44 protein-coding genes and 1 tRNA gene (1 of these 45 running past the window's edge) are annotated in these 57671 nt (G+C 65.7%); 20 read left to right on the top strand and 25 right to left on the bottom strand.

Annotated elements, in window-relative coordinates:
- Positions 1 to 330: the start of a LysR family transcriptional regulator gene (locus GRX31_RS09990; RefSeq protein WP_337193874.1), read on the bottom strand. The gene continues 579 nt to the left of window position 1, outside the view; 330 of the gene's 909 nt are visible here — the first part of the coding sequence; the start codon lies at positions 328 to 330; the stop codon falls past the left edge of the window.
- A gap of 107 nt (positions 331 to 437) precedes the next feature.
- Between GRX31_RS09990 and tam the strand changes: the two genes are divergently transcribed.
- Positions 438 to 1211 carry a trans-aconitate 2-methyltransferase gene (gene tam / locus GRX31_RS09985; protein ID WP_174549407.1) on the top strand — a complete coding sequence of 258 codons (774 nt, stop codon included), beginning with the start codon at positions 438 to 440 and terminating at the stop codon, positions 1209 to 1211.
- 19 nt (positions 1212 to 1230) lie between these two features.
- Here tam and GRX31_RS09980 read toward each other — a convergent pair whose 3' ends face one another.
- On the bottom strand, positions 1231 to 1626 hold the full coding sequence (locus tag GRX31_RS09980) for a VOC family protein (RefSeq protein ID WP_013802649.1): 396 nt from the start codon (positions 1624 to 1626) through the stop codon (positions 1231 to 1233).
- A 148-nt stretch (positions 1627 to 1774) separates the two neighbouring features.
- On the opposite strand from GRX31_RS09980, the gene GRX31_RS09975 reads away from it, so the two are divergent.
- A complete protein-coding gene (locus GRX31_RS09975; protein WP_160852456.1) occupies positions 1775 to 3004 on the top strand; it encodes a nucleoside recognition domain-containing protein in 1230 nt (409 codons plus the stop codon).
- A gap of 133 nt (positions 3005 to 3137) precedes the next feature.
- Here the strand turns inward: GRX31_RS09975 and sbcB are convergent, their stop codons facing one another.
- The 5 genes from sbcB to dnaE all read right to left on the bottom strand — a co-directional run bounded on the left by sbcB (position 3138) and on the right by dnaE (position 12597).
- Positions 3138 to 4577: an exodeoxyribonuclease I gene (gene sbcB, locus GRX31_RS09970; RefSeq protein ID WP_017404791.1), complete on the bottom strand. Its 1440-nt coding sequence runs from the start codon at positions 4575 to 4577 to the stop codon at positions 3138 to 3140.
- A gap of 37 nt (positions 4578 to 4614) precedes the next feature.
- A complete protein-coding gene (gene cls / locus GRX31_RS09965; RefSeq protein ID WP_126312737.1) occupies positions 4615 to 6069 on the bottom strand; it encodes a cardiolipin synthase in 1455 nt (484 codons plus the stop codon).
- A gap of 83 nt (positions 6070 to 6152) precedes the next feature.
- Positions 6153 to 8489 carry an ATP-dependent Clp protease ATP-binding subunit ClpA gene (gene clpA / locus GRX31_RS09960; RefSeq protein ID WP_047472864.1) on the bottom strand — a complete coding sequence of 779 codons (2337 nt, stop codon included), beginning with the start codon at positions 8487 to 8489 and terminating at the stop codon, positions 6153 to 6155.
- Between the two features lie 63 nt (positions 8490 to 8552).
- Positions 8553 to 8930: an ATP-dependent Clp protease adapter ClpS gene (clpS, locus tag GRX31_RS09955; protein ID WP_016454840.1), complete on the bottom strand. Its 378-nt coding sequence runs from the start codon at positions 8928 to 8930 to the stop codon at positions 8553 to 8555.
- A 133-nt stretch (positions 8931 to 9063) separates the two neighbouring features.
- Positions 9064 to 12597, bottom strand: coding sequence for a DNA polymerase III subunit alpha (gene dnaE / locus GRX31_RS09950; protein ID WP_047327728.1), 3534 nt, complete (start codon positions 12595 to 12597; stop codon positions 9064 to 9066).
- 212 nt (positions 12598 to 12809) lie between these two features.
- On the opposite strand from dnaE, the gene GRX31_RS09945 reads away from it, so the two are divergent.
- Positions 12810 to 13601: an outer membrane protein assembly factor BamD gene (locus GRX31_RS09945; RefSeq protein ID WP_016454842.1), complete on the top strand. Its 792-nt coding sequence runs from the start codon at positions 12810 to 12812 to the stop codon at positions 13599 to 13601.
- On the opposite strand, the gene GRX31_RS09940 is transcribed toward GRX31_RS09945, so the two are convergent.
- Positions 13564 to 15693: a helicase C-terminal domain-containing protein gene (locus GRX31_RS09940; RefSeq protein ID WP_160852454.1), complete on the bottom strand. Its 2130-nt coding sequence runs from the start codon at positions 15691 to 15693 to the stop codon at positions 13564 to 13566. The two genes, GRX31_RS09945 and GRX31_RS09940, sit on opposite strands and share 38 nt — an antisense overlap.
- Positions 15694 to 15829: 136 nt before the next feature.
- Between GRX31_RS09940 and GRX31_RS09935 the strand changes: the two genes are divergently transcribed.
- On the top strand, positions 15830 to 16603 hold the full coding sequence (locus GRX31_RS09935) for a PP2C family protein-serine/threonine phosphatase (RefSeq protein WP_026062214.1): 774 nt from the start codon (positions 15830 to 15832) through the stop codon (positions 16601 to 16603).
- 77 nt (positions 16604 to 16680) lie between these two features.
- Here the strand turns inward: GRX31_RS09935 and GRX31_RS09930 are convergent, their stop codons facing one another.
- From GRX31_RS09930 to GRX31_RS09910, 5 genes are all read right to left on the bottom strand, one after another.
- Entirely contained in the window at positions 16681 to 17376 is a 696-nt protein-coding gene (locus GRX31_RS09930) for a hypothetical protein (RefSeq protein WP_016454844.1), read from the bottom strand.
- 40 nt (positions 17377 to 17416) lie between these two features.
- The gene (zapE, locus tag GRX31_RS09925; protein ID WP_016446859.1) at positions 17417 to 18520 is read right to left on the bottom strand and encodes a cell division protein ZapE; all 1104 of its coding nucleotides are present in this window, start codon (positions 18518 to 18520) and stop codon (positions 17417 to 17419) included.
- 95 nt (positions 18521 to 18615) lie between these two features.
- The gene (lpdA, locus tag GRX31_RS09920; protein ID WP_017404783.1) at positions 18616 to 20043 is read right to left on the bottom strand and encodes a dihydrolipoyl dehydrogenase; all 1428 of its coding nucleotides are present in this window, start codon (positions 20041 to 20043) and stop codon (positions 18616 to 18618) included.
- A gap of 90 nt (positions 20044 to 20133) precedes the next feature.
- Positions 20134 to 21396, bottom strand: a complete 1263-nt coding sequence (odhB, locus tag GRX31_RS09915; RefSeq protein ID WP_016454845.1) for a 2-oxoglutarate dehydrogenase complex dihydrolipoyllysine-residue succinyltransferase — start codon at positions 21394 to 21396, stop codon at positions 20134 to 20136.
- 54 nt (positions 21397 to 21450) lie between these two features.
- On the bottom strand, positions 21451 to 24330 hold the full coding sequence (locus tag GRX31_RS09910) for a 2-oxoglutarate dehydrogenase E1 component (RefSeq protein WP_016446856.1): 2880 nt from the start codon (positions 24328 to 24330) through the stop codon (positions 21451 to 21453).
- Between the two features lie 231 nt (positions 24331 to 24561).
- Between GRX31_RS09910 and GRX31_RS09905 the strand changes: the two genes are divergently transcribed.
- The 8 genes from GRX31_RS09905 to GRX31_RS09870 all read left to right on the top strand — a co-directional run bounded on the left by GRX31_RS09905 (position 24562) and on the right by GRX31_RS09870 (position 35610).
- Positions 24562 to 25749, top strand: coding sequence for an AI-2E family transporter (locus GRX31_RS09905; protein ID WP_016446855.1), 1188 nt, complete (start codon positions 24562 to 24564; stop codon positions 25747 to 25749).
- 355 nt (positions 25750 to 26104) lie between these two features.
- Positions 26105 to 29170 (top strand): formate dehydrogenase-N subunit alpha, encoded by a 3066-nt coding sequence (gene fdnG, locus GRX31_RS09900; RefSeq protein WP_160852452.1) that lies wholly within the window; start codon positions 26105 to 26107, stop codon positions 29168 to 29170.
- 10 nt (positions 29171 to 29180) lie between these two features.
- The gene (fdxH, locus tag GRX31_RS09895; RefSeq protein WP_012205325.1) at positions 29181 to 30110 is read left to right on the top strand and encodes a formate dehydrogenase subunit beta; all 930 of its coding nucleotides are present in this window, start codon (positions 29181 to 29183) and stop codon (positions 30108 to 30110) included.
- Positions 30107 to 30733: a formate dehydrogenase subunit gamma gene (locus GRX31_RS09890; RefSeq protein ID WP_012205324.1), complete on the top strand. Its 627-nt coding sequence runs from the start codon at positions 30107 to 30109 to the stop codon at positions 30731 to 30733. The genes fdxH and GRX31_RS09890 overlap by 4 nt, the downstream gene beginning before the upstream one ends.
- A gap of 206 nt (positions 30734 to 30939) precedes the next feature.
- Positions 30940 to 31914 (top strand): formate dehydrogenase accessory protein FdhE, encoded by a 975-nt coding sequence (gene fdhE / locus GRX31_RS09885; protein ID WP_016446852.1) that lies wholly within the window; start codon positions 30940 to 30942, stop codon positions 31912 to 31914.
- Between the two features lie 14 nt (positions 31915 to 31928).
- Positions 31929 to 33383: an L-seryl-tRNA(Sec) selenium transferase gene (gene selA, locus GRX31_RS09880; protein WP_160852450.1), complete on the top strand. Its 1455-nt coding sequence runs from the start codon at positions 31929 to 31931 to the stop codon at positions 33381 to 33383.
- A 10-nt stretch (positions 33384 to 33393) separates the two neighbouring features.
- Positions 33394 to 35334, top strand: a complete 1941-nt coding sequence (gene selB, locus GRX31_RS09875) for a selenocysteine-specific translation elongation factor (RefSeq protein ID WP_160852448.1) — start codon at positions 33394 to 33396, stop codon at positions 35332 to 35334.
- Between the two features lie 180 nt (positions 35335 to 35514).
- Positions 35515 to 35610: transfer RNA gene (locus GRX31_RS09870), tRNA-Sec, on the top strand.
- A 32-nt stretch (positions 35611 to 35642) separates the two neighbouring features.
- On the opposite strand, the gene GRX31_RS09865 is transcribed toward GRX31_RS09870, so the two are convergent.
- The 4 genes from GRX31_RS09865 to GRX31_RS09850 form a co-directional block, all read right to left on the bottom strand.
- Positions 35643 to 36149 (bottom strand): OmpA family protein, encoded by a 507-nt coding sequence (locus GRX31_RS09865; RefSeq protein ID WP_016446849.1) that lies wholly within the window; start codon positions 36147 to 36149, stop codon positions 35643 to 35645.
- 1 nt (position 36150) lies between these two features.
- Positions 36151 to 37380, bottom strand: coding sequence for a diguanylate cyclase domain-containing protein (locus GRX31_RS09860; protein ID WP_016446848.1), 1230 nt, complete (start codon positions 37378 to 37380; stop codon positions 36151 to 36153).
- The gene (locus GRX31_RS09855; protein ID WP_160852446.1) at positions 37377 to 37946 is read right to left on the bottom strand and encodes a YfiR family protein; all 570 of its coding nucleotides are present in this window, start codon (positions 37944 to 37946) and stop codon (positions 37377 to 37379) included. The genes GRX31_RS09860 and GRX31_RS09855 overlap by 4 nt, the downstream gene beginning before the upstream one ends.
- A gap of 200 nt (positions 37947 to 38146) precedes the next feature.
- Entirely contained in the window at positions 38147 to 38959 is an 813-nt protein-coding gene (locus tag GRX31_RS09850; RefSeq protein WP_160852444.1) for a GNAT family N-acetyltransferase, read from the bottom strand.
- 100 nt (positions 38960 to 39059) lie between these two features.
- On the opposite strand from GRX31_RS09850, the gene selD reads away from it, so the two are divergent.
- Entirely contained in the window at positions 39060 to 40118 is a 1059-nt protein-coding gene (selD, locus tag GRX31_RS09845) for a selenide, water dikinase SelD (protein ID WP_016446845.1), read from the top strand.
- A gap of 104 nt (positions 40119 to 40222) precedes the next feature.
- On the opposite strand, the gene GRX31_RS09840 is transcribed toward selD, so the two are convergent.
- The gene (locus GRX31_RS09840; protein WP_160852442.1) at positions 40223 to 42670 is read right to left on the bottom strand and encodes a penicillin acylase family protein; all 2448 of its coding nucleotides are present in this window, start codon (positions 42668 to 42670) and stop codon (positions 40223 to 40225) included.
- A gap of 176 nt (positions 42671 to 42846) precedes the next feature.
- Complete coding sequence (locus tag GRX31_RS09835) at positions 42847 to 43326, bottom strand: Lrp/AsnC family transcriptional regulator (protein WP_016446843.1); 480 nt, start codon at positions 43324 to 43326, stop codon at positions 42847 to 42849.
- Positions 43327 to 44028: 702 nt separating this feature from the next.
- Between GRX31_RS09835 and GRX31_RS09830 the strand changes: the two genes are divergently transcribed.
- Positions 44029 to 45516 carry a GGDEF domain-containing protein gene (locus tag GRX31_RS09830; protein ID WP_160852440.1) on the top strand — a complete coding sequence of 496 codons (1488 nt, stop codon included), beginning with the start codon at positions 44029 to 44031 and terminating at the stop codon, positions 45514 to 45516.
- Between the two features lie 32 nt (positions 45517 to 45548).
- On the opposite strand, the gene GRX31_RS09825 is transcribed toward GRX31_RS09830, so the two are convergent.
- On the bottom strand, positions 45549 to 47369 hold the full coding sequence (locus tag GRX31_RS09825; RefSeq protein ID WP_016454855.1) for a methyl-accepting chemotaxis protein: 1821 nt from the start codon (positions 47367 to 47369) through the stop codon (positions 45549 to 45551).
- Positions 47370 to 48163: 794 nt separating this feature from the next.
- On the opposite strand from GRX31_RS09825, the gene GRX31_RS09820 reads away from it, so the two are divergent.
- Positions 48164 to 48457, top strand: coding sequence for an H-NS histone family protein (locus GRX31_RS09820; RefSeq protein ID WP_016446839.1), 294 nt, complete (start codon positions 48164 to 48166; stop codon positions 48455 to 48457).
- Positions 48458 to 48926: 469 nt separating this feature from the next.
- Here the strand turns inward: GRX31_RS09820 and GRX31_RS09815 are convergent, their stop codons facing one another.
- Positions 48927 to 50489 (bottom strand): methyl-accepting chemotaxis protein, encoded by a 1563-nt coding sequence (locus tag GRX31_RS09815; RefSeq protein ID WP_016446838.1) that lies wholly within the window; start codon positions 50487 to 50489, stop codon positions 48927 to 48929.
- A 352-nt stretch (positions 50490 to 50841) separates the two neighbouring features.
- On the opposite strand from GRX31_RS09815, the gene GRX31_RS09810 reads away from it, so the two are divergent.
- Entirely contained in the window at positions 50842 to 52017 is a 1176-nt protein-coding gene (locus GRX31_RS09810) for a GGDEF domain-containing protein (RefSeq protein WP_239009385.1), read from the top strand.
- Between the two features lie 111 nt (positions 52018 to 52128).
- Here GRX31_RS09810 and GRX31_RS09805 read toward each other — a convergent pair whose 3' ends face one another.
- The gene (locus GRX31_RS09805) at positions 52129 to 52308 is read right to left on the bottom strand and encodes a CsbD family protein (protein ID WP_016446836.1); all 180 of its coding nucleotides are present in this window, start codon (positions 52306 to 52308) and stop codon (positions 52129 to 52131) included.
- Between the two features lie 132 nt (positions 52309 to 52440).
- Positions 52441 to 52857: an Arc family DNA-binding protein gene (locus tag GRX31_RS09800; protein ID WP_237426644.1), complete on the bottom strand. Its 417-nt coding sequence runs from the start codon at positions 52855 to 52857 to the stop codon at positions 52441 to 52443.
- Positions 52858 to 52971: 114 nt separating this feature from the next.
- On the opposite strand from GRX31_RS09800, the gene GRX31_RS09795 reads away from it, so the two are divergent.
- On the top strand, positions 52972 to 53364 hold the full coding sequence (locus GRX31_RS09795) for a hypothetical protein (RefSeq protein WP_160852438.1): 393 nt from the start codon (positions 52972 to 52974) through the stop codon (positions 53362 to 53364).
- 24 nt (positions 53365 to 53388) lie between these two features.
- Here the strand turns inward: GRX31_RS09795 and GRX31_RS09790 are convergent, their stop codons facing one another.
- Both GRX31_RS09790 and GRX31_RS09785 read right to left on the bottom strand, forming a co-directional pair.
- On the bottom strand, positions 53389 to 54690 hold the full coding sequence (locus GRX31_RS09790) for a UDP-N-acetylglucosamine 1-carboxyvinyltransferase (protein ID WP_016454857.1): 1302 nt from the start codon (positions 54688 to 54690) through the stop codon (positions 53389 to 53391).
- A 137-nt stretch (positions 54691 to 54827) separates the two neighbouring features.
- Positions 54828 to 55307: a GNAT family N-acetyltransferase gene (locus tag GRX31_RS09785; RefSeq protein ID WP_016454858.1), complete on the bottom strand. Its 480-nt coding sequence runs from the start codon at positions 55305 to 55307 to the stop codon at positions 54828 to 54830.
- Positions 55308 to 55573: 266 nt separating this feature from the next.
- Here GRX31_RS09785 and GRX31_RS09780 point away from each other — a divergent pair, with 266 nt between their 5' ends.
- The 3 genes from GRX31_RS09780 to GRX31_RS09770 form a co-directional block, all read left to right on the top strand.
- A complete protein-coding gene (locus GRX31_RS09780) occupies positions 55574 to 55759 on the top strand; it encodes a hypothetical protein (protein ID WP_043790552.1) in 186 nt (61 codons plus the stop codon).
- A 296-nt stretch (positions 55760 to 56055) separates the two neighbouring features.
- Positions 56056 to 57129, top strand: coding sequence for a linear amide C-N hydrolase (locus GRX31_RS09775; RefSeq protein ID WP_160852436.1), 1074 nt, complete (start codon positions 56056 to 56058; stop codon positions 57127 to 57129).
- 305 nt (positions 57130 to 57434) lie between these two features.
- A partial coding sequence (locus tag GRX31_RS09770) for a transposase (RefSeq protein WP_160852530.1) occupies positions 57435 to 57671 on the top strand: 237 nt, incomplete at its 3' end.

The following is a 57671-nucleotide window of genomic DNA, read 5'->3' as shown; positions in this document are numbered from 1 at the left end:
GCCGGGCACAAAGGGATGCAGTGCGGCAGAGCTGGTGAAACCCACGGCCAGCCGGCCCGTCTCGCCCCGGGCGGCGCGGCGCACCACCTCGGCCAGCACGTCACAGCGCTCCAGCAGCGCCCTGGCCTCTTCCAGCAGCGCCAGCCCCGCCGCCGTGGGCCGCACGCCGCGCGGCAGGCGCTGCACCAGCTCCACGCCCAATTCGTGCTCCAGGCCCTGCAGCAACCGCGTCAGCGGCGGCTGCTGCATGCCCAGGCGCTCGGCCGCACGCGTGATGTGGCCTTCCTCGGCGATGGCGACAAAGGCGCGCAGTTGGCGAAGCTCGGGCACATCAATACTTTCAAGGTATGGGAAGACATCAATTGTGGCATTTGCAATCATGGATGGACGGATTTACGCTCGCGCCCCACAAACACACCTACCTGAAAGGCAACACGATGACCTGGTCCGCAAAGCAGTACACAACGTTCGAGCAGGAACGCACCCGCCCCGTGCGCGACCTGGTGGCCGCCATTCCCGATCTGCCTGGCCGCGCCGTGCGGCTGGCCGTGGACCTGGGCTGCGGCCCCGGCAACTCCACCGAGGTCCTGGCCCAGCGCTTCCCCGAGGCCACCGTGACGGGACTGGACAATTCCGAGGACATGCTGGATGCCGCACGCAAGCGGCTGCCGGGCACGGCCTTCTCCCTGGCCGACATCGCCACCTGGCAGCCCGACCAGCCGCAGGACGTGATCCTGGCCAATGCCTCGCTGCAGTGGCTGCCCGACCACCAGCAGCTTTACCCGCGCCTTGTCAGCCACCTGGCACCCGGTGGCAGCCTGGCCGTGCAGACACCGGACAACCTGGAAGAACCGGCCCACCGGCTGGCGCGCGAAGTGGCTGCCAGCGGCCCCTGGGCCGCCACGATTGGCGATGTGCGCCACCCCGCACGTCACAGCGCGGACTTCTACTACGCCCTGCTTCGCCCGCACTGCAGCAACGTCGATGTCTGGCGCACCACCTACTTCCACCCGCTGGCGGGCGGCCATGCCGCGGTGGTTGAGTGGTTCAAGGGTTCGGCGCTGCGCCCCTTCGTCGCGCCGCTGGACGAGGAGCAAAAGGCCGGCTTCTACGCAGCGTATCTGCAGGCCATCTCCCAGGCCTACCCCGCACTGGACGATGGCACGGTGCTGCTGCCCTTCCCCCGGCTGTTCATCGTGGCCAGCCGCTGAAGCGGTGCGCCTTCAGCCCTCAGCGTGCAGGATGCGGCTCAATGAGATCCCACAGATTGCCGTAGAGGTCTTCGAACACGGCCACGGTGCCGTGGGGCTTGCGCTGGGGGTCCTGCACAAAGCGCACGCCGCGCGAGCGGTAGGCCTCGAAGTCGCGCAGGCAGTCGTCGGTCTGCAGGAACAGGAACACGCGCCCGCCCGTCTGGTTGCCCACGCGCGCGGCCTGTTCCTCATTCGTGGCACGGGCCAGCAGCAGGCGCACACCGCCGCCACCGGGAGCCACGGTGACCCAGCGCTTGCCCTCGGACAGGGCGGTGTCCTCGATCAGCACGAAGCCCAGCGCGCCCACATAAAAGCGCAGCGCCTCGTCATAGTCGCGCACGGCGACGCTCACCTGTCCTATCACCTGGGGCATGGAATCCTTTGCAGCAATGGTGCGGTCCTCGGACCACGGGGCCGCGAGGATAACGGAGCCCTGTCAATGCCCTGCCGCCCTGGCCCGTAAGCCCTGCAGCTGGCCCCACAATGGCGGCTTGCAATTGCCTCGTGAGGGACGGGAATCCATGCTGAATGCCTTGTGGCTGGGCTTTTTTCTGGTGGCGGCCGTGGCTGCGCTGGCGCAATGGCTGGTCGGCGGCCAGGCCGGGATTTTCTCGGCCATGGTGCAGGCGCTGTTTGCCATGGCCAGGCTGTCGGTCGAGGTCATGGTGCTGCTGTTCGGCACGCTGACGCTGTGGCTGGGCTTTCTGCGCATCGCAGAGAAGGCCGGCGTGGTGGAGTGGCTGGCGCGCGTGCTGGGCCCGTTGTTCGCCAGGCTCATGCCCGAGGTGCCGCGCGGCCATCCGGCCCTGGGCCTGATCACGCTGAACTTCGCGGCCAACGGGCTGGGACTGGACAACGCGGCCACGCCCATGGGCCTGAAGGCCATGCGCTCGCTGCAGGAGCTCAATCCCCGGACCGACACCGCCACCAATGCGCAGATCCTGTTCCTGGTGCTCAATGCGTCGTCGCTGACCTTGCTGCCCGTGACCATCTTCATGTACCGCATGCAGCAGGGTGCGCCCGATCCCACCCTGGTCTTTCTGCCGATCTTGCTGGCCACCTCGGCCTCGACCCTGGTCGGCCTGCTGGCCGTGGCCGCCGTGCAGAGGCTGCCGCTGTGGAGCCCCGTGGTTCTGGGCTATCTGCTGCCGCTGGGCCTGGCGCTGGCGGGCTTCATGGCCTTTCTGGCCACGCTGTCGGCGGCCGCGCTGGCCCAGCTGTCATCGCTGCTGGGCAACCTGACGCTGTTTGCCCTGATCGTGCTGTTCGTCACCCTGGGCGCCTGGCGCAAGGTCGCGGTCTACGACAGCTTCATCGAGGGCGCCAAGGAAGGCTTTGACGTGGCCAAGGGCCTGCTGCCCTACCTGGTGGCCATGCTCTGCGCCGTGGGCGTGTTCCGCGCATCGGGCGCGCTGGAGTATGCGCTGTCGGGCATACGCTGGGTGGTCGATGCCATGGGCATGGACGCCCGCTTCGTGGACGCCCTGCCCACGGCCCTGGTCAAACCCTTCTCGGGCAGCGCGGCGCGCGCCATGCTGATCGAGACCATGCAGACCCAGGGCGTGGACAGCTTCGCCGCCCTGGTGGCCGCCACCATCCAGGGCAGCACCGAAACCACCTTCTACGTCCTGGCCGTCTACTTCGGCGCCGTGGGCATACAGCGTGCCCGCCACGCCGTGCCCTGCGCCCTCATCGCCGAACTGGCCGGCGTGGTGGCGGCCATCGTGGTCTGCTACAAGTTCTTTGGCTGAAGGCACAAATGGGCGCTGCGCCTGAAGCCGACGCGGTCCAAGGCGAGGAAGACCGAGCAAGTGCCTACGCCGGCCGCCCCGCCGCGAGGGTGTCGCACCTCTCGGGAGAAGCCGCGCAGCGGCTCAGGGGGAACTAAAGTTCCGGCATGATCGCCTCGGCATAGTCATACAGCGCCCCCAGGATTTCCTCGCCGCGCTCGTCGGCAGTTTCCGATAGCTGATCGACCATGGCAAACATCTGCTCGGCCGTGCGTGCGCCGCCCTTTCCTTCGATCAGGCAGGCCGCGCAGTGCTGCAGCCAGCGCTGGCGCTCGGCCGGGTTCAGGCTGGCGGGGAAATTGCGGGCGCGGTAGCGGAACAGCAGCTCGGTCAGGCGGGCATCGTCGAAGCCCGTGCGGTCCAGCGCCAGCTCCTGCGCGGACAGGCTGCGCAGGTGGTTCAGGCGGCGCCGGTCCTCATTGCCCACGAAACCGCCGTACAGGTCCTGGTCGGCATCCAGCCCTTCCTGCGCAGGGCGCTGGTGAACGGCACGCCACAGCGCGCTCATGTCGGGCAGGTCACGTGCAATGGCCGCATGGCCCATGCACTGCTCCACATCGATGCCCCATTGCGCGGCCATGGCCGGGCTCAGCGTCTTGAGGCTGCCGACCACCATGGGCGACTTGTTGACGTGGATGCTCTTGATGGGCAGGCGCTGCATGCCTTCGGGCAGGTCGGCCGCGCGCGAGAACAGGCGCAGGCGCAGCGTGTCCACGTCGATGGAGGCCAGCTCGGACGGGTCCTGCGCCAGATCCCAGCAGATGATCTCGTTCTTGTTGGTGGGGTGCGTGGCCAGCGGCCACATGACGGCGATGCAACCGCGCTCGGGCCGGATCATGCCGCTGACGTGCAGGAAGGGCCTGGCATGCGCCGGCTCGGCCGGCAGGCCCATTTCCTGCAGCACCCGGTCCTTCTTGTGCAGCGAGAAGGCGAAGTCGAACAATCTGGGCTGGACCTTGCGGATCAGCCGGGCCAGCCCGATGGTGGCACGCACGTCGGACAGGGCATCGTGCGCCTTCTCGTGCAGCAGGCCGTTGGCGCGGGCCAGGTCCTCGAGCTTGAAGCTTGGAGATCCATCCTCCTTTTTCGGCCAGACAATGCCTTCTGGGCGCAGCGCATAGACCATGCGCACCACGTCCAGCAGGTCCCAGCGCCCGCAGCCGTTTTGCCATTCGCGCGCATAGGGGTCGATGAGGTTGCGCCAGAACATGAAGCGCGTGATCTCGTCGTCAAAACGGATGGTGTTGTAGCCCACGCCCACGGTGCCGGCCTGGGCCAGTTCCGCCTCGATGCGGGCGGCGAACTGGGCCTCGGGCATGCCCTGCTCCAGGCATTGCTGGGGCGTGATGCCGGTGATCAGGCAGGACTGCGGATCGGGCAGGTAGTCGCCTGCCGGCTGGCAATACCACATGACGGGCTCGCCGATTTCATTGAGTTCCGCATCCGTGCGGATGCCCGCGAATTGCGCGGGCCGGTCATAGCGCGGCTGGGCGCCGAAGGTCTCGTAGTCGTGCCAGAAGAAGGTATGGGCCATCGGGCGAGTATGCCTGCGAAAAAAGTGCGTCCGGACATCACAGCAAGGGTGAGCAAAGGCGCGCGCCGGAGTCGAACAGGCGCAGTGCGAAGCCCAGGTCGCGCTTGAAATGCACGCGCTGCGCCTGCTCCAGGTCCAGCTCGAACTGGCGCGCCAGGTCGCCATTGAGCTGGGGCCCGTAGGCGATGGCGCAGACTTCGTAGTTCAGGAAGAAGCTGCGGTAGTCGAAGTTGGCCGTGCCGATGATGGAGATGCTGCCGTCCACCACCAGCGTCTTGGAGTGCAGCATGCGCGCCTTGTATTCGTAGACGCGCACGCCGCAGCGGATCAGTTCGTCGTAGTAGGAGCGCGCGGCCGCCGTGACCAGGGCCGAATCGGAGCGGCGCGGCACCAGCAGCTGCACATCCACGCCGCGCAGCGAGGCATTGGTGAGCGCGGCCAGCGCGGCCTCCGTGGGAACGAAGTACGGCGTGGTCAGCCAGACACGCTCCTCGGCCGCGTTGATGGCCGCAAGATGGGCGCGGTAGATGGCCTGCAGGCCGTTGTCGGGGCCGGAGGTGATGATCTGCACGGGCAGCGGGCCCTCGGGCGCGTCCGGCAGCAGCAGGTCGATGTCGGCGGGCTCGCTCTTGGGGTCCTTTTCGAGGGCGTAGGCCCAGTCCTCGAGGAACACGGTCTGCAGCCAGTTGACGATGGCGCCCTCCAGGCGCAGGTGCACGTCGTGGTAGGCATCGGGCATGACACGCGCGTTCTCTTCGTCGGTCACGTTGACGCCGCCCGTGAAGCCCACCTTGCCGTCGCACACCAGGATCTTGCGGTGGGTGCGGAAGTTGATGACCGGGCGCAGCCGCCGGCCGATCTTGGTGCCATGGAACAGCGCGACCTCGGCGCCCGCATCCTCCAGCGGCTGCAGAAAGCGCCGCCCCAGCTTCTTGGAGCCCAGGGCATCCACCAGCAGGCGCACCTGTATGCCTGCGCGGGCCCGCTGTATCAGCAGGTCGCGCAGGGCCGTGCCGGTCTGGTCGGGCTCGAAAATGTAGTACTCGAGGTGGATGTGGTGGCGCGCGGCATTCACCGCGTCGATGATGGCGTCGAAGGTGGCCGCGCCACCGACCAGCAGCCGCAGGTCGGTGGCCGTGCTCACCGGAAAGTCGCTGGTGGCGGCCACCAGTCGCGCAACCTGGTGCAGGCGCTCGGGACTGCCGGGCATGCGCTCGCGCAGCCGCTGCACGCCCGAGCGCACGCGCGATGTCTTGCGCGCGCGCAGCCGCTTGATGCGCTGGCGCTTGAGCCGCTGCGGGCCGAAGAAATAATAGATGGCCAGCCCGCCCACGGGAATCGCCGCCATGGACAGCAGCCAGCTCAGCGTGGCCACGGGCGCGCTGCGCTGCAAAAGGATCCACACCGCGACGATCACTACATAGACCGACCAGGTCACCGACAGCAGCAGCAGCGCATTCTCATGGGTCAGGTACTGACGAAGCCACTCCACAAAGACTCCTTCGGGCGGATCAAAGAAAAAGCCGGCAGCCCGGGGGGCTGTCGGCTTGCGCGATGGGCATCAGGCGATGCACATCAGTCGGCGGTGGCCTCTTTGGGCTCGGCCGGCTCGGAAGCCGGGTCCTGCCTGGGCTGGGGCGTGATGTCGAGCTTGACTTCGCCCTTGTCGGCATCGTCGGCGTCGGCCACCCAGTCCACTTCCAGGCGGCCACCGTCGACCAGCTGCCCGAACAGCAGCTCGTCGGCCAGCGAGCGCCGGATGGTGTCCTGGATCAGGCGCTGCATGGGACGGGCGCCCATGAGCGGATCGAAGCCCTTCCTGGCCAGGTGCTTGCGCAGCGCATCGGTGAAGGTGACCTCCACGCGCTTTTCGGCCAGTTGCTGCTCCAGCTGCAGCAGGAACTTGTCGACCACGCGCAGGATGACCTGCTCGTCCAGCGGCTTGAAGCTGACGATGGCGTCCAGACGGTTGCGGAACTCCGGCGTGAACAGGCGCTTGATGTCGCCCATTTCGTCACCGGCCTGGCGCGGGTTGGTGAAGCCGATCGAGGCCTTGTTGATGGTCTCTGCACCCGCGTTCGTGGTCATGATGAGGATCACGTTGCGGAAATCGGCCTTGCGCCCGTTGTTGTCCGTCAGCGTGCCGTGGTCCATGACCTGCAGCAGCACGTTGAAGATGTCCGGATGCGCCTTCTCGATTTCGTCGAGCAGCAGCACCGAATGCGGCTTCTTGGTCACGGCCTCGGTCAGCAGGCCGCCCTGGTCAAAGCCCACATAGCCCGGAGGCGCGCCGATCAGGCGGCTGACGGCATGGCGCTCCATGTACTCCGACATGTCGAAGCGGATCAGGTCCACGCCCAAAATGTAGGCCAGCTGCTTGGCCGCTTCCGTCTTGCCCACGCCGGTGGGGCCCGAGAACAGGAAGGAGCCGATCGGCTTGTCCGGCTTGCCCAGGCCCGAGCGCGCCATCTTGACCGAGGAGGCCAGCGCTTCCAGCGCCTTGTCCTGGCCGAAGACCACGCTCTTGAGGTCGCGCTCCAGCGTCTGCAGCTTGCTGCGGTCGTCGTTGGACACGTTGGCAGGCGGAATGCGCGCGATCTTGGCCACGATGGCCTCGATCTCGGCCTTGTCGATGGTCTGCTTGCGCTGCTCCACCGGAATGATGCGCTGCGCGGCGCCGGCCTCGTCGATCACGTCGATGGCCTTGTCGGGCAGGTGGCGGTCATTGATGTACTTGGCCGACAGCTCGGCCGCAGCCTGCAGGGCGGCAGCGGCGTACTGCACGCTGTGGTGTTCCTCGAAGCGCGACTTCAGGCCCTTGAGGATGTCCACGGTCTCGGCCACCGTGGGCTCGACCACATCCACCTTCTGGAAGCGCCGCGACAGGGCCGCGTCCTTCTCGAAGATGCCGCGGTACTCGGTGAACGTGGTGGCGCCGATGCACTTGAGCTGGCCGCTGGACAGCGCCGGCTTGAGCAGGTTGGACGCGTCCAGCGTGCCGCCCGAAGCGGCGCCCGCGCCGATCAGCGTGTGGATCTCGTCGATGAACAGGATGGCGTTGGGCTTGTCCTTCAGCGACTTGAGCACGCCCTTGAGGCGCTGCTCGAAATCGCCACGGTACTTGGTGCCTGCCAGCAGCGCGCCCATGTCCAGCGAATAGACCACGGCCTCGGTCAGCACCTCGGGCACCTTGCCTTCGGTGATGCGCCAGGCCAGGCCTTCGGCGATCGCGGTCTTGCCAACGCCGGCCTCGCCGACCAGCAGCGGGTTGTTCTTGCGGCGGCGGCACAGGATCTGGATGGTGCGCTCGACCTCGTAGTCGCGCCCGATCAGCGGATCGATCTTGCCGTCCTTGGCCGCCTGGTTGAGGTTCAGCGTGAACTGCTCCAGGGGCGAGGCCTTTTCGTTGCGTTCGCCACCGGCACCCTCTTCGGATTCCGCAGGGTTCTCCGCCTTCGCAGGCTCGGGCGGCTCGCCCTTCTTGATGCCGTGGGCGATGAAATTGACCACGTCCAGGCGCGTCACGCCCTGCTGGTGCAGGTAGTAGACGGCATGCGAGTCCTTTTCACCGAAGATGGCCACGAGCACGTTGGCGCCCGTGACTTCCTTCTTGCCGTTGCCGGTCGATTGCACATGCATGATGGCGCGCTGAATCACACGCTGGAAACCCAGCGTGGGCTGCGTGTCCACTTCGTCGGTGCCCGCGACCTGGGGCGTGTTGTCCTTGATGAAGTTGGACAGGGCCGAGCGCAGGTCATCGATGTTGGCTGAGCAGGCGCGCAGCACTTCCGCTGCACTGGGGTTGTCCAGCAGGGCCAGCAGCAGGTGTTCCACGGTGATGAACTCGTGGCGCTGCTGGCGTGCTTCGACAAAGGCCATGTGCAAGCTGACTTCCAGTTCCTGGGCGATCATTGATGACTCCTTTTCGCTTGCTGGGGATTATTGACTGCAACCATAAATCAGGGCGGCCCGGGTTTATTCAACAGGCTCGAACATGGCCTGCAACGGATGGCCCGCTTTCTGGGCGGCCTGCAGCACCTGTTCGACCTTGGTGGCCGCCACATCGCGCGAGTACACGCCGCAGACGCCGCGGCCGTCGAGATGGATCTTGAGCATGATCTGGGTGGCCGTTTCGCGGTCCTTGCCGAAGAGTTCCTGCAGGACGATGATGACGAATTCCATGGGCGTGAAGTCATCGTTGAGCATCACGACCTGGTACATCTGCGGCGGCTGCACGCGCTGGCGCCGCCGCTCCAGCACCACGGCGCCGTCGTCATCGGACACGGGCCGTACTGTGGGAATGGCAGGAGGGGTCGAAGGGGGTTGGGTTGCCATGAAAATCATTCTAGCCATCGGAGCCACTGTTTTCCGGAAGGGATATGCGAGGCGTGCCTGAAGAATTCAAGCGCGGCGCCTGCCCGGGCTGGCCAGCACGCACCAAAGCAGTGCCTGCTTGCCGCCACCGGGCGCTGCGCCACCTTGCGCGTCATTCGTAGACCACCTTGACCTGGGCGCTGCCCGCCTGGGCATACCAGGCGGCCAGGGCCGCGTCGCTGGGATAGAAGCGGCTGCCGTCGCCCAGGGCCAGCTCGCAGCTGGCCGAGCCGCGCTCGTCCTCGCAGACCAGTCCCAGGCGCACTTTCATGCCGCGCTGCAGCTCGCCATGCTCACCCTGCTCCACCACGGCGGGAAACTGGCGCAGCAGGCCGACCACGTCGGGCATCTTCTCGCCCACGCTGACCTGCAGGTAGCGCGCGAAGCGGCAGCGCGCATCGGCCAGGTTGAACAGCTGCTGTGCCTTCATGCGCAAGCCACCGCTGAAGTGGTCCAGCTGCAGGCGCCCGGTGATGACGACGAATTCGTCGTCCTTGAGCAGATCGCGATAGGTATTGAGCGTGTTCTCGTCCACCGAAGCCTCGATCACGCCCGAGCCGTCATCGATCTTGAACAGGCCCAGCCGCCCGCGCTGGCCGTTGATGGCGCGGAAGTCGCTGATGATGCCGGCCAGGGTCTGGGGCTCGCGGCTGTCGCGCAGCTCGGCCAGCGGCGTGCGCACGAAGCGGCGCACCTCCTTTTCGACCTCGTCGAACAAATGGCCCGACAGGTAAAAGCCCACGGCGGTCTTTTCCTGGGTCAGCCTCTCCTTCACGCCCCAGGGCAACGCATCGGCCAGGGGCGGCTCCTGGGTGCTGGAGCCCACGGCGTCCTCGCCCATCATGTCGAACAGCCCGCCCTGGTTGGCATTGGCCAGCGTCTTGTTGGCGAACTCGAAGGCATGGTCGATGGAGGCCACCAGGGCCGCGCGGTTCAGTTCGATGGCATCGAAGGCACCTCCCTTGATCAGGGCTTCCAGCGTGCGCTTGTTCAGGCGCGTGCGGTCCACGCGCACGCAGAAGTCGGCCAGGCTCTTGAACGGCCCCTTGTCGGCGCCGCGCGGGCCCACGCCGCGGCCTTCACGGGCCGCGATGATGGCCTCGATGGCCTGCTGGCCCGTGCCCTTGATGGCACCCAGGCCATAGCGTATGACCTTGTCGGTGACGGGCTCGAAGCGGTACATGCCGCGGTTGACATCCGGCGGCTCGAAGCTGATGCCCATCTTGAGCGCGTCTTCGTACAGCACCTTGAGCTTGTCGGTGTTGTCCATTTCCACGGTCATGTTCCCGCAGTAGAACTCGGCCGTGTAGTGCACCTTCAGCCAGGCCGTGTGATAGGCCAGCAGCGAGTAGGCGGCGGCGTGCGACTTGTTGAAGCCGTAGCCCGCGAACTTCTCCATCAGGTCGAAGACCTCGTCGGCCTTTTCTTCGCTGATGCCCTGCTTGGCCGCGCCCTCGCGGAAGATCCCGCGGTGCATGACCATTTCCTCGACCTTCTTCTTGCCCATGGCACGGCGCAAGAGGTCGGCGCCGCCCAGCGAGTAGCCGCCCAGCACCTGGGCGGTCTGCATCACCTGCTCCTGGTAGACCATGATCCCGTAGGTTTCGGCCAGCACCTTTTCGACCAGCGGATGCGGATACTCCACCACTTCCTTGCCGTGCTTGCGCGCCACGAAGCTGGGAATCAGGTCCATGGGTCCCGGGCGGTACAGGGCGTTCAGGGCGATCAGGTCTTCCAGCCGGCTGGGCTTGGCGTCGCGCAGCATGCCCTGCATGCCGCGCGATTCAAACTGGAACACGGCCTCGGTCTTGCCCTCGGAAAACAGCTGGTAGGTGCGCGCATCGTCCAGCGGGATGTTCTCGAATGCGAAGTTCTCCTGGCCCTTGTGGCGCTTGATGATGAACTCGCGCGCAATCTCCAGGATGGTCAGCGTGGCCAGGCCCAGAAAGTCGAACTTCACCAGGCCCACGGCCTCCACATCGTCCTTGTCGTACATGGCCACGGCCGAGTCGCTGCCCGGCTGCTGGTACAGCGGGCAGAAATCGGCCAGCTTGCCCGGGGCAATCACCACGCCGCCCGCGTGCATGCCGATGTTGCGTGTCATGCCTTCGAGCTTCTGGGCCATTTCAATCAGTGTCTTGACGTCTTCTTCTTTGTCGATGCGCTCGGCCAGCATGGGCTCGGCCTCGATGGCGTAGGTGTACTTGTCGCCCTCCTTCTTCGGATTGGGCGGGTACTTGAGCGTGACGTGCAGGCCAGGCTTGTTGGGAATGAGCTTGGAGATGCCGTCGCAGAAGGTGTAGCTCATGTCCAGCACGCGGCCCACGTCGCGGATGGCCGCGCGCGCGGCCATGGTGCCGAAGGTGGCGATCTGGCTGACGGCGTCGCGGCCGTACAGCTGCTTCACGTAGTCGATGACGCGGTCGCGGTTGGCCTGGCAGAAGTCCACGTCGAAGTCGGGCATGGACACACGCTCGGGATTGAGGAAACGCTCGAACAGCAGGTTGTATTCCAGCGGGTCCAGGTCCGTGATCTTGAGCACGTAGGCCACCAGCGAGCCGGCGCCCGATCCGCGGCCCGGACCCACGGGACAGCCGTTGAGCTTGGCCCACTTGATGAAGTCACCCACGATGAGGAAGTAGCCCGGAAAGCCCATCTTGAGGATGGTGCCGATCTCGAACTCCAGTCGCTCGACATAGCGCTCGCGCTGGGCCTCGCGCTTGGCGGGGTCGGGATAGAGATGGATCAGACGTTCCTCCAGTCCCGCAAAGGACTCCTGGCGGAAGAACTCGTCCATGGTCATGCCTTCGGGCACGGGGAAGTTGGGCAGCTGCGGCTTGCCCAGCACCAGCGTCAGGCTGCAGCGACGCGCGATTTCCACGGTGTTGGCGATGGCGCTGGGAATGTCGGCAAACAGCGCCTGCATCTGCGCGACGGTCTTGAAATGCTGGTCGCGCGTGAAGCGGCGCACACGCTTGGGGTTGGCCAGGATCTCGCCCTCGGCGATGCACACGCGCGCCTCGTGCGCTTCGTAGTCGTCGGGGCCGAAGAACTGTATGGGGTGCGTGGCGACCACGGGCAGGTTCAGGCGATCGGCCAGTTGCACGGCGGCCAGCACATGGGCTTCGTCGTCAGGCCGGCCTGCGCGCTGCAGCTCGATGAAGAAGCGGTGCGGGAACATGCTCGCCAGCCGCTGGGCGACGGCTGCTGCGCCGGCCTCGTCACCGCGCATCAGTGCCTGGCCCACCGGGCCGGCCTGGGCGCCGGCCAGCACGATCAGGCCTTCGCCCAGCTCCTGCAGCCAGGCCCATGTGTGCACGGCCTGGCCCTTGACCACATTGCGGGTCCAGCCCCGGGCCAGCAGCTCGGACAGGTTGTGGTAGCCCAGCGGGCTTTGCACCAGCACGATGATGCGCGAGATCGCGGCGCCGTTTTCGCCCTCGATCTGGATTTCCGCGCCCAGCACGGGCTTGACGCCCTTGGACCGGCCTTCGCGATAGAACTTGACGCCGCCAAACAGGTTGTTGAAGTCTGTGACGGCCAGTGCGACCTGCCCATCCTCGGCGGCGGCCTTGACGATGGCGTTGATGCGGTTGGTTCCGTCCACGACGGAAAATTCGGTGTGCAGGCGCAAATGGACAAACATATGGGCGCCATTGTAGAAAGCTCCGCAATGCCGGGACCCGTTCGCGGCCATGCCTTTGCCGCCGCCCCCGCCTGCGGGGCGGGCATCGCAGGCCGTTACAATGCCTCGGCCCGGTTGCGGGAAAATCAGGCTTCATGCGGCCCCTCAGCGCGGCCCGCGTCCCTGCCCGCCAACCCTCTCACCGCCCTTCGATTGCCCGAGAAACGTCCACCATGCAGCGTATTCCCCTGTCCATCGTTCCCGCCGTGCTGGTCGCAGGCGTCCTGACAGCCTGCTCCAGTACGCAACAAGACCCTACTGCCAAGTGGACCCCGGACCGCATCTATACCGAGGCGCGCGACGAAGCCGCGTCCGGTGCGTTCGACAAGGCCGTTCCGCTGTTCGAGAAGCTCGAAGGCCGTGCCGCCGGCACGCCCCTGGCCCAGCAGGCCCAGCTCGACAAGGCCTATGCCCAGTACAAGAGCGGCGACAAGGTCCAGGCCACGGCCACGCTGGACCGCTTCCTGAAGCTGCACCCGGCCAGCCCAGCCACCGACTACGCCCTGTACCTCAAGGGCCTGGTCAACTTCAATGACAACCTGGGCATGTTCTCCTGGCTGTCGCGCCAGGATCTGTCCGAGCGCGACCAGAAGGCCGCCAAGGACTCCTTCGAGTCATTCCGCGAGCTGGTGACGCGCTTCCCCGAGTCGCGCTACGCCGAAGACTCGCGGCTGCGCATGCAGTACATCGTCAACTCGCTGGCGCAGTACGAAGTCCATGTGGCCCGCTACTACTACGGACGCGGCGCCTACGTGGCCGCCATCGCACGTGCGCAGACCGCCGTCAAGGACTACCAGGGCGTGCCCGCCGTGCGCGAGGCCATGCAGATCCTGGTGAACTCATACGATGCACTGGGCATGACCCAGCTGCGTGACGATGCGCAGCGCGTGCTGACCGCCTCGTACGGCCAGGACTCCGACAAGGACGTCACGGCAAAGCAGAAGTCGTGGTGGAAACTGTGGTGACCTGCGGCGCAGGCTGCGCCAGCGCCTGCAGGGCCTGAACAAAGGCCGCCTCGTCTTCCAGGGTCCGCATGGGCGGCAGCGCAGCGCGCAGCCGCCGCCCATAACCCTTGGCGGTCAATCTGGGATCGCAGACCACAAGCACGCCGCGATCCGTCTCGCGCCGGATCAGGCGCCCGGCGCCCTGCTTGAGCGCCATCGCGGCCTCGGGCAGCATGTAGTCGGCAAAGGCCTGCCGGCCCACGGATTCCAGACTGCGCGAACGCGCCTCGACCAGCGGATCGTCGGGCGGAGGAAACGGCAGCTTGTCGATGACCACCAGCTGCAGCGCATCGCCAGGCAAATCCACCCCTTCCCAGAAAGTGGCCGATGCCACGAGAATGCAGCCGCGCCCCGCGCTGGCGCCCTTGCCTTCGCCTGCCGCAACAAAGCGCTCGATCAAGGTCAGCTTGGGCGCCTGCCCCTGGACCAGCACATCAAGTTCACCGAACAGCCCCAGCGACTGCTGCAGCGTGTCGCCTATGGCGTGCAGGGCACGCAGCGTGGTGGTCAGCACCAGGGTGCGGCCGCCCAGGCGCTGGGCCGCATCCAGCGCCAGGCGTGCCACCTCGGCGCTGTGGGCCGTGCTTCCTGCCTCGGCAAAAGGCCGCGGCACATAAAGCGCCGCCTGCCGCGCATAGTCGAAGGGGCTGTCCACGCGCAGCACCTGGGCCTCTCGCAGTCCGCAGGGCTCGGTGAACCAGCTCAGCCGCTCGTCGTCGCCCAGCGTGGCAGAGGTGAAGATCCAGGCGGTGCCCGCTGGCGGCTCGTACGGGGCGGTGGGTGCGTTTTCCTGCGGCTCGGCGTCTTGCCCGCTTCCTTCCTGATGCTCTTGCTCTTGCACTTGCGTCGGACCCAGCAGCCGCGTGCGCATGATGTGTGCAATGGTCAGCGGAGACTCCAGCATGCGCATCTGCTGGCTGCCCAGTTCCAGCCAGCGCACCGTGTCTTGCACGGCCGCCGCCGCGAAGGTGGCCAGGCGCCGCAGCAGTTCGCTGCCGCGCTCGAGCAGCCTGCGCAGTTCGGGATCGCTGACCTGCAATTGCACCAGCGGCTCCACCAGCGCCCGCAGGCTGCGCCCCAGCGTGACCAGGGCCGTGCGCCAGCTCTGGGCGTCCAGTCCCTGCGGCGTCACGCCCTGCCAGGACAGACGTCCGCCCACAGGGGGCTTGCCTGCGGCCAGGCGCAGCTCGCGCAGTGCCTGCTCCACACGCGCCGAGAGCATCATCCAGTCGGCCATGCCGCGTGCCAGTTCCTGGCCGGCGCGCAGCACATCGCGGGCATAGCCCGTCAATTGCTGGCCCGACAGGCTCAGGCCAGCGAACTGCACGCCGATGTCGTTGAGCTGGTGGGCCTCGTCCACCACCACCACGCCCGCGCTGGGCAGCAGTTGGGCCACACCCGAATCGCGCACGTCGAGGTCGGCAAACATCAGATGGTGGTTGATGACCACCACGTCGGCGTCCAGCGCGGTGCGGCGGGCCACGTTGACATGGCAGTCCTGCCAATGCGGGCAGTCCGAGCCCAGGCAGTTGTCGCGCGTGGAGGTGACCAGGGGCAGCGCGGGCGAGCGCTCGTCCAGCGCGGGCAGCTCGCCCAGGTCACCTGTGCGCGTGGTGCGCGCCCAGCGCTCGACCAGGGCCACGCTGCGCAGCACCTGCGGGTCCTGCGGCGCCGTGCGGCCCTGGCGCACGCGCTCCAGCCGCTCCAGGCACAGGTAGGCGCTGCGCCCCTTGAGGCGCGCCATGCGCAGCGGCATGCCCAGGGCGGCCACCAGACGCGGCAGATCCCGTGCGAACAATTGGTCCTGCAGCGCACGCGTGGCCGTGGACACCAGCACGCGCTGGCCGCTGAGCAGGGCCGGCACCAGATAGGCATAGGTCTTGCCCACGCCCGTGCCGGCCTCCACGACCAGGGTCTGGCGCTCTTCGATGGCCTGGGCCACGGCCAGGGCCATGCGGGTCTGGCCTTCACGCGGCAGGAACTGCGCCTCGGCGCGCGACAGCAGGCCTTGCGGGGCGAAGGCCGCCTGCACGGCGGCGGTCAGGGAATGCACAGGACAGGTCCGGTTGTTGAAAAAGACAGCGCCACGGGAGCCGGGCGAGCCGGCACCGGGGGCAGCGCTCCGATAATATGCGCCATGCCACTGGTGTGCCCATCCACCGCCCCAAGAGCCCACCAAACCAGAGACCATGCAGCCAGCGTACCGACTCCAAGCCGCCACAGGCATCCATCGCGGTGACAGGCAATACCAGCAAGACCAGGTGATGCTCATGGCCCACCCGTATGTCCACGGCTGCCTGCTGGGCGTTCTGGCCGACGGCATGGGCGGGCGCAGCGGCGGGCGCAAGGCCTCCGACCAGGTCATGCTCACGGCGCGCCAGCTGTTCGAGCGCTTCGAGCCGGGCAAGGAGGACTGCACAGCGCTGCTGGAGAGCATCGTGCGCGAGTCGCACACGGTGATCCGTCTGACCGCCATTTCGGCCGAGCAGGAGCCGCACAGCACCATCGCCGCCTTCGTCCTGCTGCCCCAGGGCCGCTGCCACTGGGTGCATTCGGGCGATTCGCGCATCTACCACTACCAGGACGCGACCATGGTCCACCGTACCAAGGACCATTCCTATGTGCAGTCGCTGGTGGACCGGGGAGAGCTCACCGAATTCGAGGCCCATGTGCACCCCAAGTCCAACATCCTGCTGGGCTGCCTGGGCACCGAGGCCGAACCGCCCATGAGCCACCATGTGATCGAGCGCGTGTATCCGGGCACCACCCTCATGGCCTGCAGCGATGGCGTCTGGCACTACTACACGGCCGAGGAACTGGGCACCGTGCTCAACGCGCTCACCCCGCGCGAGGCCACGGAGTTCCTCATCGACAAGGCCCGCGTGCGCGCCCAGGGCGGGGGCGACAACCTGTCCTTGGTGGTGCTCAAGCTCGAGGCGCTGGAGTCGGCCCAGACGGCTTGAACCGGGGTTGGAGCATCCAGGCCCTCACGCCAGCCCCCACCCGGTTGGCCTGTTGGCGCGTGGCAGAGAAAAAAGGATCAGGGAGCAGGCGGCGCCGGCAGCGGCGCAGCCTGGGGGCCGCGCTCGCGGGCCGCTTCGGCGGCACGGGCCTTGCGCTCGGCCGCTTCCTTCTGCTTGGCTTCGAACTGCGCACGCGATGCCGCGCGCCGCTCCTGCTCCTGGGCGGACTGGCGCTGCTCCATCTGGGCCTGCCGTTCGCGCTGGTGGCTGGCCTGCTGGGCGGCGCGCTGCTGCGCCTCCTGGGCGCGCTGCGCGCGCAGGGCCTGGGTATCGCGCTGCACGGCCGGCGGCCGTTCCTTGGCCTCCATGGTGGAGGCTGCCTTCTGCGCCTTCTTGGCCTCGATGTCTTCCAGGCGCTGGACGGCGCGCTCCTTGCGCTCCTCGTCGTTGATCTGAAGCTCGCGTTCGCGCAGCGGACGATCCTGCTCACGGGCCTCTTCGCGCGCCTGCTTGAGGCAGTCTTCCACGGCAAAGCGCTGGTAGCACTCGGACTCCAGGGCCGTGCGCCGGCGCTCGATGACGGCGCGCTGGGCTGCGATGTCGGCACGCGCGGCCTTGCGTTCGGCCTGGGCCTGCCTGGCCGCCTGGCCAGGCTCCCGCGCGGCATCGGCCGCCACGGCCGGGCCCGCCAAGGCCAGGCAGGCCAGCGCGGCGCCCAAAGGAACGGGCAGTTTCTTCACAAGGGCAAAAGCAGAGGTGGGCAGTTTCAGCATGTACAGGTCCGGCAAACGACGCCAGGCGCGGCCACCTGCCTCAGGTCAGGCTGGTATCCACCACGCGGCGCTCCAGCGCCAGGAATTCCTTGGACTGCATCTCGTTCAGGCGCGAGACGGTGCGGGGGAACTCATGGGCCAGCGGGCCCTCAGTGTAAAGCTGCTCGGGCGGCACGGCGGCCGAGATGACCAGCTTGACCCTGCGGTCGTACAGCACGTCCACCAGCCAGGTGAAGCGCCGCGCGGGCGACGCCATGTTGACCGGCATATAGGGCACGTCGGACAGCAGCACGGTGTGGAACTGGCTTGCGATCTCCAGGTAGTCGTTCTGCGAGCGCGGGCCGCCGCACAGCTCGCGGAAGTCGAACCAGACCACGCCACCGGCGCGGCGGCGCGCACGGATCTCGCGCGCCTCGATGTGCAGCACCGGGTCCTCGTCCTTGACCTCGGCCAGCTTGTCGAAGGTCTCGGTCATGGCCGCATCGGCCTCGGCGCCCAGCGGCGTGTGGTAGAGCCTGGCGTTTTCCAGCGTGCGGCGGCGGTAGTCCGTGCCGTTGTCCACGTTGACGACTTCCATGCGCTCGTTGAGCAGGTCGATGGCCGGCAGGATGCGGTCGCGGTGCAGGCCGCCCGGGTACAGCTCGTCGGGCTTGAAGTTGGAGGTGGTGACAAAGCCCACGCCGTTGGCGAACAGCGACACCAGCAGCCGGTGCAGGATCATCGCGTCCGTGATGTCGGCCACGTGGAATTCATCGAAGCAGATCAGCTTGTACTTCTTGGAGATGCGCGCACCCAGCACGTCCAGCGGGTTCTGGGTGCCCTGCAGCACGGCGAGTTCACGGTGGACCTCGCGCATGAATTCATGGAAATGCAGGCGCACCTTGCGCCTGAGCGGCACGGCATTGAAGAAGCAATCCATGAGAAAGCTCTTGCCGCGCCCCACCCCGCCGTACATGTAGACGCCACGGGGAATCTCGGGATGGTTGATGAGCTTCTTGAAGGCATTGGAGCGGCGCTGGCGGTAGACCGTCCAGTCGTCGGCACAGCGCTGCAGCGCCTCGACGGCGCGCAGTTGCGCAGGATCACTGTGAAAGCCCTTGGCTACCAGTTCGGCCTCGTAGGCCTCTCGCACTGAAACGCTCATGCAGCATCAACCATTTGCTATGTATTCAGAAGCTGAAAGCGCTTGCAGAGCAAGCGCTTTCAGGTCTCGGATTGGCTAGATGGCTAGCCTGGCACTCAGAAGTTCAGAGTACGCTTGTCGACTGCCAGGGCAGCCTCCTTGGTGGCTTCGGACAGCGAGGGGTGGGCATGGCAGATGCGGGCGATGTCTTCGCTCGATGCCTTGAACTCCATGGCAACCACGGCTTCGGAGATCAGCTCCGAGACCATGGGGCCGACCATGTGCACGCCCAGGATCTCGTCGGTTTCGGCATCGGCCAGGAACTTGACCATGCCGGTGGTGTCGCCCAGGGCGCGCGCACGGCCGTTGGCCAGGAAGGGGAAGCTGCCGGCCTTGTATTTGACGCCCTGCTCCTTCAGCTGCTGCTCGGTGCGGCCCACCCAGGCGATTTCGGGGCTGGTGTAGATCACCCAGGGAATGGTGCCGAAGTTCACATGGCCATGCTGGCCGGCGATGCGCTCGGCCACGGCCACGGCCTCTTCCTCGGCCTTGTGCGCCAGCATCGGGCCGCGCACCACGTCGCCCACGGCCCAGACGCCGGGCAGGCTGGTCTTGCAGTCGTCATCGACCACGATGCAGCCGCGCTCGTCCAGGGCCAGGCCCACCGCCTCGGCATTGAGGCCGGCGGTGTTGGCCGTGCGGCCAATGGAGATGATGAGCTTGTCAGCCTCCAGCGCCTGGGCTTCACCCTTGGCGTTGGTGTAGGCGATGGACACGCCCTTCTTGCCGGACTTGACTTCGCCGATCTTCACGCCCAGCTCGATCTTCAGGCCCTGCTTGTCGAAGGCCTTCTTGGCTTCCTTGGCGATCTGCTCGTCCACGGCGGGCAGGAACTTGTCCATGCCTTCGAGCACGATGACTTCGGTGCCAAGACGGCGCCAGACCGAGCCCATTTCCAGGCCGATCACGCCGGCGCCGATCAGCGCCAGCTTCTTGGGGGCCTTGCCCAGGCGCAGGGCGCCGTCGTTAGACAGGATGTTCTCTTCATCGAAAGGCACGCCGGGCAGAGCGCGGGCGTTGGAGCCGGTGGCCACCACGATCTGCTTGCCCGTCAGCACTTCCTCTTCCTTGCCGGCGACCTTGATCTCGTAGCCGCCTTCGACGGCCTTGACGAAGGAGCCACGGCCGTGAAAGAACGTGACCTTGTTCTTCTTGAACAGGTACAGGATGCCGTCGTTGTTCTGCTTCACGACCGCATCCTTGCGGGCGATCATCTTGGCCACGTCCATCTCGACCTTGCCGGTGGAGATGCCATGGTCGGCAAAGTGCAGGTTGGCGTGCTCGAAGTGCTCGGACGACTGCAGCAGGGCCTTGGAGGGAATGCAGCCCACGTTGGTGCAGGTGCCGCCCGGAGCGGCGCCGCCGGCGGCGTTCTTCCACTCGTCGATACAGGCCACGTTGAAGCCCAGTTGCGCGGCACGGATGGCGGCGATGTAGCCGCCAGGGCCCGCGCCGATGACGATGACGTCGAATTGCTTGCTCATTTCAGGAATCTCTTGTCTGTGATGCATGAAAAAACCCACCGCAGGGCGCGCGGCCAAGGGTGGGTTTTCGTCGTGTCGAACCCTGTGGAATTACAGGTCGAACAGCAGGCGCGAAGGATCTTCCAGCGCGTCCTTCATGGCCACCAGGCCCAGCACGGCTTCGCGGCCGTCGATGATGCGGTGGTCATAGGACATGGCCAGATAGTTCATCGGGCGCACCACGACCTGGCCGTTCTCGACCATGGCACGGTCCTTGGTGGCGTGCACGCCCAGGATGGCCGACTGGGGCGGGTTGATGATGGGGGTGGACATCATCGAGCCGAAGGTGCCGCCATTGGAGATGGAGAAGGTGCCGCCGGTCATTTCTTCAATGCCCAGCTTGCCTTCGGCAGCCTTCTTGCCGAATTCGGCAATCTTCTTTTCGATGTCGGCGAAGCTCATCTGGTCTGCATTGCGCAGGATGGGCACCACCAGGCCACGGGGCGAACCCACGGCGATACCGATGTCGAAGTAGCCGTGGTAGACGATGTCGTTGCCGTCCACGGATGCGTTGAGCACCGGGTACTTCTTCAGGGCGTGCACGGCCGCCTTGACGAAGAAGGACATGAAGCCCAGCTTGGTGCCGTGTTCCTTGGTGAAGGCGTCCTGGAACTTCTTGCGCAGATCCATCACCGGGGCCATGTTCACTTCATTGAACGTGGTCAGGATGGCGTTGGTGGACTGCGACTGCAGCAGACGCTCGGCCACGCGGGCACGCAGGCGGCTCATGGGCACGCGCTGCTCGGGACGGCCGCTGAGGTCTTCCTTGGCGGACGGAGCCGACACCTGGGGCAGCGCCTTGGTGGGCACGCCGGTGGGAATGACGGCAGCGGTGGACTGCACGCCGCCCTTGATGGCGGCCAGCGCGTCACCCTTGGTCACGCGGCCATCCTTGCCGGAGCCAGCCACGCCGGCGGCCGACAGGTTGTTTTCGGCCAGCAGCTTGGCAGCGGCGGGCATGGCGACATCACCCTTGCTGCCACCGGTGGCGGCCGCGGCTGCGGGCGCTGCAGCGGGAGCGGCTGCAGCGGCGGGGGCGGCTGCAGGAGCGGCAGCGGCCACACCGGCCACGCCTTCGGTGTCGATCTTGGCGATCAGCTGCTCGGCCACCACGGTGGCGCCGTCACCTTGCACGATCTCGGCCAGCACGCCAGCGGCGGGCGCGGGCACTTCGAGCACGACCTTGTCGGTTTCGATCTCGATGAGGATCTCATCGACTGCAACCGCTTCGCCGGCCTTCTTCTTCCAGGTCAGCATGGTGGCCTCAGCGATGGACTCGGACAGCTGGGGAACTTTGACTTCAACGATAGCCATTTGTGATTCTTTCCAAAAGTGTTCTGTACTGATACGTAGCGGGTGGGGGCTGCCTTACTTGTTCAGGACAAAACCCTTGAGCTTGGAGAACGCGCCTTCCACCAGGGCCTTTTGCTGCTCCTGGTGCAGGTGGGCGTAACCCACGGCGGGCGATGCCGAGGCAGCGCGGCCGGAGTAGCCCAGCTTCTGGCCATCGAGCATGTTCTCGTGGATGTAGTGCTGCACGAAGAACCAGGCGCCCTGGTTCTGCGGCTCGTCCTGGCACCAGACGATGTCGGTGGCGTTGCCGAACTTCTTCAGTTCAGCGGCGAAAGCCTTGTGCGGGAAGGGGTACAGCTGCTCGACGCGGATGATGGCGACGTCCTTGCTTTCCTTCTCGGTGCGCTTCTTGACCAGGTCGTAGTAGACCTTGCCGGAGCATGCGATCACGCGCTTGACCTTGGCCGCGTTCTTCACGACGGCTTCGTCCTGCTCGGGGATCACGGTCTGGAAACCGCCGCTGGTGAACTCGGACAGCGGCGAGGTGGCGTCCTTGTTGCGCAGCAGCGACTTGGGGGTCATGATGACCAGCGGCTTGCGCAGCGGGCGCACCATCTGGCGGCGCAGCACGTGGAAGATCTGGCTGGCCGTGGTCGGCTGCACGATCTGCATGTTGGCGTCGGCGGCCAGCTGCATGAAGCGCTCCAGGCGCGCCGAGCTGTGCTCGGGGCCCTGGCCTTCGTAGCCGTGCGGCAGCATCAGCGTCAGGCCGTTGATGCGGCCCCACTTGACTTCACCGGAGGCGATGAACTGGTCGATCACGACCTGGGCGCCGTTGGCGAAGTCGCCGAACTGGGCTTCCCAGATCACCAGGGTGTTGGGGTCGTTCGACGCATAGCCGTACTCGAAGCCCAGCACGGCTTCTTCGGACAGGATGGAGTCGATGACGGTGAACGGAGCCTGGCTGTCGGCCACGTTCTGCAGCGGGATGTAGGTGCCTTCGCTCCACTTCTCGCGCTTTTGGTCATGGATGACCGAGTGGCGGTGCGTGAAGGTGCCGCGGCCGCAGTCCTCGCCCGACAGGCGCACGGGGTAGCCCGATGCGACCAGCGATGCGAAGGCCATGTGCTCGCCCATGCCCCAGTCCACGTTGACTTCGCCGCGGCCCATGGCTGCGCGGTCGTCATAGACCTTCTTGACCAGCGCGTGCGGCGTCACGGTCTCGGGGATGGTGGTGATGCGTTCGGCCAGGCGCTTCCATTCCGTCAGCGGGATGGCGGTGTCGCCGGCGTCCGTCCAGGTCTTGCCCAGGAACGGGCTCCAGTCCACGGCGTACTTGCTCTTGAAGTTGGTCAGCACCGGGTCCACGGTGTGGCGGCCTTCGTCCATGGCGGCGCGGTAGGCCTTGGCCATGTCGTCGCCCAGCGATTCGCCCAGGCCCTGTGCGGCCAGCTTGTCGGCGTACAGCTTGCGGGTGCCGGGGTGGGCGCCGATCTTCTTGTACATCAGCGGCTGGGTCAGCGCGGGGGTGTCCTGCTCGTTGTGGCCCAGCTTACGGAAGCAGACGATGTCCACGACCACGTCCTTGGAGAATTCCATGCGGAACTCCAGGGCCAGCTGCACGGCCAGCGCCACGGCTTCCGGATCATCGCCGTTGACGTGCAGCACGGGCGACTCGATCATCTTGACGATGTCGGTGCAGTACAGCGTGGAGCGGGTGTCGCGCGGATCGGAGGTGGTGAAGCCGATCTGGTTGTTGATGATGATGTGCACCGTGCCGCCCGTGGTGTAGCCACGGGTCTGGGCCAGCGCCAGGGTTTCCTGGTTCACGCCCTGGCCGGCGAAGGCTGCATCGCCGTGCACCAGCACGGGCAGCACCTGCTTGCCGTGCGGGTCGTCGCGGCGGTCCATGCGCGAGCGCACCGAGCCTTCGACCACGGGGTTGACGATTTCCAGGTGCGAGGGGTTGAAGGCCAGCGACAGGTGGACGGGGCCGCCTGCGGTGGACACGTCGGAGCTGAAGCCCTGGTGGTACTTCACGTCACCGGCGGGCAGGTCCTCGGGGGCGGTGTGGTCGAACTCGGCGAACAGGTCCTTGGGCATCTTGCCCAGGGTGTTGACCAGCACGTTCAGGCGGCCGCGGTGGGCCATGCCGATCACGACTTCCTGCACGCCCTTCTGGCCGGCAGCGTTGATGAGCTCGTCCATGGCGACGATGAAGCTCTCGCCACCTTCCAGCGAGAAGCGCTTTTGGCCGACGTACTTGGTGTGCAGGTAGCGTTCCAGGCCTTCGGCAGCCGTCAGGCGGTCGAGGATGCGCTTTTTCCGGCTGGCATCAAAGCTGGGCTTGGTACGGCTGGTTTCCAGCTTTTGCTGCCACCAGCGCTTTTGCGTCTGGTCCGTGGCATACATGTACTCGGAGCCGATGGTGCCGCAGTAGGTTTCGCGCAGAGCGTTCATCAGCTCGCGCAGGGACATGCTTTCCTTGCCGAAGAAGGTGTTGCTCGTGTTGAACACCGTTTCCTGGTCGGCATCGGTGAAGCCGTAGAACGACGGCTCCAGCTCGGGAATTTCGGGGCGCTCGGTGCGCTTGAGGGGGTCCAGATCGGCCCAGCGTGCGCCGACATTGCGGTAGGCGGCGATCAGTTGCTGGACGGCGGTGCGCTTGCGGCCCAGCTCGGAGTCGGCGCCGGAGGCCACGACCACCTTGGTGCCGCCTTGCTTGGCGCGCTCGGCGAAAGCGTTGATGACGGGCTGGTGCGGAACGTCCTTGGCGTCGGTGCCATCGACTGCGGGCACATGTTGCAGTGCATCAAAGTACTCGCGCCAGGAATCCGGCACGCTACCGGGATTGGCCAGGTAGTTTTCGTACATTTCTTCGACGTAGGGGGCATTGCCGCCGAAGAGGTAGGTATTGCCTTGGTAGGCTTGGTAGACCGACGTCTGATCGCTCATATTGCGCTGACCTCAGCCTCCCTGAGGGAGGCATTAGCTGGTTTGTGGAACCTTCCGCGACACGGCTGTACCGATTGGCGGATGCGACTGTGGCTGGGGAAGGGCCTGGTTGCGACCGCCATTGTGCCACCGTTCAAACATCGCAGCAGGGCAGTTACCAAGTGATTACTTGAACTCTCCGGGAGTTCCCGCAGTCGCGTACATTGGCGCATCTTCCGAACGGACCGCCAGATGAACCTGCTGCCCCTACACAAACGCACTTTCATGCTGCTGCTGATTGCGGCAACCATAGGCTTCGGTGCCGTGCTCTGGGAGTTCATGGGGGCCATCTTCTGGGGCGTCGCCCTGGCCATCCTGTTTTCGCCGCTGCACCGGCGCCTGCTGGCGCGCATGCCACGGCGCACCAACCTTGCCGCCCTGTCCACCCTGCTGCTGTGCCTGGTGGTGGCCATCCTGCCGCTGGCGCTGATCGGCGCCTCGCTGGTGCGCGAGGCCTCGTTGATCTATGAGCGCGTCAACAGCGGCAACCTGGATGCAGGCACCTATGTGCAACAGATCATGGACGCCCTGCCCTCCTGGGTCACACCCTGGCTGGAGCGGTTGCACCTGGGTTCACTGGCCGAGCTGCAGGACAAGCTGTCCAGCATCGCCATGCAGGCCTCCAAGCTGGCCGCCACCAAGGCGCTGGGCATAGGCCAGAACACCTTCGGGTTTCTGGTCGGCTTCTGCGTGATGCTGTACCTGCTGTTCTTCCTGCTGCGTGACGGCCGCGACCTGACACAGCGCATCCGCATGGCCATCCCGCTGCAGTCCGACCACAAGGCCGAGCTGTCGAGCAAGTTCACCACCGTGATCCGCGCCACCGTCAAGGGCAACCTGGCCGTGGCGGCCGCCCAGGGCGCGCTGGGCGGGCTGATCTTCTGGATTCTGGGCATCCAGGGACCCGTGCTGTGGGGCGTGGTGATGGCGTTCCTGTCGCTGCTGCCCGCTGTGGGCGCCGGCCTGATCTGGGCACCGGTGGCCATCTACTTCCTGGCCACCGGTGACATGGGCAAGGGCCTGATCCTGATCGCCTACGGCGTGCTGGTGATCGGACTGGTGGACAACGTGCTGCGCCCGCTGCTGGTGGGCAAGGACACCAAGATGCCCGACTACATCGTGCTGATCTCGACACTGGGCGGCATGGCTCTCTTCGGACTGACGGGTTTTGTGATAGGACCCGTGATCGCGGCGCTGTTCATGGCAATCTGGGACATGTTCACGCGCATGCAGCTGCAGGATGAGGAAAGGCGCCGCCAAATGGCCCAAACGGTGAACCCATCGGTGAACAAGACGGGTTTGGCGCATGCTGAATATCAGACGTCGGATGATCTGGGCCTCAAGCATGCCCCGCGCGATCCGGGCCCGCCGGCACGCTGATCCACCCCGGCCTCCGCTCCCGGGGGAGGCCAAAAACCCCATTCGGCAATTCAATCGACGCAAATGGTTCGCATTCACCCAATAGACTGGATTGATCGATGCCATTCAGCCAGCCAATGAATACCGGATTGATATAAAACAAAATATCCGAAGCCTTCAAACCAGATAATCAATTCAACTGATGAATCGGCCGGACACCAGACCGGCAAGCCCCGCGCAGCAAGGTGCAGCGGGGAGGCCGCGCATGAATGCCGCACAGGCCGACTCGGGATTAAGGGTTATTTCCCGGATTGTTTTCGGGGTGCACTCGTAGAATTTGCTTACAAGCGTCAATTTCTATTAGAAGGTACCCCACATGGTCCAATTCTCCAGACGCCAGTTCATGAAAGTGACTGGTTCGACTCTGGCCGGATCCAGCCTGGCGTTGATGGGTTTCTCGCCCACGGCCGCCCTGGCTGAAGTGCGCCAGTTCAAGCTGGCCGCCACCACGGTCACCCGCCAGACCTGCACCTACTGTTCGGTAGGCTGCGGCATCCTGATGTATTCGCTGAGCGATGGCGTCAAGAACGCCAAGCTGTCGGTGATCCACGTCGAGGGAGATCCCGACCACCCCGTCAACCGCGGAACGCTGTGCCCCAAGGGCGCATCGCTGCTGGACTTCGTCCACAGCCCGCACCGCCTGAAGTATCCCGAGTACCGCGCGCCCGGCTCCACCGAGTGGAAGCGCATGTCCTGGGATGAGGCGCTGACCCGCATCACCAAGCTGCTCAAGGACGACCGCGACGCGAACTTCGTCGAGCAAAACGACAAGGGCCAGACGGTGAACCGCTGGCTGACCACCGGCATGCTGGCCGCCTCGGCCTCCAGCAACGAAGCCGGCTACGTCACACACAAGGTGGCCCGCTCCTGGGGCCTGCTCGCACTCGATAACCAAGCACGTGTCTGACACGGCCCGACGGTGGCAGGTCTTGCCCCGACGTTTGGCCGTGGAGCGATGACGAACCATTGGGTCGACATCAAGAACGCGGACGTTATCCTGATCATGGGCGGCAATGCCGCTGAAGCACATCCCTGCGGTTTCAAGTGGGTGACCGAAGCGAAGGAGCACAACGGTGCGCACTTCATGGTGGTCGATCCGCGCTTCAACCGCTCCGCCTCCGTGGCCGATTTCTACGCCCCCATCCGGTCGGGCTCGGACATCGTGTTCCTGGGTGGCGTGATCAACTATCTGCTGACGAACGACAAGATCCATCACGAGTACGTGAGGAACTACACCGACTTCTCGTACATCGTGAAGGAGGAGTTTGCGTTCGACGAGGGCATCTTCTCGGGCTACGACCCGCAGACCCGCAAGTACGACAAGTCCAGCTGGGACTATGAACTCGACGCCGATGGCTACGTGAAGGTGGACGCCAGCCTGCAGCATCCGCGCTGCGTGTACCAATGGCTCAAGCGCCACTACGCCAGCTATACGCCCGAGAAGGTGGAGAGCGCCTGCGGCACGCCCAAGGAAAAATTCCTGCATGTGTGCGAGAAGCTGGCCTCGACGGCAGTGCCGGGCCGCGCCGCAACCATCCTGTACGCACTGGGCTGGACACAGCACACCACGGGTGCGCAGATCCTGCGCACGGGCGCCATGGTGCAGCTTCTGCTGGGCAACATCGGCGTGGCCGGCGGCGGCATGAATGCGCTGCGCGGGCACTCCAACATCCAGGGCCTGACGGACCTGGGGATTCTGTCGGCTTCGCTGCCAGGCTATCTGACGCTGCCCAACGAAGGCGAGCAGGACTACCAGAAGTACATCGACGCGCGCACGCCCAAGGCCATGCGCCCGGGCCAGATGAACTACTGGTCGAACACGCCCAAGTTCCACGTGAGCCTGATGAAGGCCTGGTGGGGACCGGCGGCCACGGCCGAGAACAACTGGGCCTTCAACTACCTGCCCAAGCTGGACAAGCAGTACGACATGCTGCAGGTGTTCGACATGATGGCGCAGGGCAAGATCAACGGCTACATCGCCCAGGGCTTCAACCCGCTGGCGGCTCTTGCGAACAGCAACAATGTGCGCGAAGGCCTCAAGAAGCTGAAGTTCCTGGTGATCATGGACCCGCTGGTCACCGAAACGTCGGAGTTCTGGAAGAACCACGGCGAGTTCAACGACGTGGATTCGGCATCCATCCAGACCGAGGTGTTCCGCCTGCCCACGACCTGCTTTGCCGAGGAAGACGGCGCCGTCGTCAGTTCCTCGCGCGTGCTGCAGTGGCACTGGAAGGCGGCCGAGCCCCCGGGCGAAGCCAAGACCGACATCGCCATCATGTCGGCCCTGCACCTGCGCCTGAAGCAGGCCTATGAGAAGGACGGCGGCAAGTTCCCCGAGCCGATCACCAAGCTGTGGTGGCCGTATGCCCATGCCGATCATCCGACTTCGGAAGAGATCGCCAAGGAGTACAACGGCCGCGCGCTGGTGGACCTGTTCGACCCCAAGGACCCGACCAAGCTCATCCGCAAGGCAGGCGAGCAGCTCGCCGGCTTCGGCGAGATGCGCGACGACGGCACGACGATGGGCGGCTGCTGGATCTGGGCTGGCTGCTGGACCTCGTCCGGCAACCAGATGGCCCGACGCGACAACAGCGACCCTACGGGCATAGGCAATACGCTGAACTGGGCCTGGGCCTGGCCGGCCAACCGCCGCGTGCTCTACAACCGTGCCTCGTGCGACCGCAACGGCCAGCCGTTCAATCCTCAGCGCACGCTGATCCGCTGGAACGGCAAGGCCTGGGGCGGCGCCGACGTGCCCGACATGGGTCCGACCATGCCGCCTGAGACCACCGATCCGTTCATCATGAACCCCGAGGGCGTGGCGCGCTTCTTCGCCCGCAAGGGCATGAACGAGGGACCGTTCCCCACCCACTACGAGGCCTTCGACAACCCGCTGGGATACAACCCCATGTATCCCGACAACAAGCTGGCTGTCATCAACCCGGCCGCCCGCATCTTCGACTCCGCCAAGGATTCGGCAGGCTCGCCCAGCGAGTTCCCGCATGTGGGCACGACGTACCGCCTGACCGAGCACTTCCACTATTGGACCAAGCACGTTCAGTTGAACAACATCGTTCAGCCCGAGCAGTTCGTGGAAATCGGCGAGGCGCTGGCCAAGGAACTGGGCATCGAGACGGGCCAGCATGTGAAGGTCAGCTCCAAGCGCGGCTTCGTCAAGGCCGCCGCCGTGGTGACCAAGCGCATCAAGCCCATGAAGATCGATGGCAAGACCATCCACCACGTGGGCGTGCCCATTCACTGGGGCTTCTCGTCGACGGGCCGCAAGGGCTACATGGCCAACAACCTGACGGCATCGGTGGGCGATGGCAACAGCCTTACCCCGGAATCCAAGACCTTCCTCGTGAAGGTGGAAAAGGCTTAAGGAGCAGCTGATGTCATCAACCATGTCTCTCGATATCAAGCGTCGCTCGGCGACGACGACGCCTGCTCCCAGTGCGCGCGAAACGCACAGCGGCGAGGTGGCCAAGCTCATCGATGTCTCCAAGTGCATCGGGTGCAAGGCCTGCCAGACCGCCTGCATGGAGTGGAACGACCTGCGCGACGAAATCGGCACCTGCGCGGCCGGCGTCTATGACAACCCGACCGATCTGACGGATCAGTCGTGGACCGTCATGCGCTTTACCGAGTACGAGAACGAAGCGACCGGCAACCTGGAGTGGCTGATCCGCAAGGACGGCTGCATGCACTGCGAGGACCCGGGCTGCCTGAAGGCCTGCCCCTCGCCGGGCGCCATCGTGCAGTACAGCAACGGCATCGTGGACTTCCAGCAGGACCAGTGCGTGGGCTGCGGCTACTGCGTCACGGGCTGCCCGTTCAACATTCCGCGCATCTCCAAGAAGGACCACAAGGCCTACAAGTGCACGCTGTGCTCGGACCGCGTGGCCGTCGGCCGGGAGCCTGCCTGTGTCAAGACCTGCCCCACGGGCGCCATCATGTTTGGCACCAAGGAGGCGATGAAGGACCAGGCCGAGCACCGCATCGGCGACCTCAAGCGGCGCGGCTATGCCGAGGCCGGCCTCTATGACCCGCAAGGCGTGGGCGGCACCCATGTGATGTACGTGCTGCATCACGCGGACAAGCCTTCGCTGTACAAGGGCCTGCCCGACGACCCGAAGATCAGCCCCATGGTGTCCCTGTGGAAGGGCGTGGCCAAGCCATTGGCCATGGCCGCGCTGGGCGCAGCTGCCGTCGGCAGCCTGTTCCACTACATCACCAAGGGCCCGAACGACGTGTCCAAGGAACTGGAAGACGAAATGGACCGCAAGGACCAGGAAGCCGCTGAAAAGGAGGCCCGCCGATGAAACGCAACCCACGTGACCTGGTGCGCTACAACGCATCGGAGCGTGCCAACCACTGGGTGGTCGGCATCTGCTTCATCCTGCTGGCGCTGTCGGGCCTGGCGTTCTTCCACCCGGCCTTCTTCCCGCTCACGCAGCTGTTCGGCGGCGGGCCGTGGACACGCATCCTGCACCCCTACATCGGGGTGGTGATGGCGCTGTTCTTCATCATCATGGCGCTGCGCTTCTGGCGCCTGAACGTGGTGGAGCCGCGCGACATCGAGTGGCTCAAGAACGTCAACAAGATGATCGACGGCGACGACCACGACATGCCCGAGCAGGGCAAGTACAACGGCGGCCAGAAGCTGCTGTTCTGGGGCCTGGTCATCGGCATGCTGGCGATCACCGTGACCGGCGCGCTCATGTGGCGCGCCTGGTGGACGCTGCCCGTCAACGTGGTGCGCGCCGCCTCGGTGGTGCACGCCATCGCGGGCGTGTGGATGATCGGCCTGATCATCATGCACGTGTACGCGGCCATCTGGACCCGGGGCACCATCCGCGCCATGCTGTACGGCACGGTGACACGGGCCTGGGCCAAGCAGCACCACCGGGGGTGGTATCGCAAGATGACCGGTGATAATGACTGACACCCCCTGAGCGGCTTACGCCGCTTCCCCCTCTCTACTCGCTGCGCGAGGGAGGGGGACGGCACCCTCGGTGCGGGACGGCCCTTCCTCGGTGCCCCTCGCCTTGGGCCGCGCCAGTTTTCACAGACATGGCGTCATACTAGGCATCAGCCTGAGCACCCAGCCGCCCAGCGATCCGGGCGGCTGTTTTTTTGGGATTCATTCCAATGCAACGCATTCTTCAACCCGGCGATATCGAGTCGCTGGACCACACCAGTTTTCCGCGCGTGCTGCTGCCGCAGTTGCCGGGGCTGTTCGTCGAGCGGGCGGCGCGGCTGCGGCAGCTGGCCGAGGGCAATCCGATTGCCGACTACCTGCGGTTCGTGGCGCAGATCGTGGACGCGCAAGCCAAGGCGGCCGGGCAGCTGACGCTGGCCGAGCCCGATGCGGCGCTGATCGCGCGGGCGCAGGAGCATTCCATGCCGCTGCTGCCTGCCGCCGACCATATCGATGCCGCCTGGCATGGCGTGCTGGACCGCATGCTCGATGCCCTGTCGGGCGCCGACGGCCTGCCAGCGCCGCTGCAGCCGCTGCTGCAGGAGCTGCGCGCGCTGGACACGGCCGGGCGTGACGAGATCGCGCAGCGGCTGCTGCAAAAGGAAGTGGCGGCCCGCCACGTGGGCATGGCGCCCTTTGTGATGGCTGCGCTGCAGGTGGTGTTTGCCACGCGCGCCAGCGGCCTGAACGCACGCGACGTGCCCTATACCGATCCCGCCTCGATCTGTCCCGTCTGCGCCAGCGAGCCCGTGGCCAGCGTGTTGCGCATTGGCGGCAAGGCCGCAGGCCATCGCTACCTGCACTGCGGCACCTGCTGCACGGAGTGGCACATGGTGCGCGTCAAGTGCTCCCACTGCGAGTCGACCAAGGGCGTCGAGTACCAGGGCATCGATGGCGCCGGCGATACCGTGCTGGCCGAGACCTGCGAGGAATGCGGCAGCTACCGCAAGGTGGTCAACCAGGAAAAGGACCCCATGGCCGAGCCCCTGGCCGACGACCTGGCCTCGCTGATGCTGGACCTGCTGATGGGCGAGGAGACGCGCTTTCAGCGCGCCAGCGCCAATCCCCTGCTCTACGTGGCCTTTGCCGAGGAGCAGGACGAGGCCGGCGACGCGCTGATCGACCCCGCCACGCCTGCTGCCTGACCCTTTCGCACACCATGACCGATACCGCCGCCACCTCTGCCGCTTCCTCCACCCCGTCCGCGCTGCGCCTGCCTGCCGTGGACAAGGTGCTGCTGAGCGCCGACATGCTCGCGCTGCGCGAGCGCCACGGCCTCGATGCCTGCACCCAGGCCGTGCGCGAGACACTGGCACAGATGCGGGCCGATGCGCAGGAGCGGCTGCGGTCCGGCGAGCCCGATGCAGGCGCGCCCGGCATCACTGAGGTGATCCAGGCGGCCGGCCTTCGCCTGGCGCGGCGCTTTGCACCCCGTCTGCGCACGGTCTTCAACCTCACGGGCACGGTGCTGCACACCAACCTGGGCCGCGCCCTGCTGCCGAAGGAGGCCGTGGACGCCGTGGTGGCCGCCATGACGGCGCCGGCCAACCTGGAGTACGACCTGGAGGACGGCGGCCGTGGCGACCGCGACGACCTGATCGAATCCCTGGTCTGCGAACTCACGGGCGCCGAGGCCTGCACCGTGGTCAACAACAACGCCGCCGCCGTGCTGCTGACCCTGGCCACGCTGGCGGGCGGGCGCGAGGTCATCGTCTCGCGCGGCGAGCTGGTGGAGATCGGCGGGGCCTTCCGCATCCCCGACGTGATGACGCGCGCGGGCGCCACCCTGGTCGAGGTGGGCACCACCAACCGTACCCATGCGCGCGACTACGAAGGCGCTGTCGGCGAACACACCGGCCTGCTCATGAAGGTGCATTGCAGCAACTACGCCATCACCGGCTTCACCAAGGCCGTGAGCGACGCCGAGGTGGCAGCCATTGCCCATGCACACGGCCTGCAGATGGTGGTGGACCTGGGCAGCGGCACCCTGGTCGATCTGCGCGAATGGGGCCTGCCCTACGAGGTCACGGTGCGCGAGACCATCGAGTCGGGCGCCGACATCGTCACCTTCAGTGGCGACAAGCTGCTGGGCGGTCCGCAGGCCGGCCTGATCGTGGGCCGCAAGGACCTGATCGCCCGCATCAAGAAACACCCGCTCAAGCGCGCGCTGCGCGTGAGCAAGCTCACCCTGGCCGCGCTGGAGCCCACGCTGCGCCTGTACCTGCACCCAGAAAAGCTGGCCGAGCGCCTGACCACGCTGCGCCTGTTCACGCGCCCCCAGGCCGACATGCAGGCCCGCGCGCAGGCGCTGCAGCCGCTGGTGCAGCAGGCGCTGGGCAGCCGCTATGTGGTGGAAACCGCCGAGATGAACAGCCAGATCGGCAGCGGCGCCCTGCCCGTGGAGAACCTGCCCAGCTGGGGCCTGCGACTGCATCCGGCCGACGGTCGCCAGGCCGGCCGCCAGCTCACCCGGCTTGAAGCGGGCCTGCGCGGCCTGCCCCGCCCCGTCATCGGCCGGCTGCATGACGACGCGCTGTGGCTGGACCTGCGCTGCCTGGAGGCAGCCGACGAGCCGGCCTTCACCGAACAGCTGCCGCTGCTGCACATCGCCTGAGGACGAACGCATGATCATTGGCACCGCCGGCCACATCGACCACGGCAAGACCACCCTGGTGCGCGCGCTCACGGGCGTGGACACCGACCGCCTCAAGGAAGAGAAGGCGCGCGGCATCTCCATCGAGCTGGGCTATGCCTACACGCCGCTGCCCAATGGCGAGGTACTGGGCATCATCGACGTGCCCGGCCACGAAAAATTCGTGCACACCATGGCCGCAGGCGCCGTGGGCATAGACCACGCCCTGCTGGTGGTGGCGGCCGACGACGGCGTCATGCCGCAGACGCGCGAGCACCTGGACATCCTGCAGCTGCTGGGCGTGCGCGAAGCCACCGTGGCCCTGACCAAGGCCGACCGCGCCACGCCCGAGCGCCTGCAGCAGGTGCGTGCCGAGATCGAGTCCCTGCTGGCGCCCACGGCGCTGGCCGGCGCCCCGGTCTTTCCCACCGCCGCCGCCCAGCCCGGTGACGCGGGCGTGGCGCAGCTGCGCGAGCACCTCATGGCGCGCGCCCAGTCCATTCCCGCGCGGGCCAGCGACGGACTGTTCCGCCTGGCCGTGGACCGCAGCTTCACGCTGCCCGGCCAGGGCACCGTGGTCACGGGCACCGTGTTCGGCGGCCAGGTGAAGGTGGGCGACACGCTGGTGCATTCGGCCTCGGGCACCGAGGTGCGCGTGCGCAGCCTGCATGCCCAGAACCAGGCCAGCGAACAGGGCCTGGCCGGACAGCGCTGCGCGCTCAACCTGTCGGGCATTGCCAAGGAAGCCATCACGCGCGGCGACTGGATCGCCGACGCACGGCTGCTGCAGGCCAGCGACCGGATCGACGTGCGCCTGCAACTGCTGGCCGATGCGCCATCACTGGCCCAATGGACGCCTGTGCATGTGCACATCGGTACGGCGCGCTGCACGGCCCACGTGGCCCTGCTGCAGGACCAGCCGCTGGGTCCCGGCGAGCAGGCCATCGTCCAACTGGTGCTGGACATGCCCGTACATGCCCAACCCGGCGACCGGCTCATCGTGCGCAATGCCCAGGCCAGCCGCACCATTGCCGGCGGCAGCGTCATCGACCCCTTTGCACCCGCACGCAAGCGCCGCAGCCCCGAGCGCACGGCCTATCTGCAGGCACTGGAATCGCTGATTGCCACCGGGGACGCCAGCGCGCTGGTGCAAGGCGCGGCGCACGGCATTGCCACGTCGCAGCTCATGCGCCTGACAGGCCGCGCATCCGTGGCCACGGACAACGGCGGGCACCGGCTGCACCGACTTCCACTGGCCGAGGGCGACACGCTGTTGCTGGGTGACGCACGCTGGACGCAGCTGCGCGGCCAGGTGCTGGACAGCATGGCGCGCTTTCACGAAAAAAACCCCGACGAGCCCGGTGTGAACGCGGCACGCCTGCGCCGCATGGCACTGTCCGGCCTGGTCCATGCAGGACATGACGCGCTGTGGAAAGGCCTGCTGCAAACGCTGCTGCAGGATGGCAGCCTGGCCTCCAGCGGCGCCTGGCTGCACCTGCCCGGCCACAGCGTGCAGCTGTCGGACAGCGAAACACAGATCGCCCAGAAACTGCTGCCGGCCATCGAAGCCGGCCGCTACGACCCGCCCTGGGTGCGCGACCTGGCACGCGACAACGCCATCGGCGAGGAAACCGTGCGCCAGCTGCTGCGCAAACTCGCGCGCCAGGGACTGCTGTTTCAGGTGACCAAGGACCTGTTCTACTCCGCCGCCCGCACGGACGAACTCGCCGCCCTGGTGCGCGAACTGGCCGCCGCCACCCCCAACGGCGAAATCCAGGCCCACGCCTTTCGCGATGCCACAGGCCTGGGCCGCAAGCGCGCCATCCAGATCCTCGAATTCTTCGACCGCATCGGCTACACCCGCCGCCTGCGCGACGCCCACCTGCTGCGCCCCGATGTGCAGTGGACCACTGGCGCCAAAGCAAGAATTTGAGGCAAGGGGCCGCTACAATGGCCAGCTTTGCTTCGCTACGGCGCCAGCAACCGGCGCGGCCCAGGGCGAGAGACACCGAGCAAGGGCCGCCCCGCAGCAAGGGTGTCGTCCCCCTCCCCCGCGAAGCGGGTAGAGAGGGGGAAGCGGCGTAAGCCGCTCAGGGGGAGCTTCAATCCAGAAGGAAAGCATACGCACCCGGTGGTGCGCCCGGGCTTCAAACCCGGTCAGGGGCGTCAGCCGCTCCTGGGTAGGTTCGACTCCTGCTGCTTTCCGCCAATCCCCCGACTCTGATTCCAGCCAGGTTACGGCTATTGCAAGGGCACGACGATGGCCACGCGGCGGTTCTCCGCCGCATCGCTGGGCACCACGGGCATGGCGCGGCCCAGGCCCTTGACCTCGATATCCTGGCGCGCCAGGCCGGCTTCGGCAAGCACATCGGCCACGGCTTCGGCGCGGCGCAGCGACAGGCGCATGTTGTAGGCATCGCTGCCGCGATCGTCCGTATGGCCTTCCACGCGCAGCCGCTCTATGCCCACGCCCTTGAGCGCCCGCCCCAGCTCCAGCACCTTGGTGCGCGCCTGGGCGCCGACTTCGGCCGAGTCAAAGCCGAACAGCAGCTTGCCCGACATCTGCAGCTCCCAGCCCTGCTCCGCCTGTGCAAAGCCCTGGCTGCGCAGCACTTGCTGCTGCTGCTCGGTCAGGCCCTGCGGCGTGGGCGGCGCCTCGGGCGCCGCCTTGCAGCCCGCCAGCGCAAGGGCCAGCACAGCGGCCGCACCTGCGCCGCACATCCGGGTCCAGCTCCGTCGTTTCAACATGTCATCCTCCTGTGACTCGTTCGGCCTGGCGCATGGCCTTGGCCTGGTACATGGCCTGGTCGGCATGGCGCATCAGCGTCTCCATGCTCTGGCCATGCTTGGGAAAAAGGGCCACGCCCGCACTGACCGAAGGCTGCAGCACCACGCCTTCGCTGACCACCAAAGGCTCATGCATGGCGGCCTCTATCTTGTCCCGCACCATCTGCGCATCGCCGCCTCCGCCCACGGGATAGAGCAGGATGGCGAACTCATCGCCACCCAGCCGCGCGACCAGATCGCTCTCGCGCACCTGCGAGCGCAGTCTTGCGCCTACGGCCTTGAGCAGCACATCGCCCACAGCATGGCCGTACGCGTCGTTGACCTGCTTGAAGCGGTCGTTGTCCAGAAACAGCACGGCCAGCTTCTGCCCGGTTTCGGCCGCATTGTCCAGCGCCTGCTGCAGGCGCTGCTCGAAATGCAGGCGGTTGGCCAGCCCCGTGAGGCTGTCTCGCGAAGCTTGGCGCTCCAGGGCCGAGTTTTGCTGCTGCAGCCGCTCGTGGCGTGTCTGCAGCTCGGCCAGCAGGGCATTGAAGTTGTCTCCCAACTCGCGCAGTTCGGCAATGCGCGCCAGCGGCACGCGCTGGTCCATGGAGCGGTCATGGCGCACGGCGTGCGCCACGCGCGCCAACTGCTGCAGCGGTTCGGCAATGTCGCGCAGCATGCGGCGCGATTGGCGCAGCCCCACATAGCCGCTCACGCCCACGCACAGCACCAGCACGATGAAGCCTGCGCCCAGAAAGCGGACCAGGCCCACGCCATCGCTGGACAGCTGCACGCTCCCGACCAGGCGGCCATCCTGGCGCACATCGGCCTCGGCGCGCGGCAGGCCTATGCCTATGGCCAGCAGTTCACCCACGCTGGACAGCGCCGAGCCGCCATGGCCCGACCACTGCACGAACGGGCGCTGCTCGGCATCGAAAACCTCGGCATGGGCCACGCCTTCGCCGCGCAGCAATTGGTCCAGCACGCGGGCAGCCTCGTCACGGTCACCGAAGACCAGCGATGCCTCGACCGTATAGGCCAGCGAACGTGCCACCAGATGCAGGTTGTTGGACAGGTAAAGACGCAGGGTGGCCACGCCGACGATGAGCAGCAGCGCGCCCGCCAGCGCAATGGCCACCGCCGCCATGCGCATGTGCGCGCGGCGGATCACGTTGCGCAGGGAGGCGCTGCCGGACAGGAACAACTTCATGGCAACGTCCTGTGGCGCGCAAGCTGCAGCACCTTGGGATTGACGCGCAGGCCGCTGCGTGCCACGGAGTCGAGGCTGACCTCGAAGCCCGCGCCCTCGCCACGGCGGCGCAGGCAGAACATGGCGCCGATGCGGCACAGCTCGCCCCGCTCGCTGATGGTCAGCAGCGGCCGTCCGGCCAGTTGCTCCATGAGCTTGCGCCAGGCCGATTCATCGAGCTGGCCGGCATAGATGCCTTCGCATTCGGCCAGGATGCGCGCATCGGAAAGCACGACGCGCCGGACTTCCAGCCGCTGGCTGCCCACGGTCTGCGGGGCACCATTGAGCAGATCATCGGCATATTCGGTGGAGCCCACCACGCACAGCCGCAGCACCGCGCTTTCCGTGGGCCAGCGCGTGTAGCCCAAGATGCCTAAGACTGTGCGTGTCACGCCCAGCTCATGCTCGTCGGCCGATGGTTCGGCATGCGCCTGCCCCACCAGCCCCACCCAACCCGTTTGCAGCGCCAGCAGGCACACGGCCACCCAGGCCCAGGCGGGCGGCAGGCCCTTGATCCTGCCACCCATGCACCACCTGCGGGATGGGAGAAGTGAGCGCTGCGAGCGCTGTGAGCGATTTATGCGAACAGCCAACCAAGGCTCCTTGAACGGGAAATCCATGCATTGCACCACGACGGCGCATCGAAGCATTTTTTCACATATCGCCCGCCTCGGAGCACCCGGAGTGTCGCGCTGGGTCATCATCCTTTCTTAGTCGCTGCGGCACATCAAGGCGCCACGGCAGGCAGGCGGTAGTGATAGGCGTAGAGCGGATGAAAGCCCAGGCTTTCATACAGCCCGCGCGCCACCCGGTTGGGAGCTCTCACCTGCAGCTCGGCCCATTGCGCCCCCTGCGTCCGTCCCCAGTGCAGCAGGCCGCACACCAGCGCACGGCCCAGCCCCCGCCCGCGCATTGCAGGTGCGATGACGATGTCATACAGGCCCACGCACCCGCGCTCCAGCACGGCCAGGCCGAACCCGGCCACCTCGCCCCCGACGCGCAGCGTGGCAAAGGCGGCGGGCCAGGCAATGGACTGCAGCATGTGGTGATGCGCCTGCCTGTGCCGGGGCGGCACGGCGCCGGCCTCGGCAAAGCCTTGCAGCCAGGCCGCACCGGGCCGGGCATCCATGGCGAGGGTCCAGCCTTTTCCGTCCGCCGGCTGCGCCATGTCCGCCAAGGCTGCGCGCATCACGAGCGAAGGATCAGCCAGCAGGTAGCCGGCCTGCGCCAGCTGTGCATCGGCCTCGGGGCTGGCCAGGGGCGAGAGGCGGAAGACGGGCAGCAGACCCTGGCGTTGGTAGAAGGCTTCGATCTGCGCCAGCAAGGCGCCAAGGCGGGCGCCGGGCTGATGGGCATTGGCGGAGTTGGCCCGCTTGGTATGGCCCTGCGCGGCGCGCAGCAGCCAGTCCCCGCAGAGCACGGTGCGCTGGGCCGGCCAGGCGTTGAAGCCGCGCTGCTCCACGCCGACCACCGTCTCGGGATCGCAGTCCACGGATGCGCAGTCATGAGCGAAAGACTTGGACATGCCCGCTTGTACCATGGCCGCACGCCGTGCCCGCCCATAATATGGCGCGCCGCCGCGCTGGCGGCAGGCACACTTTTTCCACTACTGCGATCGCCCCCGTTCGCCGGATTGCTCCATGACCACAGACACCTCCCAAGCTCCCCGACTCACCTCGCTGTCCCATGGCGGCGGCTGCGGCTGCAAGATAGCGCCGGGCCTGCTGGCGGAGCTGATCGGCAAGAGCGCGCTGCCCAAGCAGTTCTTCCCGGACCTGCTGGTGGGCACGGAGACCGCTGACGACGCCGCCGTCTACCGCATCAACGACGAGCAGGCCATCGTGGCGACCACGGATTTCTTCATGCCCATCGTGGACGATCCGTATGACTTCGGCCGCATCGCCGCAACGAATGCGCTGTCCGACATCTACGCCATGGGCGGCCAGCCGCTGATGGCCCTGGCCATCGTGGGCATGCCCATCAATGTGCTGCCGCACGACACCATTGCCAAGATCCTGGAAGGCGGCGAGTCGGTCTGCCGCGATGCCGGCATTCCGCTGGCCGGCGGCCACTCCATCGACTCGGTCGAGCCCATCTACGGCCTGGTGGGCATCGGCATCGTCAACCCGCGCCAGATGAAACGCAACGCCGACGCCAAGGCCGGCGATGTGCTGATCCTGGGCAAGCCGCTGGGCGTAGGCATTCTGTCGGCCGCGCTCAAGAAGAACCTGCTGGACGAAGCCGGCTACCGCGCCATGGTGGAGGCAACCACCTTGCTCAACCGCCCCGGCACGGCGCTGGGCAAGATGGACGGCGTGCACGCGCTGACCGATGTGACGGGCTTCGGCCTGCTGGGCCACGGCCTGGAACTGGCACGCGGCGCGGGCCTGACGGCGCGCATCGACAGCCGCAGCCTGCCCGTGCTGCCCACGGTGCAGGGCTTTGCCGAGCAGGGCGTCATTACGGGCGCCTCGGGCCGCAACTGGGCCTCATATGGCACGCAGGTGGTGCTGGGCGCCGGCATCACCGATGCCCAGCGCGCGCTGCTGACCGATCCGCAGACCTCGGGCGGCCTGCTCGTATCGTGCACGCCCGATGTGGCGGACCAGGTGCTTGCGCTGTTTGCCGAACAGGGCTTTGGCGATGCAGCCATCGTCGGCCGCATGGAAGCGGGCCAGGCCCGCGTCGTGGTGGATTGAGCCAGGCAACCAGTCAAGCGAAACGGGGGCCTGGGCCCCCGTTTGCATTGCATGCCAGATGCAGCCCCTTCAGGCGGGCACTGCATCACGCCGGACAGCGGATGTCACTCGCTCACGGTCTGCGTCTTGTAGGCCGGGCTGGCCTGGATGGCGCTGTCGGTGAACGGCAGCTTGAGCCACTGGCGCGCACCGTAGGCCTTGGTGTAGTCCGCATAGTGGGCCGAGGCAGGATCGTCCGACAGCGAGAAGGTCAGGAAGGTATGGGCCTCCACTCCGGCCGCCGGGAAGCTCACCACCTGCATGTAGCTGTTGCCGTGCGGCTGCCCGTCCATGCTGTAGCCGCCCTGCTCTATCTTGTTTTCCGAGCAGGTGATGGTGAAGTAGCCCACCTCGCCGCATCCGCCATACAGCGCCGTCTTCTCTCCGCCACGCTGCGAGAACAGCACGGTGCCACGCGCCGCATCCATGGCAAAGCCGCTGGCCTGCACGGCCTTCACTGCTTCGGCGAACGCCTTTTGCAGCGCCGCCTTGGCCGTGGGCTTGATGCCGCGCGGCGTGTTGACGGGGTCGGCCGCATCGAAGGGCACGGCATACAGGTCGGCCGATTTGATCTGGCTGGCCACGCGCTTCCAGAACTCGTCCCAGACATGGGAGCCCCTGGATGCCGCCGTGCCCGTGCCGTCCCAGGCCTGCAGCGCCGTGCAGGCAGCCGATACGTCCACCGTTTCACCCGCCGAGGACACGGGGCCTGGACAGACCTGGGCCAATGCCTCGTCCTTGAAACGCGCGCTGTACACACGGCTGTCCAGCACCATCTGGCGAACGATGTCGCTGGTGGCCAGCTTGCCCGAATAGCCGTCCGTGCCCGCCAGCCGCTGCAGCGCCATGGTGTGGCCCAGGCGCGTGCGCAGGCTCTGGGCAGAAGAGGTGGAGCCGAAGATGGCCGGATAGCCGGTCAGCGGTGCCGAGGCATTGGACAGCCAGTAGCTGTCGTTCATGTTGCCCACGTAGTCGCCACGCAGCAGGCTGGGCATGCGTGCCGGGCCGATGGCGCCGGCCTGCACCGAATCCGCATCCGAGCCCCAGTCGCACTGGCTGCTGCCGCCGGCCAGCACCGGCACCTGGGGCAGCGCCGCGTTGATGGCTGCCGAGGCCGGCGTGGCGCAGGCCTGCAACTGCGAGGGCGGCACGTTGGGCACGGCGCCTATGTCGGCATACCAGACCTGGGCGTTGCCGCGTCCCGCAGCGACGGTGTTGACCCAGGGAATGGCCGACTCCTCCTTCTGGATGCGGATGAACTCGTCCAGCGACTTGGCCTGGTTCCAGCGCAGCCAGTTGCGGAAGGTGCGGTAGTTGTAGGCGTTGATGTCGCGGATGGCGAACACGCTCTGCGTGGTCCAGCCCAGCGCCGGGTCCATGGCGCCGAGGTTGACCACCGGGCCGTGAACGGTCTTGTACAGCGTGCGCGTGACCTGGTCCTGCCCGCCGGAGGCATTGCGCACGCTCACCGTGATCCTGCTGGCCTGCATGGCCTCGGTCTTGCCGTCGCGCACATAGCGGGTCGGATCATTGGGGGCCAGCTGGTACATGAACAGGCCGAAGCGCCGCGCCGTGGACACGGTGTGGCTCCAGACCACGTCGTTGTTGAAGCCGATCAGCACCATCGGGATGCCCAGAAAGCTGGCGCCACTGACGTCGATCTCGCCCGGAATCGTGAGCTGCGATTGGTAGAAGCGGTCCGGCCCCTTCCAGTACCAGTGCGGATTGCCGAACAGCACGCTGCTGCCGCCCGTAGCCTGCTGGCCGAAGCCGTACATGTTGCTGCCTATGCCCGTGGTGCCGCCCACCTGCAATGATGGCGCCACCACCTGGCCCGGCTTGAGCGCGGCCAGCTGCGTCGCGGCCGACCGGCCCTTCGCCGGCTTGGCCGAGGCCGTTGCCGCCGCAGCCGCTGCAGGCGGCACGGCATTGGCGATCTGGGCCACGAAATTGCTGTAGCCGCCGGCAAGATTGGCCGTATACATGCGCCGCCAGATGTCCTGGGCCGTGATGGCCTGCACCCAAGGCTGGCCCGCGCAGGCCGCATTGGTCTTGGCCCCGGCCGGGGTCTCGCGCACCACGCGGTTGTAGCCGGCCACGAAGCCATCGACCAGTTGCTTGAGCTTGTCGGGCTGGGCCTGGATCATGGCGGCCACGGCGTCATCGGAGACGACATGGCGGAAGAAGAAGTCCGAATCGATGTTGCGCGGCCGGTCGATGGTGCTGTCATAGACGGCCTGGGCATCGCCGCCGAAGTGGCGCGAACGCTCCCCGCGGTAGGTCAGGAAGGAGTCGGCCATGGTGCACAGGTTGTCCTGCGCCTGGGCATAGCCCGCACCGTAGCCCAGGCCCGTCCAGTCCTTGGCCTTGATGTGCGGAATGCCCATCTCCGTGCGGCGGATCTCTGCGCTGTACTTGCTGCCGGAGCCGTCTCCCGAACCGCCGCAGGCCGCCAAGGCGGCCAGGGCTATCAATGACAAGGGTTTCCATCCACTGCGAAGCGCTGGGTGCATGCTTTGTCTCCTGGTGTTATGCGTACACAAAGGCCCCGGTCTGCCACGGGGCCCGCATCAGCATAGGAGCGAGGCAAGGCACTGCCTACCCGGCAGTTTCACTAGGAAATGTCTGATGCCCGACAGTCGATGCGGACAGCCACCCGGCTCTCCATCGGCCGGCACGGGCAGAAGACTCAGGCGGCAGATTCAGCCAGCTGGCTCAGCGCCGCCGTCATGCGCCGGTCGATCTTGCGGCTGAGCACCACCGAGGTATAGGTCTGCTGTATGCCGTCGATCAGGCCTATGCGGTCCAGCAGCGCGTCGAGCTTTTCGTTGCTCTCGCAGCGCACGAACACCATGTAGTCGTACTGGCCGCTGACGGCGGAGACCTCCTCGACCTCGGTGAAACGGTTGAGTGCCTGCATTACTGAAGTGGCCGTCTTGGGCTGCACGCGAATGCCGCAGTACGCGCGCACCGCAGACTGCTCCACGCGCGCACCCAGGCGAACGCCGTATCCGGCGATCACGCCTTCCTGCTCCAGCCGGGCAATGCGGGCCACCACCGTCGTGCGCGCCAGATTCATCTGCCGGGCCAGATGCGCGGTGGAAGCCCGCGCATTGGTCTGCAGCAGGCGCAGCAGTTGGCGGTCGGTTTCATCAAGACGGTATTCCATGCAGCTCCCTGGACGTCAACGGCAAGAGCCTATGGCGGCGGCTCGGACGTGTTCAACATTTCGGCAGAAATATCCACCAATCCGGCAATTCTATGCGCTGCAAATCGTCGCTTTCATCAACAAGATCCTCGTTTCATCCGATACCGCCGCATCTGGAATGCATCCCCATCCCGCATCGCCCAGCAGCGACGGCACATGGGCACCACCAGGCAAGAGTAATGGCTATCAGAAACAAAAGTAACTAATTACAAATCCCCCGACACACCCCGATGCTCCGCCGCTGCATGTCACCCGGCTGGGACCTCGCATAAATACTTAGCATGCATCCCATCCTTCCTTTGGCGACGCTGCTCCGCGGGCAGGGCTGCCGCCTGCGGCGGTATTGGCCGGGCTCGATGGAACACGGCAAACCGCTTGGGAAGGCGCAGCACGCATGATGGATCAGTACTTGCAAATACATGCATTTCCGCTAGATTGGCCCCGCAGGCGTAAATTTTGTGAACTCAAGTTACCCGCATCCGTCGGCTTCCGACGCATGGCCTGCCCGCAGTTACGCGGCTTGCCGCAGCACGCCAAAGGAGGGTTTTCCGATTTCCCGCTGCCCGCCGGACCGCTCGTTCCCCATGACAAGGGCATGCCCGGCATGCCCGACGAACGCGCGCAGTGTCCGGTGCCTCCATTCAGTCTCCACAGGGGAGACATATGTCATATCGCGCCGTATCTGGAGATCCGTGGATTTCACAAGCTGCAACGCCCTGGCGGGACAGCTTTGTGCTGGGCGGGGTGCTGTTTCTGTGCTCGGCCGTGGCGCTGGGCCTGCGCTCTCCGGGGCATCTGTCATCTCTGTGGCTGTCCAACGCCCTGCTCCTGGGCTGGATGCTGCGCAGCCCCGCCTACAGCCATAGACACTGCTGGACGGCGGCCGCCGTGGCCATGGCGTTGGCCGAATGGTTGTCGGGCAGCCCGCTTGACCAGACCCTGTGGCTGACTTTCGCCGATCTGGCAGCCGTGGCTTGCGGCTGGGTGATGATGCGGCGCCTGCCGCTGCGGGTGCGGCAGATGCGCTCCCCCTCATCGGTGCTGCACCTGGTGATGTGCAGCCTGCTTGTGAGCGTGGTCGGCGCCGTGCTGGGCTCGGTGAGCATGCACCAGCTGATGCATTGGCCCTGGCAGCCCATGATGGCCATGTGGTTCAGCAGCGAGCTGATGCACATGACCCTGTTGCTGCCCGTTCTGTTGAGCTTTCCCGCAAGCCTGGAGCCGCTGTCCTGGCGTGGCCAGCCGTTCAGGCAGATCGTGCAGGCCCTGCTGCCGCTGTTGGCCCTGGTGATCTCCGAGGCCATTGCCATCTACCTGGGCGGGCCGGGCGCGCTGTCCCTGAGCATGCCGGCCATGCTGCTGTGTGCCATGCGCTACCGGCTGTTCGTGGTCGCCCTGCTCAACCTCGCCAGCTGTGCCATCAAGCTGGCCACATTTTCAGATGTACTGCTCACCTCGCCCAGTTCCGAACTGGAGACCACGTTCTCGTTCCGCCTGGGCCTGGCCATGCTGTCCATAGGCCCGCTGGCCGTGGCCTGCACGCTCATGGCCTTCAAGGACATGCTCAGCAAACTGCGCCATGCAGTGAACCACGATGCGCTGACCGGCCTGCTGGCACGCACCAGCTTTCTGGAGCGCGCTCAGCGCACGCTGGAGCGCCTGCAGCGCGAGCACCAGTCGGGCGCCATGCTGATGCTGGACCTGGATCACTTCAAGCACACCAACGACCGCCACGGCCATGCCGCTGGCGACCGGGTGCTGCAGGAAGTCTCGGCCCGCCTGTCGCAGGCGCTGCGCCCGCATGAACTCATAGGCCGCCTGGGCGGCGAGGAATTCGCCGTGCTGCTGCCTGGCGCCGACTGCGCCACGGCCAGCGCCGTGGCCCAGCGGCTGTGCGAAGCCACGCGCGAAATCCGCATCGAGACAAGCGATGGCGCAACCATCTGCCCCACGCTGAGCATTGGCATCGCCTGCACGAACATGGCCCAGCCTCCGCTGGGTTTGAGCGCCTTGCTGCGCACGGCCGACACGGCGCTGTACCAGGCCAAGGCCAGCGGCCGGGACCGGTATTTCGTGGCGGGCGAGCGGCCGGACGAGGCCGGTACACCGGCCTTTGCGTGCGAGCATTCCAGGGGCGCCAAGGCGGCCTGACACCAGGCGCCGCCTCGGCGTTTTGCCCGCGCTCAGCGCAGGCGGCGGGCGCCGTTTCCTTCGTCGAGCTTGAAGCCCGCCACGGCCTGGGCCAGCTGCACGGCCTGTTGCTGCAGCGATTGCGCAGCCGCCGTGACCTCTTCCACCAGGGCGGCGTTCTGCTGCGTGACCTGGTCCATCTGTCCAATGGCGCTACCCACCTCGGCAATGCCACGGCTTTGCTCCTGGCTGGCGTTGCTGATCTCGGCCACCAGCGTGCTGAGCTTGCGCACGCCGTCCACGGCCTGGTCGATGGTGGTGCCCGCATTGCGCACCAGCCGGCTGCCCGTGTCGATCTGGCCCACGGAATCGTCGATCAGCGCCTTGATCTCCCGCGCCGCCGTGGCGCTGCGCTGGGCCAGCGTGCGCACCTCGCTGGCGACCACCGCAAAGCCACGGCCCTGCTCGCCGGCACGGGCCGCTTCGACGGCAGCATTGAGCGCGAGGATGTTGGTCTGGAAGGCGATGGAGTCGATCACGCCGATGATGCTTTCGATCTTGCGTGCCGACGCCTCGATGCCACCCATGGTCTGCACCACCTGGCCCACGGCCTCACCGCCCTGCGTGGCGATCTGCGAGGCGCTGGTGGCCAGCTCGCTGGCCTGGCGGGCATTGGCCGCGTTTTGCTGCACGGTTGCCGTGATCTGCTCCATGGCGGCTGCCGTCTGCTCCAGCGAGCTGGCCTGCTGCTCGGTGCGTGACGACAGGTCCTGGTTGCCGCCCGCGATCTCGGCCGACGCCATGCGCACCGATTCCGACGATTCGCGAATGCGCAGCAGCACCGTGGCGATCTTGTCCACGAACTGATTGAAGGACTGGCCGATCTGCGCCAGTTCGTCCCGGCCTGCCGCCGTGAGGCGGCGGGTCAGATCGCCCTCGCCGGAAGCAATGTCCTGCAAGGCATCGCGCGCCACGGCCAGGCGCATGAGCATCCGGCGCAGCACCACGGTCAACAGCACGGCCGTACCCAGCACGGAAAGCGCGGTGATGAAGGCGGCCACCTGCAGCAGCGCGCTTACGGAATGCGTGGCCTGTGCGCGGTCGATCACCACGGCCAGCGTCCAGGGCGTGCCCTCCACCTTGGCGGCATAGACCATCTGCGGCTCTCCATCGAGCACCAGGTCGGCACGTCCGCCCTGCTCGGCCAGGCGCTTGATCAGGGCCGCATCGAGCTCCGGTGCAATCGCCGAAGCGGGCTTGAGCGCCAGCTCGGGCCTGGCGTAGGCCAGCAGACGGCCTTCGCCGTCCATCAGAAAGGCGAAGCTCTTTTCCTGGGGGCGTATGGCCGCCACTTTCCTGGACATGGCCGCCAGCCGCACATCGGTGCCGACGACGGCCGTGATCGCGCCCGAGGCCCCGACCGGATCGACAAAGCTGATCGTCAGCTCACCCGTGCTGGCGTCCACGTAGGCCGGCGTGACGCCCGGACGGCCTTCCCGCACGGCCTGCTTGAACCAGTCGCGCTGGGTGCCGTCGTAGTTCTCCGGCATGGGATGAGTGAACACGGCACGCTTGTCCGCATGCACGAAGTAGGCGTCATCGAAGCCGCCGGCCTGCTGGCCTGCCAGCAGGAAAGGAATCGGGTCAGGCTGTTGCACCGCCGTTTTCAGCGAGCCGGTGATGCGCTGCTTGTCCTGGACCCAGTCGGTCAATGCGGCTGCATGGGCCTGCGTGAGCTGGCCGATGTTTTCGTCGATGCCGGACAGCGTGCTGCCGCGCGCCGTCCAGAAGGTGGCCATGGACAGCGCGAACAGCGCGGCCACTGTGATTGCCACGCAGATGAGAATCAGGCGGGCACGAAGTGTTTGAAACATGATGCGTAGTAAAGGCAAAAACGAGGGCTGTGGATGCCCACCGAGCCTATCCGAGACACACTGGCCGCCAGAGCTCAAAGAGTGCGTACTTGCCCTTGCAATTGCACGCTTCCTGGCTGCAGGTGATCCGCTGCCCCCTTCGAGCAAGCAGCGCTTTGCTCGCAACGCCACCGGGGCCTGAGTCGTCAGGTTTTTGCAAGTTATCGTCACATCCTGGACGGATGCATGCTATAGTGTCAATTTGTAACACAGACATTTCCCGCCCTGCAGGCGGGATCTTTTTGTCGCAAACGCCAGGGCCTTGCACCAGGGTCCTGCCGTTTGCGCCGCGCACCCTGTGTTTTTCCCTCCCTCATATTTTTGGGGTGCACCATGCGGCCTTTTCTTGCCCTTCCTGGACTGCCATGGATCCATGAAGACCCCTGACCAGGATCGGCAGGGAGCAGGATACAAAATGTTTCATCTTGATGCAAAGATGCCGATAAGCAGGCAGACCTGTCATTCAAGGGGAGAGAAACATGAAGCGATGCATCATCAAAGTGGCCGGCGCCTGCTACACGGCCCTGTTTCCCAGCACCTGCGCAGCGGTGGCAGATGCGATGACCCGGTTTCCATACGCCACAAAAATCAGCGTCAGACTCGCCTAGACTCAGGCAACATGGGAACCTGTTCTCAAACAGGCTCTCTGACAATACGCCTGTCGTCATCCGGGTGTTGCGCGGCAGTGTAGGCTCACTTTGCCAAAAGCTCTCCCGGATTCCTTTATATTGGCAGATCAACATTCATTGATATACATGACCACAGACTACAAGACACTGCTGCAGCAGAAAGCCCAGCTCGAAGCCCAGATCGCCGAAGTGCTCAAGACCGAAAAGTCCGGAGCCATTGCCCAGGTGCGCACCATCATCGACCAATACGGATTGACCGAGGCCGATGTCTTTCCCTCGTCCAAAGCCAAGACTGGCGCTGGTTTCCGCGTGGTCGGCGTTCCCAAGTACCGTGATCCCGCCACCGGTGCGACCTGGACCGGCCGCGGCAAGCAGCCCCGCTGGATTGAAGGCAAGGACCGCACTCCCTTCGCCATATGAGATGCGGCCTGCCACGCCCTCCGGCAGCCACTAAGCTGCGACAGAGCCCGCCAAGTGCGGGCTTTTTGTTGCCAGAAGCAAGGGGTTAACCCTATTGCCCAGAAGTTACAAATTCTTCAATGTAGTGCTGATGTGTGAGCTGAGAGGTGCCTGCATGTTTCGGTACCCAGGCAATCACAACAAGGGAAACAGCAGGTATCGCACAGGGAACTGTCCTACACCTGCACTCTCCAAAATCATGATGCCCACGTCATTGCAGCACCCGCAAGCCATGGGCATCCCGTCACGCAACGGCAAGGCCCCAACGGCCACTGGAGCAATCCGCCACCACCACGAACCATTTTCCAGCCGAGCCAGGGAGACTATCTCCTCCCTCCCCTCTCACTGACTTACCCTGGCAGGCCCGCAAGGGCCACGGCTTTTCTCTGCAACAGGACCGCCCCCGGCGGTCCTTTTTTTTCTGCACGCGCTATCGCAGGGCTGGCACAGCGTTGCCAACCTTGAACACGGCCACCATGCCCGACAGGCGCTGCGCCTGGTCGCTCAGTGCAGCCGCTGCCGCTGCGGACTCCTCCACCAAGGCCGCGTTTTGCTGCGTCATCTGGTCCAGATGGCTGACGGCCTGGTTGACCTGGCCAATGCCGTCGCGCTGCTCGGTGGAAGACGCCGTGATCTCGCCAATCATGTCCGAGACCTTGCGCACGCTGCCCACAATGTCATCCATCACCTGGCCGGCCTGGGCGACCTGGGCAGAGCCTTCCTGCGCGGCATCGACCGAGGTGCTGATCAGCCCCTTGATCTCCTTGGCGGCCTCTGCGCTGCGATGGGCCAGGGCCCGCACTTCGCCAGCCACGACAGCGAAGCCACGGCCCTGCTCACCCGCGCGGGCCGCTTCCACGGCGGCATTGAGCGCGAGGATGTTGGTCTGGAAAGCAATGGAGTCGATCACGCCGATGATGTCGGAGATGCGGCGTGCGCTGTCGCTGATGCGGTCCATGCTGGCCACCACATGGCCCACCACGGCGCCCCCGCGCTCGGCCGCCTGGGCGGCGCTGCCGGCCAGGTGATTGGCCTGGCGCGCGGTGTCGGCGGCCTGGCCCACGGTCGCGGTCAGTTGCTCCATGCTGGCGGCCGTTTCCTCCAGGTTCGACGCCGTCTGCTCGGTGCGCGAAGACAGGTTGTGATTCCCGGCGGCAATCTCGGTGGATGCAGTGGAGATCGAGTGCACGCTGTCACGCACCTCCGTCACCAAGCCACGCAGCCGTGCCGCCATGCCCGAGACCGAGCGCAGCAGATGACCGAATTCGTCCTTGCGGCTGTCCTCGGCCGACACGGTAAGGTCGCCCTGCGCAATGGCATCGGTCAGTTGCACGGCTCGCTCCAGCGGACGCGTGATGGCACGCGTCAGCACGAAGGCCAGCGCCAGTCCGGCCAGGAGCACCACGCCCTGGACAATCCAGGCCAGCACACTGGCCTGTTGGCGCGCGGCCTGGGCCTGCTCCATGGCCGCATCGCGCTGGCTGCGCTGCAGCTGCACAAAGACTTCCAGCGAGTCCACATAGCGGCCGATGGCACCCAGGTACTGTTGCTGGACGAACTCGCGGAACGCCGCGGCATCGCCCGTCAACTTGATCTCGCGGGCCCGCTTGTTCAGCGCCAGCACCTCGGCACGGATGCTGGCGATGCGCTCCAGCGCAGCCTTGTCGGCCTCGCTGGCACCCTTGACGATCTCGGCCTGCAGCTTGGTGATCAGGCCAGAGCCCTCCTTGACCCGGCCGTCGAGCAGGCGCGTCAATTCCTCATCGGTGGAGGCATTGCTGGCCAGCACCCGCTCGCCCGTGGTTTCCGTTGCGCCCTTCCATTGAATGGCCAGACCGATGCGGTTCTCATATTCGGATAGCGTCTGCATGCCCTGGTCCATGGCGCGGGCCGCCGCAAACTGTGCCCACAGCGATACCGCAAGCATCATCGCCAACAAGCCGCCCAGCGTGCCCCAAAGCTTGGCGGACACGCTCCATTGATCAAATTTCATTCGTAGAACTCTCGTCGGAAAAACTGAACAGAGGAAAGGTGAAACAACAGGCCACGCGCACTAGCGCCGGCCGTCTTCCGGTGAAAAGCCCCGCCATATCGACATGGCCCATCAATCCGGAAAAGATGACTTGCTTTTTCGTCAGAAATACCGGGAACTTGAGGCTGCGCGCGGGCAGACCCGATATCACCCGCTGTGCACAACGCGGAACAGTGCATATGCAGTGGCAAGCGCCGGTGACATCGGATGCAAAATGCAATGACGCTTGCGGCTGCCGCGCCATTGAATGCCTGGGCTTGGAAGCTGCCAGCCGCCGTCTTTCGCACCTGCAAGTGCATAACACGCTGTGGATGTGTCACTCGATACCGATCGCCTCTATGTACTGATTGCGCCACTGAGCATTTTGCTGCTCAGCTGCACGCTGGCCGTGTGCTGGCTGGTGCAGCGTCGCCAGCGCTATCTGCTGTGGATTGCCGGCGGCTATGCCCTGGTTTCCCTGGCGCTTGCATGGCAGAGCATTGCCCCCCGCGAACAACTCCACCATTGGGCCGTGTACACAGGCGCCATGTACCTGTTTGGCACCTGGTGCTTTGCGCGCTGCATGGCGGGGCGTTACGGGGTCTCGGCCCATCCCGTGCTGGGTTTGCTCATAGGTGCGGTGGTTCTGGCCGCGCTGTACTACTACAGCCGGATCCAGGTCGATCTGTGGGTACGTGTGCATTGGCTCAACACAGGCCTGGGCCTGCTGCAGTTGCTGCCGGCGCCCGCCATGCTGCGGCGCCGGCCACCGCAGGATTGGCTGGAGAGAATGCTCTACTGGTCCTACGTGGTGTTTGCCGGCTACACCGCCGCCCGGCCGCTGCTGGTGCTGGCCCTGGGCAGCACCGACCTCAATGAGATTGCTCGCTCCACCTACTGGCTGGTGACTCTGGTCAGCACGCTGTCGTTTGCTCTGCTGTTCACCCTGATGCTGCTGGCCTGCACGGTGCGCGATGTCTTCACCGCGCTGCGCCAGGAGCGCAACCACGACTCGCTGACCAACCTGCTCAACCGTCGCGCCTTCCAGGAGGCCGCCGAGCTGCGCCTGGCCGATTCGCACATGGCGCCGGTTTCCGTGCTGATCGGCGACATAGACCACTTCAAGCGCATCAACGACAGCTGGGGCCATGACTGTGGCGACCGCGTTCTGCAGGCCGTGGCCAGGACCTTGCAGCAGCATGTGCGCAGCGACGATCTGGTCTCACGCTTTGGCGGCGAGGAATTCGTGCTGCTGCTGATGCGCACCACGCCCGAGGAGGCCGAGCGCGTGGCCGAGCGCATACGCGCTCAGCTCAGCGCGGACGGCTATGTGCTGGCAGCCGGCCAGCGGATCACCATCAGCTTCGGCATCGCCCCCGTGGCCGCCAACACCGCCCTGACCGATGCGCTGACGCGCGCCGACGCCCTGCTCTACTCCGCCAAGCAGGCAGGCCGTGACCGTGTGCACGTGGCCGCGGACCCCGGCCGCAAGCTGCCCCAGACCGCCTGATAAAGGAAGCAAGGAACGCCTTGCTCGCGCTTCCGCCCGTCAAAACTCGCTGAAAAGAAAAGCCCGCCAGGGAGTGGCGGGCTTGTTCGTCATCAAGGCAGCGTGGGCGCCTTACTTTTTCGCATCCTTCAGGGCTTCCTTCACATCGCCCAGCTTTTTCTGAGCCGTGCCTTCGACCTGCTTGGCAATGCCCTTGGCCTGCTGTTCGGGGCTGTCGATCAACTCGCCAGCCTTTTGCTGCACCTTGCCTGCGGCATCCTTGAGCGTGCCCTTGATCTGATCCGTGTTCATAGCTGCGTCCTTTGCTGCAAGAGCTTCTAAAAAAGGGATGGATCCTTGCAGACCCGACGCAACGATAAGCGCGCCCCGCAAGGACAAGCGCCAGCGCTCGGCAACGATGAGCGTGGTCTCAGGCCTACAGCCTCATCTCTTCCCCGGAGCGCGGCCTGCCGCCATGCCTGTTTCGGAGCGCAGGCGTTTCAGTGCCTCGTCCACCACCGCTTCCTTGTGCGCCTCGAACAGGCCTGCCGCAGCGTCCTTGTGCTCTTGCAGCAACTGGCACAGGCGCGAAATTTCCTCTCTCAATCCCGCCGCACCCTGCTCGATCTCGGCCTGGTCGGCATCGCCGGCTTCGTCCAATTCGAAGCTGCGCCGTATGCGCGCAACGATTTCTGCATTCATGGAACGGTGGCCGGCCTTTGCCGCTTCCGAGATGCGATCACGCATGCCATCCGGAAAACGGACGATGAAGCGCTCCTGGGTTTCGCTGGGAAAGGGTTTGCGTTGCATTGCGCGATGGTACCTGCCGGATGCAAATTCAGATTCATGCCTAGTTGACATGATTCCAAGTTGGCATAAAACTCGAAACGACCCGCCCGGGGGCTGTGCAAGCCCACATCCACGCCCTCGAACCACCAGCCCTGAATCCAGGACACATTGCGCAAGGACAGAACCATGCCGGACACAGACATGCCAGCCTCCGTGCATCCTGCGCAGGCCGTCGCCAGCCCGCCCGACCCGGAGACCCTGGCAACAGACGCGCTATGCCACATCAGCGCAGCGCTGAGCGTGCTGGAAATGCATGTGGAAAGATCCAGCCGCGCCATGGTGATCGGTGTCCGCGACCTGCTGCGCGGCTATCACCTCAAGGCGGACCGCGCCGCTGCCGAGCAGCCGGTGGAGGCCCTGACCAGCAGCGTGCTGCCACAAATGTCCGCCGACCTTCAGGGCCTGCTGGAAATCATTGACCGCGTGAACGACGACGAGACGGACGACCCCATCCTCTATGCCGTGAGCTACCTGCTCAGGGCGGCCAAGAGATTCTCGGATGCGGCGGCGCAGGCCTAGCAGCCTGCGCATCGCCGCTTTCCATCACTCCTCGTTGGTCCACTCCACCCGAGCGCCCAGACTGCGCAGGTTCTCCACGAAGTGCGGATGCGCCCGGCGGATCGGCGTGGCGTTGCGGATCTCCGAGCGGCCCTCGATGCTGCTGGCGACCATGAACAGCGCAATCGCCACGCGGATGATGTAGGGGCTCTCCACCACGGCCGGCGTCAGCGGATTGCCGCCGAAGGTGACCACACGGTGCGGGTCCGAAGAAAACACATGGGCGCCGAACTTGGACAGCTCGCCCGTCCAGCCCAGCGCGCCGTCGTAGATCTTGTTCCAGAACAGCGCATTGCCCTGCGCATGCACGCCCAGCGCAATGAAGATGGGCAGCAGATCCACCGGAAAGTACGGCCAGGGAGCGGCTTCCACCTTGGTAAGCACATTGCTGGTGAACGGCGTCTGCACCTTCAGCGGCCCCGAGCGCAGCGCGCGTGACCAACCGTTCTTGTGCTCCACCTGCACGCCAAACTTGGCGAAGGTGCGGTCGATCAGCGGAAAGTTGTCCGGCGTGCTGTTGCGCACCTCCACATCGCCGCCCGTGATCGCGCCCAGCGCGAGAAAGGTGGTGATCTCGTGGAAGTCTTCCTCGAAGGTGAACTCGCCGCCGCTCAGCGGCGCGCCGCCACGCACCGTCAGCCGCGAGGTGCCGATGCCGTCGATGTCGGCGCCCATCATCACCATGAAGCGGCAGAACTCCTGCACATGCGGCTCGCAGGCCGCATTGGTCAGCATGGACTCGCCCTGCGCGGCCACGGCGCACAGCACGAAATTCTCTGTCGCCGTGACGGAGGCGTAGTCCAGCCAGTGGCGCACGGCCTTGAGCGGCTGTGCGCTGTGGATCAGCAGCGAGCCGCTGGCGCGCTCCACCTCACCTCCGAAGGAGCGGAAGATGTCCACGTGCGGATCGATCTCGCGCACGCCCAGCGTGCAGCCCTTGACGTTGTCCTCCAGCCGCGCCACGCCAAAGCGCGCCAGCAGCGGCGGCACCAGCATGATGGAAGAGCGCATCTCCTCCGGCAGGCGATGCGACGATGCATCAAAGCGCGTATCGCGATGATGCAACTGCAGCGTGCGTGTGGTTTCGTCCAGCTGCACCTCGCTGCCCAGCGTGCGGAAGATGTCCAGGATCTTGCGCACATCGGTGATGTCCGGCACGCCATGCAGCCGCAGCGGCTGATCGGTCAATAGCGTGGCGCACAGGATCGGCAACACGGCATTCTTGTTGGCGGAAGGAACGACGCGGCCGCGCAAGGGCGTGCCGCCGTGGACGATGAGATTGGACATGGGGGTGCAGCGCAAGCAGCGAAAGGACAACGCGTGATTCTAGGGTTGCCAAGCCCCCCCGGCGGACCTGCATCGGCTGCGCGCACCCGCTGTTTCAACAGGTTTCTTCTCTGGATCGCCAACCCGACAACAAAGCGTCAGGCTCTGCCCTGGAGTTCGTGCCCGTAGACGATGAAGCCACGATGCTCGGCCACCTGGTCATACAGCGCACGGCCCGCTTCGTTGGAAGACTGCGTCTGCCAGTAGACACGGCGCGCTCCCGCCAGGGATGCCTGCTCGTAGACCGCGCGGATGAGCGACTTGCCTATGCCCTGCTTGCGCCGGCGTGCATCGGCAAACAGATCCTGCAAATAGCACACGGGCTCCAGCCGCGTCGTGCTGCGGTGGAACAGGTAGTGCGCCAGGCCCACCAGCTCACCCTCGCTCTCTGCCACCAGCGCAAACACCGGCTCCAGCGGATTGAGAAAGCGCTCCCAGGTCGCCTGCGTGATGTCATCGGGCAGCGCCGTCTCGCCAGCGCGCCCGTAAAAGGCGTTGTAGCCCTGCCAAAGAGGAAGCCATTGCTGATGGTCCGCCTGTGCAACGGGCCGGATCTGAAGCGTGGGAACGGAGGACATGGAACTCCTGGCAAATGAGATGGGGATCCCGAATTCTAGGGACTGCCAGCCGCCGCAAAGCCGTTGCAGACGCGCTGCTCACACCTGTGAAGACCTGCGGACAGGCCGCACAGCGCGTGCGCAAAACACATACGCAGCGTACAGCCCCGGCCTACATGCGGCCACAAACTTGACCCGCACGGAAACGCCGCGAAACCAATTGAAATAGATCCCGTCAGAGGCCGCGCTCCCCAAAGGCTTCCGAAATCACATGACGGAGATACAAGATGCATCGAGTCGTTCCCGCAGAAAGCTTCAACCCGGACCCGGATGCCCGCTACCACCGCAGCCTGCTGGAAGCCTTTCCCGTGCGCGGCGGCCAGCAGCTGTTGCTGCTGCGCATGGAGCCAAGGCCTCTGCTGGAACGCCTTTCAATGCTCGGGCTGCGCATTCTGAACCGCATCCGCAATTGAACTGGCAAGAACCACCAAACACTCCCGAGAGCTGCACGATGCGCCACCTCTTCCTCGTCTTCCTGTGGTCTGCTATCTGCGCCATCTCCTTTGCGGTGGCGATGCTGGCCAGCCCCATGTTCAGCCACGCCATCTGACAGCGGTGCCCTCTGCACCCGCATGCGCGCAGGCTCATGCGCGGCATCTCCAATGACCGCCAGTTTGCCGGCCCGCCTTTTCACAAGGCGGCCATTTCTGACCTGGGTACGAATGACGCACTACACTGCGCCAGTCCATTTGCCTGCAAAGGAGTTGCCATGAAGAAACGCAGACTGCAGATTCACCCCGTAGTGGGCGCATTGCTGATGGGAATTGCCGGCCTTACGGCCCTGCCCAGCACCTGGGCCTGCACCCGCCTTGTCTTTCTTGGTGCGAATGGCCAGGTCGTCACCGCGCGCTCCATGGATTGGAAAAGCGACATCGTCAGCAATCTCTGGGTGCTCCCGCGTGGAATGGAGCGCTCAGGCAAGGCAGGCCCCAACTCGTTGCGCTGGACGTCCAAATACGGAAGCGTCATCACCTCGGGCTATGACGTCTCCACCACCGATGGAGTCAATGAAGCCGGCCTCAACGCCAACCTGCTCTGGCTGGTGGAGTCCCAATACCCGGCCTTCGGTGCGGGCAGCAAGCCTGGCCTGACCATTGCAGCCTGGGCGCAATACGTGCTGGACAACTTCGCCACCGTCCAGGAAGCCGTTGCGGCGCTGGAGAAAGAACCTTTCACCATCGTCTCCGACAACGTTCCCGGAGAGAACCGGCTGACGACGCTGCATCTCTCGATGTCCGACGCCAGCGGCGACAGCGCCATCGTCGAGTACATCAATGGCCGGCAGGCGATACATCACGGCCGGCAATACCAGGTCATGACCAATTCGCCGACATTTGATCAGCAATTGGCTCTCAACACCTATTGGCAGCAAGTGGGCGGCACCACCATGCTGCCCGGCACCAATCGCGCCGCCGATCGATTTGCCCGCGCATCCTTCTACGTCAACGCCATCCCCAAAAGTCAGGACCCCAACAAGGCGCTGGCCAGCGTCTTCAGCGTGATCCGCAACGCCTCGGTGCCCTACGGCCTGAATACGCCGGAGGAGCCCAATATCTCGTCAACCCGCTGGAGAACCGTTTTCGACCACCAGCGCAAGCTCTACTTCTTCGAATCAGCGTTGACGCCAAATACCTTCTGGATAGACCTCAAGGCACTCGACTTCAGCCAGAAAACCGGCAAGGTTCTCAAGCTGAATCTGGGCCCAGACCAGAACCACACCTTCTCGGGCGATGCCACGCGGCAGTTTCAGGAATCATTACCGTTTCAATTTCTAGGCATCTAGGGAAAAAAAAGCGAGCAGAAACACCAAATCAACAACGGCCGCTGGCGGCCCCCAACTTTGCACGGTGCCTGCAGGCATCACAACCATGACCGTTACCGTCATCGGCGGGGGCGGCGCGATGGAAGGGCCCGTCAGGGCAGGCCTCAGCACTGATCGGAGTTCTTCCTGCAAACCGCGCCCGTCGGGTGCGCCCAAGCGGAAAATCATCTGGTAGCCTGCATGCAAGCGAGGCGATCAGTGCCTCTTAGAGTGGCTAACACCACTTCGTCACAGGCCCCCGCAGAGCAGTTATGCTCGCTGCCCTCATGGCACGACGACCTGTAAGCAAAGAACTGTGGCGACAGCTACAACCCCTCATCCCTGCCTTCGTACCTTCCGCCAAAGGCGGTGCGCGCAAGCTCGCAGTCAGCGATGAAGCCGCCCTCAACGGCATCCTGTTTGTGTTGCAAACAGGCATTCCGTGGGAAGACCTTCCCCAATCCCTTGGGTACGGCAGCGGCATGACTTGCTGGCGCCGCCTACGCGACTGGAACGCCGCTGGT

It is taken from the genome of Delftia sp. CH05 (assembly GCF_009827015.1).
GTDB lineage: Bacteria > Pseudomonadota > Gammaproteobacteria > Burkholderiales > Burkholderiaceae_C > Comamonas > Comamonas tsuruhatensis.
This window is presented reverse-complemented; position numbering and strand designations above follow the sequence as displayed.

Bases quoted from the DNA above. Each gene is read 5' to 3' on its own strand.
- tam (WP_174549407.1), top strand. From the start codon at position 438: ATGACCTGGTCCGCAAAGCAGTACACAACGTTCGAGCAGGAACGCACC.
- GRX31_RS09980 (WP_013802649.1), bottom strand. From the start codon at position 1,626: ATGCCCCAGGTGATAGGACAGGTGAGCGTCGCCGTGCGCGACTATGAC.
- GRX31_RS09975 (WP_160852456.1), top strand. From the start codon at position 1,775: ATGCTGAATGCCTTGTGGCTGGGCTTTTTTCTGGTGGCGGCCGTGGCT.
- sbcB (WP_017404791.1), bottom strand. From the start codon at position 4,577: ATGGCCCATACCTTCTTCTGGCACGACTACGAGACCTTCGGCGCCCAG.
- clpA (WP_047472864.1), bottom strand. From the start codon at position 8,489: ATGATCGCCCAGGAACTGGAAGTCAGCTTGCACATGGCCTTTGTCGAA.
- clpS (WP_016454840.1), bottom strand. From the start codon at position 8,930: ATGGCTAGAATGATTTTCATGGCAACCCAACCCCCTTCGACCCCTCCT.
- dnaE (WP_047327728.1), bottom strand. From the start codon at position 12,597: ATGTTTGTCCATTTGCGCCTGCACACCGAATTTTCCGTCGTGGACGGA.
- GRX31_RS09945 (WP_016454842.1), top strand. From the start codon at position 12,810: ATGCAGCGTATTCCCCTGTCCATCGTTCCCGCCGTGCTGGTCGCAGGC.
- GRX31_RS09935 (WP_026062214.1), top strand. From the start codon at position 15,830: ATGCAGCCAGCGTACCGACTCCAAGCCGCCACAGGCATCCATCGCGGT.
- GRX31_RS09930 (WP_016454844.1), bottom strand. From the start codon at position 17,376: ATGCTGAAACTGCCCACCTCTGCTTTTGCCCTTGTGAAGAAACTGCCC.
- zapE (WP_016446859.1), bottom strand. From the start codon at position 18,520: ATGAGCGTTTCAGTGCGAGAGGCCTACGAGGCCGAACTGGTAGCCAAG.
- lpdA (WP_017404783.1), bottom strand. From the start codon at position 20,043: ATGAGCAAGCAATTCGACGTCATCGTCATCGGCGCGGGCCCTGGCGGC.
- odhB (WP_016454845.1), bottom strand. From the start codon at position 21,396: ATGGCTATCGTTGAAGTCAAAGTTCCCCAGCTGTCCGAGTCCATCGCT.
- GRX31_RS09910 (WP_016446856.1), bottom strand. From the start codon at position 24,330: ATGAGCGATCAGACGTCGGTCTACCAAGCCTACCAAGGCAATACCTAC.
- GRX31_RS09905 (WP_016446855.1), top strand. From the start codon at position 24,562: ATGAACCTGCTGCCCCTACACAAACGCACTTTCATGCTGCTGCTGATT.
- fdxH (WP_012205325.1), top strand. From the start codon at position 29,181: ATGTCATCAACCATGTCTCTCGATATCAAGCGTCGCTCGGCGACGACG.
- GRX31_RS09890 (WP_012205324.1), top strand. From the start codon at position 30,107: ATGAAACGCAACCCACGTGACCTGGTGCGCTACAACGCATCGGAGCGT.
- fdhE (WP_016446852.1), top strand. From the start codon at position 30,940: ATGCAACGCATTCTTCAACCCGGCGATATCGAGTCGCTGGACCACACC.
- selA (WP_160852450.1), top strand. From the start codon at position 31,929: ATGACCGATACCGCCGCCACCTCTGCCGCTTCCTCCACCCCGTCCGCG.
- selB (WP_160852448.1), top strand. From the start codon at position 33,394: ATGATCATTGGCACCGCCGGCCACATCGACCACGGCAAGACCACCCTG.
- GRX31_RS09865 (WP_016446849.1), bottom strand. From the start codon at position 36,149: ATGTTGAAACGACGGAGCTGGACCCGGATGTGCGGCGCAGGTGCGGCC.
- GRX31_RS09860 (WP_016446848.1), bottom strand. From the start codon at position 37,380: ATGAAGTTGTTCCTGTCCGGCAGCGCCTCCCTGCGCAACGTGATCCGC.
- GRX31_RS09855 (WP_160852446.1), bottom strand. From the start codon at position 37,946: ATGGGTGGCAGGATCAAGGGCCTGCCGCCCGCCTGGGCCTGGGTGGCC.
- GRX31_RS09850 (WP_160852444.1), bottom strand. From the start codon at position 38,959: ATGGTACAAGCGGGCATGTCCAAGTCTTTCGCTCATGACTGCGCATCC.
- selD (WP_016446845.1), top strand. From the start codon at position 39,060: ATGACCACAGACACCTCCCAAGCTCCCCGACTCACCTCGCTGTCCCAT.
- GRX31_RS09840 (WP_160852442.1), bottom strand. From the start codon at position 42,670: ATGCACCCAGCGCTTCGCAGTGGATGGAAACCCTTGTCATTGATAGCC.
- GRX31_RS09835 (WP_016446843.1), bottom strand. From the start codon at position 43,326: ATGGAATACCGTCTTGATGAAACCGACCGCCAACTGCTGCGCCTGCTG.
- GRX31_RS09830 (WP_160852440.1), top strand. From the start codon at position 44,029: ATGTCATATCGCGCCGTATCTGGAGATCCGTGGATTTCACAAGCTGCA.
- GRX31_RS09825 (WP_016454855.1), bottom strand. From the start codon at position 47,369: ATGTTTCAAACACTTCGTGCCCGCCTGATTCTCATCTGCGTGGCAATC.
- GRX31_RS09820 (WP_016446839.1), top strand. From the start codon at position 48,164: ATGACCACAGACTACAAGACACTGCTGCAGCAGAAAGCCCAGCTCGAA.
- GRX31_RS09815 (WP_016446838.1), bottom strand. From the start codon at position 50,489: ATGAAATTTGATCAATGGAGCGTGTCCGCCAAGCTTTGGGGCACGCTG.
- GRX31_RS09805 (WP_016446836.1), bottom strand. From the start codon at position 52,308: ATGAACACGGATCAGATCAAGGGCACGCTCAAGGATGCCGCAGGCAAG.
- GRX31_RS09800 (WP_237426644.1), bottom strand. From the start codon at position 52,857: ATGTCAACTAGGCATGAATCTGAATTTGCATCCGGCAGGTACCATCGC.
- GRX31_RS09795 (WP_160852438.1), top strand. From the start codon at position 52,972: ATGCCGGACACAGACATGCCAGCCTCCGTGCATCCTGCGCAGGCCGTC.
- GRX31_RS09790 (WP_016454857.1), bottom strand. From the start codon at position 54,690: ATGTCCAATCTCATCGTCCACGGCGGCACGCCCTTGCGCGGCCGCGTC.
- GRX31_RS09785 (WP_016454858.1), bottom strand. From the start codon at position 55,307: ATGTCCTCCGTTCCCACGCTTCAGATCCGGCCCGTTGCACAGGCGGAC.
- GRX31_RS09780 (WP_043790552.1), top strand. From the start codon at position 55,574: ATGCATCGAGTCGTTCCCGCAGAAAGCTTCAACCCGGACCCGGATGCC.
- GRX31_RS09775 (WP_160852436.1), top strand. From the start codon at position 56,056: ATGAAGAAACGCAGACTGCAGATTCACCCCGTAGTGGGCGCATTGCTG.